Genomic DNA, 51,672 nt, shown 5'->3' with positions numbered 1-51,672 from the left:
CTGCAATGTAAGATCGAAGGTGCCCTTGCCCTTGCAGTGCTTGCCGCCCTTGACCAGGAAGGTGCCCTCCATCGTCGGCGGCATCGCGTCCGGGTCAACCGTCGCCAGAACATTCGCGGTACACGGGTGATTGGTCCCGCTGGTAGCGTGAAATGTGAGCTTGAGATCGTCTTTGGAAATTTTGCCCGTGACGGGTCCGGTGGGAGTATCACCGTCGGTGCTCAGGCTGAACGTGCCGCCGATGATTTTACCGCTCTGAGTGAGAAGCAGCATCGCGGCACCCGGGCTTCCGCCGTCCTGAGTATCGGTGCCGGTCCACGTTCCTGCGACCTGAGCAACTTGTGGAGTATGCTCCGGCACGTCGACACTGGATTCGTCGATGTCCTGGGCGCGCGAGGAGGTAAAACACAGCATCGCCAACAGCATCGACGATACGAAAGTGGCCGTGACGCGTTTAACTAATTTCATTTTCATTCCTCGCCTTCAATCGCATGAATCGAACGAAAATTAGGGCTTATACGACTTAAGCTAATACGGTTTTTGATGCTACCTAAAATGGAAAAGATAGCAAACTCACGCGAATACTACTTATAGCCCGTAGAAGCTCGCTAAGTATGGTGGAAAATAGCTTCCCCGTCAAATCGGCAGGTGCCTAGTGGGGATAACCATTGACTGGCGACGAATGCTTGCATATACAATGAACTATGAACGAAACAATCAAAGGAGTGGAAGGCGTATGTGTCGGTGGCTGTGTCCGCAAGCTGAATCGGATGGTCACCGCTATCTATGACGGCGCGCTGGCAGGCGCGGGATTGAAGACCAGCCAGTTCAGCGTGCTGGTCGCGGTTGCCAACCGCGGAAAGGCCAGACCCGCGGAACTGACGGAATTGCTCCAGATGGACGAGTCGACGGTGAGTCGCAACGTCGAGCGAATGTGCGCGCGGGGTTGGCTCCGGCTCGAACGGAACGAAGATCGCAGAAGCCATCTGATCGAAATAACCGACAAGGGCCAGGCGTTGATTCGCAAGTGTCTGCCGGCCTGGCGGCGAGCTCAAGCGGAAGTCAGTGAGCGGTTGGGGACAGGGACCGTCAAAGAGTTGCGATCTGCGCTGCGAAAGCTGAGCGCCTGAAATCAGTCTCTCATCCGCGCGCTGGGCGAAAGAAGGCGTCGAGCGAGAACCCGTCGTCGCTGCGATTCAACAGCAGAAGGTAATAAGTGATCGCGTAGATCATCTGAATGCCGACCGTCGGCCAATCATTGCGGAGCGCAGTTCCAAAGATGAGAGCCGTGATCAACAGGCCTCCCAGCGTCAGTGCCCATCGTGTGAACAGGCCCAGGGTAATCAGGATTCCCACAATGAATTCCGCGAAAGGCAGGACGAACAGGAAAGCATGGACCAGCCCGGCAGGTAGAGGAGTGGCGGCGAATTCGCTCGCCGTTCTCGACGAGAAGCCTTCTACACCCGCGCCGAAGAAACGGCCTGCGCCGTGAATCAGCAAGTTGACGCCTAAGCTGAGACGGAAGACGACGTACGCCAATTTGCGATCGAGATCTGGCGAGCTCTCTGTGGTTGTCATTTTAAGGCCTCGCCCGTATGCGGCTGCGAATTCATGAGCATTTCGGTTGTAGCAGATAACCTAACCCCTAACCCCTTCCCGAGCGGGAAGGGGGACCAGATGAAAGGGTTCCGACGCCCCTCTCTATCCGGTTCCCTTTCCACCTGGGGAAGGGGTTAGGGGTTAGGTTCTTCGGCGCGACCGCAGCTGCTGTCGCCCACTATCGCGTCTATTTTTTTGGTCTGACTCTTGTATATACAAGCGTCAGGACAGGAAAATGAAAAATATTGTTGAACATGGCGACGAATATCGATTCGCGAACGGCCAAAGCCCTCGCGATCTGCGAGACGACCACGAGGTCGGAGATCTGCGCGAGCGCACTGATCCCGGTGATGGGCTGGAAGCACTGCGCCAGGATTCCGACCAGTATCTTGAACGGCGCATCGAATCGCCCGACTCAGTCGATGGAAAGCACCGCCCTTCGGGTGGCAGCCCGCTGTTCAGTCGCAGCAGTAAGCGGGTTCTGTTGCTCGCGATGCTGATTCTTGCGCTGGGGGCGATCGCCCCGTTCGCGTGGAACTATATCCAGTCGTACGAGTCCACTGACGATGCGCAGATTGATGGGCATATCGATCCCCTTAGCTCGCGTATCAACGGGACCGTCATTCGGGTTCATGCCGAAGATAACGACCGGGTGAAGGCGGGCGAACTATTGGTCGAGATCGACCCGCGCGATTACGAGGTCGCAGTCGCGCAGGCCAGGGCGCGGCTGGAACTCGCATTGGCCCAGGTCGCATCCGCGAAGCAGGACTATGCCGCCGCGCTGGCGAACACTCGCGAAACCGACGCAGACAATTTCAGGGCGCAGAGAGATGCACAGCGCTTTTCCGCGCTGCTCGATCAGCGGGTGGTGGCGCAGAACGAATACGATCAATACACGGCGACGGCGCGCGTCGATTCGGCGAAGGTCGATTCCGCGCGCGAGGCCGCCGGCTCCGCGCTGAAGACTATCGCGGCGCGGCAGGCGGACGCCGATGCGGCAAAGGCTGCGCTCGATCAGGCGCTGCTTAACCTCAGCTACACGAAAATTCACGCTCCCGCGAACGGTATCGTTGGACGACGCACCGTCGAGCTTGGTTCTCGAATCGAACCGGGACAGACGCTGATGTTCGTGACCGAGACCGACGAGATTTGGGTGACGGCGGACTTTAAAGAAACGCAGCTCGCGCGGATGCATCGCGGCGAGAAAGTCACAATCCACGTCGACACCTTCGGCCGCATCTACACAGGCTACGTCCGGAATCTGCCGGGCGCGAGCGGCGACCGCTTCAGCCTGCTGCCGGCCGAGAACGCGACCGGCAACTACGTAAAGGTCGTGCAGCGCCTGCCGGTGCGAATCGAATTCAACCCCGGCCAGGATCCCGATCATCTGCTTCATCCCGGCATGTCGGTGGAGCCCTCGGTATGGCTGCGCTAGTCGCATCGCGCACGGCGGCCGCAGCGCCGCCAAAACGACTCGCGCACAATCAGTGGGCGATCGCGCTGACGGTCACGATGGCCACGTTCATGGAGCTGCTCGACACCAGCATCTCGAACGTCTCACTGCCGCACATTGCCGGCGGCCTCGGCACCAGCTACGACGAAAGCACCTGGGTGTTGACCAGCTACCTGGTCGCCAACGCGATAATCCTGCCGATGAGCGCGTGGCTCAGCCGCGCTTTCGGGCGCAAGCGCTACTACATGATGTGCGTCGCGCTGTTTACCGCGAGTTCGTTTCTATGCGGCGTCGCACCGAGCCTGGCGATGCTGGTCGTGTTCCGCGTGATGCAGGGAATCGGCGGCGGCGGTCTCGCGCCGGTCGAGCAGGCAATCCTGGTGGACACTTTCCCCAAGGAAAGACTCGGCGGAGCTTTCGCACTCTACAGCATGGCGATGGTCACTGCTCCCGCCATCGGCCCGCCCCTCGGCGGATGGATTACCGACAATTTCTCGTGGCGATGGGTTTTCTTTATCAACGTTCCGATCGGAATCCTGTCGCTGATACTTTCGAACCGTCTGGTGCACGATCCGGTCGAATTCACCGAAGAGCGCAAGCGGGCGCGTCGCAGCGGCCATCTTCGAATTGACTATGTTGGAATTACCCTGATCGCAGTCGGATTCGCGTGCCTGGAAGTGGTGCTCGATCGCGGCGAGCGCGACGACTGGCTCGAGAGCCACTTCATCGTAACGTTCCTTGCGATTGCCGTGGTCGCGATCGCGATCGCGATTTGGTGGGAGTGGCGTCACGACGATCCGGTGGTCGAGCTGACCCTGCTCCGCGAGCGCAACTTCGCGATCGCCAACGTCTACTACTTCCTCTTCGCGTTCGGGCTGTTCGGAAGCACTGTGCTGATTCCCGAGATGTTGCAGACGCTGTTCGGATATACGGCTACGGACGCCGGCCTTGCGCTCGGACCGGGAGCCGCGGTTATCACGATCCTGGCGCCGTTCGTGGTGCGGATCGTCCCGCGAGTCGGCGCGAAACGCATGCTCGCCTTCAGCTTTACAGTCGCCGCGCTCTCGTTTTTCTACGACAGCGGGATGACGACTGAGACCGACTACTTCCACTTCGCGCTGGCGCGCGTCTTTCAGGGCTTCGGCTATGCCTTCATGTTCATTCCGGTGAGCCAGCTTGCGTATTCCTATTTGCCGAAAAACAAAAACAACAAGGGATCGAGTCTGACCAACCTATGCCGCAACTGGGGCGCCAGCTTCGGTATCGCGTTCGTCACCACGATGCTCGAGCGGCGCACGCAGTATCACCAGAGCGTGCTCGTGAGCAATCTGACGTCAGGCGACGCAAGCGTGCGGCAGTTCGTGAGGGCCTCGAGCGACTTCCTGGTGACGCGCGGAGCGACCACTCCCGACGCGATCCATCAGGCATACGGAATGGTCCAGAGCACGATGACTCAGCAGGCGACGATGCTCGCGTGCATGGATTGTTTTCATTTGCTCGGCCTGATCGTGCTGGCAGGCCTGCCGCTGGCGTTCCTGATCCGGCGTTTCGAAATAGGCAAAGTAACGAGCGCCGGGCACTAAACTTTCGAGAATCAAACCCAGGGAGATAGAAATATGCATGCAGTACAGCTCACCGCTTATGGCGACCCTATCGAGGGTCTCAAGTACGTCGACATTCTCGAGCCTGAGGCGCCAGGCCCGAATCAGGTTCTAATCGGCGTCGAGTTTTCGCCGCTCAATCCAAACGACCTCTTGCTCGCACAGGGCATCTATGGAGTCCGTCCCGCGATTCCAACCGTGATCGGCAATGAAGGTGTCGGCCGCGTTCTGGCCGTGGGAGCGGGAGTAGAAAAGGTCAAGGTCGGCGACCGCGTCCTCGCGCCGCTCTCCAGCTTCACCTGGAGGGAACGAATGATTGTTCCGGCGAAAGGCCTTTTCGCGTTGCCCGCCGACGCGGACCCGCAGCAGTTGGCGATGCTTGCGATCAATCCACCGACCGCGGCGCTGCTGCTCAGCGAGTACGTCGAGCTGAAGCCGGGCGAATGGGTGGTGCAGAACTCCGCCAATTCTGCTGTCGGGCGGTGGGTGATCGCGTTCGCAAAAACGCGCGGCCTGAAGACCGTCAACATCGTGCGGCGGCCCGAGCTCGTGCCCGAGCTTCATGCGATTGGCGGAGACGTCGTCGTCGTCGATTCTCCCAACGTATCGAAAGAGATCAAAGCTGCCGTCGGTCAGGCCGAGCTTCGCCTCGCGCTTGATGGCGTCAGCGGCCCGGCGACCGGAGTGCTCGCATCGACGCTCTCACCTCACGGCACGCTCGTCTCCTACGCGGCGATGAGCCTGGCTCCGATGTCGTTAAGCCCGCTCGAGGTCATCTTCAAGCCGCTCACTGTGCGAGGCTTTTGGCTGGGGCATCCGGAGTCTGCGGCGAAAAGCGCGCCAGCAGTCGCGCAGGCGGCGGAGATGATCGCGTCCGGCCCGGTGCGTATTCCGATAGCGGCAACCTACCCGCTCTCGTCCATCAAGGACGCCGTCGCGCATGCGCAACGCGGCGGCAAGATTCTTCTGGACGTAGCCAACTGACTTCGGAATAGGCATCCAAGCGTCGAAACAATGTCGATGAACAAGGGTGGTCGCTGTGAACAACGAAATCAGCCAGTTGTTGTTGCTCGGAATTTTTTGTGTCGTGGCAATAGTCGTCGCGGACTGGGCGATGCGTCGGAAGGATCGCGACGATGACGATTGATTTGCACGGCCCGAAAATTTCTTGGTCCGAGTCTTGTATATACAAGCGCTGATGGCCGAGAAATGGACAAAATCATTAAACATTGCGGCGAAGGCCAATTCGCGAACGGCCAAAGCCGTCGCGATTTGCGAGGCGCATAGATAACACTCGACCAAATCATTTACGGAGAGATCAAAATGAGCGGAAAACTCGAAGGCAAAGTGGCCGTCGTCACCGGCGGAAATAGCGGCATCGGTCTGGCGACGGCGAAGCGATTCGTCGAAGAGGGCGCGTATGTCTTCATAACCGGACGCCGGCAGGAGGAACTCGATGCGGCCGTGAAAGACATCGGCAAAAACATCAGCGCCGTTCAGGGCGACGTCGCCAAGCTCGCTGACCTGGACAAGCTGTACGACGCGGTGAAGGCGAAGACCGGACGCATCGACATATTGTTTGCGAACGCCGGCGTCGCGGAGCTCGCGCCGCTGGGCGAAATCACCGAGGAGCAGTACGATCGGATTTTCAACATCAACGTCAAAGGGCTGCTATTCACAGTGCAAAAGGCGCTGCCACTGATCGCGAACGGCGGATCGATCATTCTGAACGCCTCGATCGTGGCGTCCAAAGGCAATCCGGCGTCGAGCGTCTACAGCGCGACCAAGGCCGCGGTGCGGTCGTTCGCGCGCACGTGGACGATGGATTTGAAGGAACGAAAAATTCGCGTGAACGCCGTCAGCCCCGGTCCTATCCGCACTCCCGCCTATGACCGCCTCGCTGCTTCCGGGCCCGCAGGCAAACAGATGCTGGACAGTATAGTGAATCGGGTGCCGATGGGTCGCTTCGGCGAGCCTGACGAAATCGCGAGGGCCGCAGTTTTCCTCGCGTCTGACGACAGCAGCTTCGTCACCGGCACCGAACTATTCGTCGACGGCGGCGCCGCCCAGGTGTGACGGTGATTAAAAGTGAAACCCGCGGTGGGTTTCACGCTTCCTTCGGCAGGGGTGACCCCTGCACCCTGTGTTAGAAGAGAAAGCGGCTCTCGAGAAAGGAGAGCCGCTTTCATTTCACTAAGGTGCAGGGGTTACCCCTGCCCGCGGAAGGGTGAAACCCCCAGCGGGGTTTCACTAACTGATTTTCCGCCGGCGTCGATGCGCAATATCCCGGGTTACGTCACTCGTATCGCGCCGGACCGCTTCAGCGGAGTCGGACCGTGGGCCTCGAAGGGCGCTGAGTGAGAACCGGCTACGGTCCCAGATACGCGGGGACGAAGACGCCCATGTCGACCGTGCCCCATCCGCTGGCTTTGTCGTAGCCGACAGTCGCTGAGAATCCGGTGACGTGATTGAAGTTGTTGTTGCCCGAGGTTACGTCGCGGATTCCGGCGCTCGAGGCGTTTGCTTCCACGCCTAGCTGGTAGATTCGAGTGTTCAGATTTCCGATCGGCGCGCCGTTGGACTGCGAGATTAGCTGACTGATGCCGGCCCATGTCGGTGCGCCGATGCTGGTGCCCCCGATGCAGCATATGACGGTCGGTGCGTCCTGATCGTTGCGGCCGCCGTAGAAGAAGCCGGGCGTCGCGGGACTCGCGGCGAATGAGATGTCGGGAACGTCGCGCTTTTTATCTTTCTTGATTAGCCCTTTTTGAAACGCGGGCTTCTTGAAGACTTTGCTCTGACCGCCGCCGGCCGCGCCGACTTCGTCATTCCAGACGCTCTCTGGAACCGATCCGACATCGTTGCCGCCCGAGTAATCGGGCGTGAACTCGGTGCCTCCAATCGCGGTGACGTTGGGCGACGCGCTGAGTTCGTTGATGTTGCGTGAAGTGCCTGTAACGCAACTGCCCTTGCTACTCAGCTTGAGTCCGGCAGCGCCGTCGTCGCCGGTCGCAACGAATACGGACTGACCTTGCGAGGCTGCCTGCGCGAAAAATCCGTTCTGAGTTTTGTAGAAGCTCTTCGAGCCGCCGCAGAAGCTGAAGCTGATGCTGATAGCGCTGCACGGGCTACTCTTCTCCGTCACCGCCGCGTGGATTGCGTCGAGAATGGCTGACGCCGACGTGTGGTTCTGATTGCCGAGATAAATGCGGATGCCCGAGCCCGGCGCGACCGCGTGCGAGTAGCTCACATCGACCATCGTCTCGTCTTCGTCGTTGTTCTGGCCCGGGTCGGTGCCATCGACCAGCACCGTACTGAAGTTCGCACCGGTCAGAGCCGGCAGGCCGAACTGCGTGTTGAAGGCGTCGGCGGCCGGCTGGTCGATATTGGAATCCTCGACCACCGCGATACATCCACTGCCGCTGCCGTCGATGTTGGAAGTCAGCAGCGGCGTTTCGTCGTAGAAGGTATAGAGGTCGGGAGGACCAAAGGCCGGCCCCGCATCGTTGACGACCGATGCGGGCGAAGTCGCGCTCGACGCCGGCTTCGATGCGTGACGTACCAGCGGCTTGCTGTGCAGCAGGTTGTCGAGGCCGTGGATCGACTCGACGATGGGCGCCAGATCGGCTGGCACGGCCGGATCGCCGAGGTTGGAATACAGGCGGCCGTCGGTGGTAGCGGCAATCTTTACGCCGAAAACCTTTTGCGCCTGCGCGACCGTGCCGCTGAAAGAGACCTCGCGGGTCGAGGCGTCGGCAGAGTTGACGGTGAAGCCTTTCGCCTTGAGCCATTGCGTTACTCGCGCAAGGTCGGCGGCGGTGGGTCCGAAGCGGCTGGTGAAGGCGTCAGGAGTCAGCCATCGATGATATTCGGGCGAAGCTGGATTTTGCTGATCGGCCAGCAGCTTCGCGAGTTCGTCGCGATTGCGGATCGCCATTGTTAGACGCATCGCGAGCGATTGCGACGTCGATGCGGTCGCTGCACCCACGATGTCGGCGGCTTCGTCAGGATGGTTGCCCTCGAGGGTCGTGGCTGGACCATCCGCCTCCACCGGCCCTGCGAATGCGACAATCAGAACAAGTCCTGCGACAAGGACAAACCGGCGCAACGCCCCGAACCTACCCATGAAACCTGTGGATCCTCCCATTTGATGTACGAAATAGGGTGCAGATTGATTCAAAAGAGGTAAAAGAGCACGCAATGATGAATAATTTAACAGTTAGTAGAGAGGCAAGAAAGGAGCCGGCGAAAGGTCGTCCTCGGCATTTCGCGATTTCCTATCACTGGGTGCAGGGGTCACCCCTGCCGAAGGAAGTGTGAAACCCATCGCGGGTTTCACATTAGATGAAGTGACCTCCCTCCGCTTCCATGCCGATGCGTTGACAAGAACCTCCGCGGGCCGGACAATCATCCTCTAATGGCACGAATTACCGTTGAAGATTGCCTGGAGAATATCCCCAACCGCTTCGAGCTCGTGCTCGGCGCGGCGCGCCGCGCCAAACAGTTGCTAAAGGGCGCGCGGCCACTGGTGGAGTCGGACAATAAAGAAGTAGTCACGGCGTTGCGCGAAATCGCCGCCGGCAAGGTCACGATCGAAGAACCCGACGCCTGACCGGCGCGATCGATCCGACAAGAACCGACACAGATCGTTGCCGCCGCCGGCGCGGTGATTGTGTCCTTATCCCCGTTCTAGCATTTGGTGAAGCTGGAGCCTGCCCATGGTGCGCAAACCCGGCAAACCGAAATCTCCCAAGCGCACCACGAAGCTGAAGCGCGCTGAGAAGCCTGGCGCCAAGGTTCGTCGCGCGCGCGTCGTGCCCGAGCCGGTGGTCGGTGAAGAGTCCGAGCTGGATCTCGACACCGAAGCTGCTGACGACAAAGAAACGAGCGCGCCAATCGAAGTCTCCGAGTTTCGTCCAGTTGAAAGCACCGACGACGAACCGGCGGCGAGCGCCGAGCCGGACGCCGACGAAGAGAAGGCTGCCGATCGCAAGGACCGCGGCGCTCTCGTCGCCACCGATCCGCTCGGGCGCTATCTCGCGGAGATTCGCCGCTTCCCGCTGCTCTCGCGCGAGGAGGAGGCGGTGATCGCGCGGCGCTACGTCAAGAACAAAGATCCCGAGGACGCTTACCGGCTGGTGACCGCCAACCTGCGTCTGGTCGTGAAGCTCGCATATGAATTCGCGCGCGCGACCAAAAATGTCCTCGACCTTATCCAGGAGGGCAACGTCGGCCTGATGGAAGCGGTCAAGAATTTCGACCCCGAGCACGGAATCCGCTTTCCGTCGTACGCGGTCTGGTGGGTGCGTGCGTACATCTACCGATACCTGATTAACAATTGGCGGCTGGTGAAAATCGGCACCACGCAGGCGCAGCGCAAACTGTTTTTCAATCTGCGCAAGGAGACCGAGCGGCTCGAGCGCGAAGGATTCAAACCGCAGCCGCTCTTACTGGCGCATCGGATGGGCGTGCGTGAGAGCGACGTGCGCGAAATGCAGGAGCGGATGGGGCAGAGCGAGGTCTCGCTCGACCAGCCGACGGGAGGCAGCGAGGACAGCGATACGCGGCTGCTCGACGTAATCCCCGATGCCGGGCACAATCCGGAGACCGAAACGGCGGACCGCGAATGGCGCGACTTCGCGCATGACAAGGTCGAGCAGTTTGCCGCGACGCTCGAGGGCAAGGAACTGGAGATTTTCAAGGCGCGACTGCTGGCCGAGGATCCCGAGACGCTGCAGGAGATCGGCGCGCGCTTTGGAATCAGTCGCGAGCGCGTCCGGCAGATAGAAACGCGGCTCAAGCGGCGGCTGAAAGAGTTTATCGAGGCGGCGGCGCCCGACGTCGAGGGCTCCGGCCCCTCGTAAGCATTCTTAATCTACCCCATTGCTGCTGATAGGCGCGGCTTGCGATAATGCGGTCGAGGCGGATCGCGCAAGGAGACTGCACGTCGATGCGAGAACGCAGTTGCGCGCTGGTGGTGGTGGGTAACGAAATCCTTTCCGGCAAGGTTCAAGATTCGAACGCGTACTTCGCGGCTCGCGAGCTGCGCAAGATTGGCGTCGCGCTCGCGCGTATCGCGACGATACCCGACGATCTCGATCTGATCGCGGGCGAAGTCGCCTACTGCTCGCGCAAATTCGATTTCGTGATCACCTCGGGCGGCGTCGGCCCGACTCATGACGACCTCACGATGGAAGGGGTCGCGCGCGCGTTCAAGCGGCGCCTCGTGATGAACCCCGCGCTCGAAGCGCTCATCCGCGAACATTTTCGCGAGCGCTCGCTCGACGCGGGCCTAAGGATGGCGCAGGTGCCCGAAGGCGCTGTCCTGAACGACGCCGGCGACATCCGTTTTCCGACCGTGCAAATCGAGAACGTGTACGTGCTGCCGGGAATTCCACAGTTGTTCGAGGCCAAGCTACGCGCGCTCAGCACTCGCTTCGCGACCGACCCCTATTTCATGCGCGTGATTTATCTGAGCGCGAACGAGGGCGTCATTGCCGAGTACCTGAACGACTGCATGCGCAATTTTCCCGAATTGATGCTGGGTTCGTACCCGCGGATCGGAGATCCCGATTACCGCGTGAAGTTGACGCTCGAGTCGAAGAACGCCGACTATCTCGAGCGCGCGTTTCGTCATCTGATGGGGCTGCTGCCGGTCGAAGCAGTAGTCAAAACCGAATGATCAATTAACGTCTGAAGCGGTGGTGTGGAGGAAGTTATGAGGAAGGGAAATTTCAGATTTTCGGTGATTGCAATCGGACTCGCGCTGATGCTCGCGGGTCCGCTAGCCGAATACGCTGCGGCGCAATCCGCACAAACGGTAGGCCCCCCGGCGGCGACGCAAGTGCCGCAGCCTACCGACAATAGCGTCAACTGGCCGGGCGCGGGGTACGGCGCGGGCGCCCTGCTCTGCAATGTTCTCTACATACCGGCGAAACTGACTTACGCGCTCCTCGGCGGAATCGTCGGCGGCGGAACCTATCTGATAACTGCCGGCAATCAGCAGGCGGCCAACACGGTGTGGCGCAGCTCGCTCGGCGGCGACTACGTGGTGACGCCGCAAATGCTCGCAGGCCAGCAGCCGATCAATTTCAGCGGACCGACTGACACTCCGCCTACTGCGCCGGAGCCCGTGACGAGCGCGTCGTCGAGCACGACCACCACGACTGCGAGTTACGGCGGTGTCGCGCCGATAACGCCGCTACCGGCGTCGGGCACGTCGGCGAGCGCGTCATCGTCCACCTCGGGCGCGCAACCGCTCGATCACGGCGCCGGCCCCGCGACCGGGTCATCCTCGGGCGCAAATATCGAGTAGCGGGCCCACTCGGTCATCCTGACGACCCGAGCAACGCGAGGGGAGGAAGGACCTCGGACAGCTTCGCATCAGCGAAGCCGGTTCCGGTCTCTTAAACCGCGCGCTTCGCGCGCCCCTCTAAAGGGAGAGTCGCAGATGAAGAAGATTCAATTTCTGTGGAAATCGACCTGAACGACGTGCCGCGACGCAAGAAGTTTCTTGCGTAAAGATATCGGCGTCGAGCTCGACGAGCGCGACTACGCCAAAGCTCCGCTGACTGCGGCGGAGCTGAAGGACCTGTTCGCAGGCCGGGACCCGCGCGATTTTCTAAACTCGCGCAGCCCGGCCTTCAAGGCGATGGGCCTCGCAGGGAAATCGCTAACCCCCGACCAGGCGCTGGCCCTGATGGCGAAAGAACCAAACCTGATCAAGCGCCCAATCGTCATCGCGGGCAAAGAAATAATCGCCGGCTTCGACCGCGACAGGCTCCGCGCCGCGTTGAAGTAACGCTCCTAGTCGGCCGATGTGAAACCCACCGTGGGTTTCACACTTCCTTGGGCAGGGGTAACCCCTGCACCTTAGTATTAGGAGCGATCACGAGTTTGCTGTCCGTAACTTGAGCGTGCATGCATTGTCTGCGGGCGTGCAATAGCTCACGCGCGATGCTATTTCCTGAGCTACGCGAGGTGGTTTTTCATGGCATTTTCTGACGATTTGTTTTTTGCTCCCGCACACAAACTGGCCGCTATGCTCCGGGCGCGCGACGTCTCTTCCGTGGAAATGGTCGACGCTTTTATCGAGCGGATCGAGTCCGTGAATCACGGCCTCAATGCGGTCGTCACGCTGGTCGAGGATCGCGCGGCGCGCGAGGCTGAGGAATCTGACCGGCGTCTGTCCGGCAAGGGCGAGGTTCGCCCGCTCGAAGGGCTGCCGATCACTATCAAGGATTCGATAATTACCGAGGGCGTGCGCTCGACCTGGGGTATGAAACATTTCGAGCATCACGTGGCCAAGCAGGATGCTCCCACGGTCGCGCGACTACGCGCAGCGGGCGCGATCGTCATTGGGAAAACCAACACGCCCGAAATGACGATGGACTACGATTGCGACAATCCCGTTTTCGGGCAAACCAACAATCCGTGGAGTCGCGAGCGCGTGCCCGGCGGTTCGAGCGGCGGCGAGGCGGCCGCCCTCGCAGTCGGGATGTCGCCGCTGGGCATGGGTTCCGATTTTCGCGGATCTATCCGCGTGCCGGCCCATTTCTGCGGTATCGTCGGCCTCAAGCCGACTTGGGGAACGATTCCCGGCAGTGGGCATATGGCGCCAAGTGTTGCGGCGCCGCCACCGATCGCGCACATGGCGACGATCGGGCCGATGGCGCGCTTCGTCGACGATCTCACGCTCGCCTACAACGTTGTCAAGGGGCCGCATCCGAGCACGCCGTACACTGTACCAACAGCGGACGCTCATCCCGAAAAAATTGATCTCAAGAAAGTTCGATGCGCGATTTTTACCGACGCCTGCAACGTTCCGGTCTCGTCCGATATCCGTGCTGCGATCGAGCGCGCCGGGCGCGAACTGCAGAAAATGGGAATCGTCGTTGAAGCCGTGAAGCCGCCGATCGACGACGGTGAGCGTCTATGGTGGGAGTACAGCGGCGCCGACGGCAACCAGACGATGGTTGCCGCGCTGGGCGAAGCTTTGAAACTCTCGCGCGACCGGCTCCGAAACTTCGCGGTTGCAGGTGAGGGGAAGTCGGCGGCCGAGTTTTTCAAGATCGCGATGGAACGCGACGCCTGGCGCGTGCAGCTCGCCGAGTTCATGGAGCGTTACCCGATCATCCTCGGCCCGACCTTCTGCGTCACCGCGTTCAAGCACGGCGCAACTGAGGTCGACATCGACGGGAAAAAGTTTCCGCACTTTCTCGCGGGATGGCCGGTGGCATGGGGCAACTGCGCGGGACTGCCAGGCCTAGTCGTGCCGTGCGGGAAAGATCGCGAGGGCTTGCCGATCGGGCTCCAGATAAACGGGCGCGCATTCGGCGAGGAAACCGTGCTCGCAGTCGCGAAGGCTGCGGAGACCGCGCTGGGCGGGTATCAGCGGCCGCCGATGTGAGCGATCGGCGTCCGGGAAGAACACAATTTTATGTGAAACCCGCCGTGGGTTTCACGCTTCCCTGGGCAGGAGTGACCCCTGCATCCAGTAATAAGAAGCTAGACCGAGAAGCCGGTGGGGCGGCCGAGGATTGTTGCGCCTGCTGTTGTCAGCCAGGATTCTGCGACGGCGGCGTGCTGGGTCAGCGTCTGGATGTCGCGCATGCATCGCTGGAGCGGAGAGCCGTCGTACGGCGATGTGCCGCCGCCTGCTTTGTAACACGTATCCACCACCGCGGCGCAGGTGTGGACCGCCCACGTGATTGCGGCCATCACCGGTGCGCGTCCTTCGATTGAAACTGGATTCCCCGCCACTGCCGAATTCCATACCGCATCAGCATGACTGCGCACGAGGTTGCGAGCGGCGCGCAGACTCGCGTCCGCGTGTCCCACCCGATATTGAAAGAGCGGACTCTCGGCCAGCGACGCGCTCGCATACAACCGTCGCTTGTTGGTGTTAGCGAGTGCGACAATCTCGGTGATCGCGCGCTGCGCAATCCCAATCGCGACCGCCCCGATATGCAGGGCGGCGTAGAGGAGCGGCTCCGCCATCGACGGAGTCTCTATGCATGGGCGTCCGAAAAAAATATCGAAGCTGTCGTCCGTGGGTACCGTGAGATTTTCGACCGCGATATCGTGACTGCCGGTTCCGCGCAATCCGTTCACCGACCAGGTATCGAGGATTTGCGCCTTCGACGGCGCGAACATCATCGCGCGCGCCTCTGCCGTGCCAGGAATTACGCCGCCGCGCGGAGTTCCGTTTTCCATGACGATGCAGTTGCCGAACAGCCACTGGCTATGCTGGCATCCGCTGGCGAAGCCCCATCGCCCGCTGACCCGATAATTGCCGTCAACCAGTTCAGCCTGCCCCCGAGGCGCAAATCCGCCCGCGATTATCACGTCGGGACCATTCGCGTAGAGGTCATCGAAGTGCTTGCGGGAGAGGAGCGCCAGGAACATCGGTGTCTCGGATCCGATCATCACGACCCATCCGGTGGAACCGTCGGCGGACGCAAGCGTCTCGATGATTTCCATGCTGGCAGGCACGTCGATGTCCAGGCCGCCGTGACTCTTCGGCACGAACATCCGGAAACATCCCGCGGCGGTGAGTTGCCCGAGCAAATCGAGAGGCAGCCGGCGAGCCGCATCGATCTCCGCACTGCGCGCAATGACCGACGGCGCGAGATCGCGGACGGCACCGAGCAGGATCTTTGCTTCCGGGGTCATCGCGTTTTTCTCTACCACATATCCTGAAAATAAAAACGGCCGAGTCGCGATGACCCGGCCGTTTGTCTTGAATTGCTGTCGAGAGCGACTATGCCGTCTTCTCGGCCTTCTCGTTATTCGAGTCGCTGTTGCGTTCAGCTCGTTCGCCGCGCGCCGGCCGTTCGGGCTTGTCTCCCGTCTTGTCACCACGGGCGCGGGGGACGATATTGCTGGTGGTCAGCACCTCGATAAACTTGCGCACCGCAGGCGACAGCTCGCGGCCGCGCTTGTAGATGATCGCAAGTGGGCGGAGAAACGTCCCTTCCTGAAATTCGAGCATCCGCAAAGTGCCGCGCAGGACCTCGTTCTCGACCGTCATCCGTGGCACGATCGCGCATCCGAGCCCAATCTCGACCGCGCGCTTGATGGTCTCGATATTGTCGAACTCGAGCACGTAAGTCGGCTTGACGCCGTGCTCGCGCAGGATTCGATCGGACGCCTTGCGAGTCGGGATGTCGCGTTCGTAGCCGACGAACTTCTGACCCGCCAACTGTCCGACATTCACCTTCGAATGCTTCGCAAGCGGGTTGTCGGGTGGCACCGCGAGCACAAGTTCGTCATGCCGAAAGGGCACCGATACAACCTGGCTCCTCTTGGCCGGGTACGCAACGACGCCGAGATCGACTTTGCCCTCGATCAGGTCTTCGTAAATTTTGTTCGACCTTAAATACTCGAGATGCACGTTGACGGCTGGAAAATTGCGGAGAAATTCGGTCAGATAGGGCGGCAACTCGTGCAAGCCGACGCTGTAAACGGTGCCGACCCGAATCGATCCCGCGACCACCGAGCCGATCTCGCGCAGCCGATTCTCGAGCTCCAGGAAGCGGCGCACGATTTCCTTGCTGGCGGTATACAGAATCTGGCCGGCCGGCGTCGGTTTGACTCCGGCTCGTCCGCGTTCTATCAATCGGCAGTCGTACTTTTCTTCCAGGCTGCGGACCTGCTGGCTGACCGCCGATTGAGTAACAAAGTTTTGCGACGCGGCATAAGAAAAGCTTCCACTTTCGATTATGTCGCAGAAGACCTTTAGCGTTTCGATATGCATGCTGTTGAATCGATGTATAAGCCTACGTGATACCCAAATCAGAGGCAACTAGTAGCCGTGATAAGGTAATTTTTCTTTCCCTACCAGCCTGCGGAATGGACACGAGCCGGTCAAGAGCGGGCAATACCGAGGCCATGATTGCAGTCATCCAAAGAACAGTCGTTGCGGACGGTTTTTTGACCGTCATCGCCCTTGAATTCGAAGTAAAACAGCCTTCAAAAATCGCATGGAGCGCAAGATGTCGGATTTACTAAGAGACCTCGATTTTTTTCACCTCGACGACCTGCTGAACGACGAGGAGCGGATGGCCCGCGACACCGCTAAGCGCTTCGTTGATCGGGAGATTTTGCCGCTGATCGAGAGCAATTTTGCGAGCGAAACCTTCCCAATGCATCTCGTACCGCAAATGGCCGAGCTAGGGATGTTCGGAGCTAATCTGAAGGGTTACGGATGCGCAGGTATGAACAACGTAGCCTATGGCCTGATTATGCAGGAGCTCGAGGCCGGAGACTCGGGCCTGCGCTCGTTCGCCTCGGTGCAGAGTGCGCTTTCGATGTACGCGATTTATGCAAACGGAAGCGAGGAACAGAAGCAACGCTACTTGCCGGAAATGGCGAAGGGAAAATTGATCGGATGCTTCGGCCTCACCGAGCCGGACCACGGGTCGGACCCGGGCGGGATGGAGACCCGGGCGCGGCGCGACGGCGACGGCTGGATTCTCAACGGAACCAAGCGATGGATCACGAACGGTTCGATCGCCGACGTCGCGATCGTGTGGGCGAAGGTCGAGGAGGGCATAACCGGTTTTCTCGTCGAAAAAGGGACGCCGGGATTCTCGACTCGCGACATCCATGGAAAATTTTCGATGCGCGCATCGATCACCTCGGAACTCATTTTAGAAGACGTGCGAATTCCGAAGACGGCCCACCTCGAAAAAGCGCGCGGGCTCAAGGGTCCGCTCGGATGCCTGACGCAGGCGCGCTACGGAATCGCGTGGGGCGCGATAGGCGCGGCGCGATCGTGTTTCCATTGCGCGCTCGACTACACCAAATCGCGCAAGCAATTCTCGCGTCCACTCGCGGGCTATCAGTTGGTACAGGCAAAGCTGGTGAAGATGCTCACCGAGATCACCAAGGCTCAGATGGTTTGCCTGCGCCTCGCGCATCTGAAGGACTCCGGTAAGATGCGACCCGAGCACGTGTCGTTTGCCAAGCGGAACAACGTCAACGAGGCGCTGAAGATTGCGCGCGACGCTCGCGACATGCTGGGCGCCAACGGAATCGTGAACGAGTACCCGGTGATCCGTCACATGCTAAACCTCGAGACAGTGAATACATACGAAGGGACCTTCGACGTGCATACTTTGATCCTCGGCCGCGACATCACGGGCGAGAGCGCCTTCGAATAGGAGCCGACGGCGGGCGCGGCGGCCCGCCCCACTAAATCGACACTTACCGCCGTCGCTGTCCCTCGTGCTAGAGAGAATCGATGGAACTGAAGGGCAAGAACGCAATCGTCACCGGCGCGGCGCGTGGAATTGGGCGCGGAATCGCGATGAAGCTCGCAGCGGCGGGAGCTAACGTCGCGCTGGTCGATCTCGGAAATCCTGCGGACCCCGCGGTCACTTACAATCTCGGCGCGCAGGCCGATCTGAATCGCACCGTCGACGAGGTCAAAGGACTCGGCGTCAAAGGGATTCCGATCCTCGCCGACGTCACGCGATTCGCGGACCTCGAGCGGATGGCGTCGGAGGTCGTCGCGAAACTCGGCGCGATCGACATCCTCGTGAACAATGCGGGTATCATCGCGGTCGGACCGGTGAGCGATTTTGCCGAAGAGGCGTGGGACCGCGTGATGGCGGTGAATGCGAAGGGCCCGTTCCTGTGCGCCAAGGCCTGCATCCCGCACATGGCGAAGAATCGCGAGGGCGCAGTCGTGAATATCGCTTCGGTGGCCGGCAAGACCGGTCACGGCGGCGTGTCGGCGTATTGCGCGAGCAAGTTCGCGGTGGTCGGCTTCACGCAATCGCTCGCGGAAGAACTCGGGCCGCTGAATATTCGCGTCAACGCGGTATGCCCCGGGTTTCTGCGCACTGCGATGTGGACCGACGTGCTCGATCCGCTCATCGGCGCTCAGTACGGGGTGAATCGCGAGGCGGCGTTCGACGAATATATTGCGCGCAACACGTTCTTGAAGCGCGAGCAGACGCCAGCCGATATCGGCGAGGCAGTGGTCTATCTGTGCCGCGCGGAAAACATTACCGGCGAGACCATCAACGTCGCGGGCGGCGGCGAACTGCATTAGAAAAGTTCACCGCAGGAGAACTAACGATGATCAAGTTGAAGGCATTCAATCACGCGGCGTTTCGCGTCAGCGATGTCGAGAAGGCGACCGCCTTTTATGAAAACGTGGTCGGCCTGAAGCGGCTCCCGCGTCCGAACTTCGGCTTTGGTGGCGCGTGGTACGGAATCGGCAACAACGCGCTGCATATCATCTCGAGCGAGAACCGCGGCCAGAAGCCCGACCCGCTCGGCGCGCACGTCGCCTTCGACGTCGAAGACTTCGACGAGACCAAGCGCTCGCTCAAGGAAATGGGAATCGAGTTTCTCGAGGGGCCGAACATGGGCGCGGGCCGCCAACTGTGGATCCTCGATCCCGACGGCAACACCGTCGAGCTGCGCACCGAGAAGTAAGCCTCGACATATTCCGATGAGCCTGGTTGAAGAGGCGAAGCGGATTGCGCCGATGCTTGCGGCCAACTCCGCCGAAGATAATCAGCTGAGGCGCTTGAGCGATTCCACCTGGAAGCTCCTGCTGGATGGCGGTTTCCTGCGATCGCTGCAACCGGCACGCTTCGGTGGCGGCGAGGTTTCCCTGGTCGAGTTCGTCGACGCGACGATCGAGATCTCGCGTGCGTCGCCGTCGGCCGGCTGGGTTGCAGGCGTTATCGGAGTCCATCCGTGGCAGCTCGGTCTGTTCACCGAAAAAGCGCAGCAGGAGATGTGGCGCGACGATCCCACGACCATGCACTCGTCGTCTTACAATCCTACCGGCAAAGCCGAAAAAGTTGCTGGCGGTTACAAGCTTTCGGGACGGTGGTCGTTCTCGACCGGTTGCGACCATTGTCGCGGCGTGATGCTGGGCGCCATCTCCGGCGCGCGCGAGATCGCAGGAAACCAGGTTCGCGATTTCCGTTCGTTCCTGTTGATGCGCGATCAATACCGAATCGAAGACAACTGGCACGTCGCCGGCCTTCGGGGCACCGGCAGCAAGGACATCGTTGTCGATGAGACCTTCGTTCCCGAATATCGAACGCAGTCTCATCTCGACTATGCGATGAATGCTTCCCTGCCCGGTCAGGATCTGAATAAAGGTCCGCTGTTCCGATTGCCGTGGTCGGTCGTGTTCAACATGGCGTTGGCCGCGTCAGTGCTCGGCTCCGCCCGAGGATTCGTCGAGGCGTGGATAGCGGCGACGCGCGACCGCAAACTCAATTCAGGCGGACGCGCTGCCGACGATTCACTGATCCAGAATCGTCTCGCCGAAGCTCTTTGGTACCTCGACGCTACTGTCAGCCGCGTACATGCCGACGCGATCGAATTGTGGCAAATGGCTGAAGCTCACGAGGTGGCGCCGATGCAACAGCGCGCGCAAATGCGCTGGAACATGAATCGCGGATGCGATCTGGTCGGACGGGCAGTTACCGATCTGTTTCGCGCGGCGAGCGGTCGCGCGATCTTTCTCGACCATCCGCTGCAGCGTCGTTTTCAGGATGTGCAAGCCGCGCTCGCGCATGCTTACCTCGTGCCCGATCCATTAGCCAAAGCGGTCGGCGGGATGATCCTCGGCGCGACCAAGCAGGAGATGGTCCTATGAGCCAGCCTCAACTTCGTTTCGGCCCAGACAACCCGGCGGCAACCTATGTCAGCCACGCCTTCGCCGAAAAAACGATCGATACTGGCGAGGCCGTCATCAACTACGCAGTCGCAGGTGCGCCTGACAAGCCCGCGTTGTTGCTGATCCCGGGACAAACAGAATCGTGGTGGGGATTTGAGAATGCGATGGGCCTGCTGCAGGATCACTTTCAAGCGTTCGCGGTCGACCTTCGCGGACAGGGAAGATCCAGCAGAACCCCGGGTCGCTACACCCTCGACAACTTCGGCAACGACATGGTGCGGTTCATCGCGCTGGCAATCAAGCGACCGGTGATTGTGAGCGGGCTCTCGTCGGGCGGCGTGATTGCAGCGTGGCTGTCGGCCTACGCTACGCCCGGCACGATCCGCGGCGCGGTCTACGAAGATCCGCCGCTGTTCAGCTCGGAGGTCAACACCTCGTGCGGCCAGGGTATGCCTCAGACCATCGGGCCGGTCTTTAAGTTGATGAGCAAGTACCTTGGCGATCAGTGGAGCGTCGGCAACTGGGATGGAATGCTCGAAGCTGCGAAGACAGAACTTCCGAGCTGGTTGGCGAATGCGATCGTGCCGATGATGTTCAGTGCCGACGGCCAAATCCCGCAGCGGATGAAGGAATACGATCCAGAGTGGGCGCGCGCATTCTGGGAGGGCACGGTGTTCGCGAGCTGCGACCATGCGCGGATGTTGGCCAGCGTAAAATGCCCGGTGCTGTACACGCACCACTTTCGCCACGTCGATGAAAATGACGGTCATCTGATGGGCGCCGCCTCGGACGTACAGGCAAAGCGCGTATGCGAACTGGTCAAGCTCGCGGGCCAGCCGATCGACTACAGATCGTTCCCGCAAATGCCGCACTCGATGCACGGCGAAGCGCCCAAGCAGTTCGCCGAGCTGCTCACCGTATTCGCGGCGAAACTCAACGCTTAGCGCCTTGAGACTCGAACGCGAAAATCTGATCCAGACTCAGATTCCTTTGAGCGCGCCATTGGGATGGATGTCCGCGATCAACGTGTCGTGGTAGTGTCCAAATCGATGGCAGAATCAGCTTTAGGAGCCGCTCGGTTCATTTGCATCTTCTTAAGCGTGGCCTCGGGCGTCGAGAGGGACACGATAGAGGCGGGAAGATAGCCCCATGACACGCGTGGAAGTAAATGGAGCGGTCCTTCAGTGGGCGTTGGACCGCTCGGGTAAGGACTTATCCACGCTCCGTGATAAGTTCTCGAAACTGCAAGAGTGGGTTGATGGACAAAGCAAGCCTACTTTGCGGCAGCTCGAGGCCCTCGCGAGGGCAACATCGACTCCACTCGGATACTTCTTTCTTGCCAATCCTCCGGATGAGAGATTGCCCATTCCACTCTTTCGCACGCAAGCTAACGGACATCCACGTCGGCCAAGCCCCGACCTTCTCGAAACCGTCCAGACGATGGAACGACGCCAAGGGTGGGTACGCGAATATTTGGTCGAGGAAGGGCAACAAGCGTTGCCATTTGTCCGCTCAGCGAAACTAGGGGAGGAACCAGAACGTATCGCGGGAGAAATGCGTGGCGTCCTTGGCCTTGAGCTAGCGTGGGCCTCCGAACTGCCCACTTGGAGCGAGGCGCTTAAAGAACTACAGAGAAGAATGGAGACCGCTTGGATCCTTGTGGTCGTGAATGGAATTGTCGGGAACAACACTCGCAGAAAGTTGGATCCCGAAGAGTTTCGTGGATTCGTCTTAGTGGACGAATACGCGCCCTTGGTCTTCGTCAATGGTGCAGACGCAAAGGCTGCACAAATGTTCACACTAGCGCATGAGCTCGCTCATCTCTGGTTCGGAACTAGCGCCGCCTTTGACCTGCGCGAACTGGAGCCCGCCGATGATGACACCGAACGTGCTTGCAACCGGGTCGCTGCCGAGTTTCTTGTCCCAGCGCGAGAGCTCAAAGAGTCTTGGTCGTCACTCACTCAAAATTCGGACCTATTTCAAGTTCTGGCACGCCGATTCAAAGTCAGCGAGCTCGTTGCCGCGCGCCGAGCACTCGACCTAGCATTGATCGGCCGAAGCGCCTTTCTCGATTTCTACCGCTCATACTTGCTGGATGAACGGCGTAAAGCTTCCAAGGCCTCATCGGGAGGCGATTTCTACGCGAACCAGAACTATCGAATTGGTCGACGGTTCGCGGAAACCGTGGTTCGAGCGACTAGAGAAGGGAAGCTCCTCTATCGCGACGCGTACCAGCTTACGGGACTCTATGGCAGTACTTTCGACCGCTACGCTGAATCGCTTAGCTTCAGAGGGCTGCTTGAGCGACCCTACTAAATTTGTGCTCGACGCAAACGTATTCATTCAGGCGGCCCGCGGTTACTATGCTTTCGATCTTGCACCCGCCTTTTGGCAAGCGCTTGTTGATCATGCGTCAAACGGACGTTTGTTGAGCATCGACCGGGTAAAAGATGAAATTGAGTTAGGCAAGGACAAACTTGCCGATTGGGTCGCCAGTGCCTTTGGCACCTGGTTCGCATCGACCAATGAGGCAGACGTCCTTGGCGCCTACGCTGTAGCGATGAGGTGGGCCCAAGCTGAGGTGCAGTATTCAGAAGCTGCCAAAGCCGAATTCGCCGATACGAAAAACGCGGACGCTTGGTTGATCGCGTACGCCCAGGCAAAAGGGAGTGTGATTGTCACGCTCGAGCAACCGGATCCTAATGTGCGAAGAAAGATTCCTATACCGAATGTGTGTGAATCACTCGGGATACCTTATTTGGATTCATTCGCTATGCTTCGAGCACTGGGAGTGAGGTTTGGTTAACGCAAATGTCCTCGCTAATCGGCGAGAGCCTATAGGACTAGAAACCGCGTGTGCGTAGCCTCTTTCTCCCTACCCTTTCCAATCGAAACTCCCTTGTCGAGGTTCGCTAATCAAATACCTGCGAGCTTGCGCGCGTAGGCGGCGACCGTCTTGAAGTCGTACTCGCGGTAGGCTTGCAGCTTCTCTGCTTCGAAGCCGCCCTCGGCGTGCACTGCGAGCACTTCCTGGTAGCCGCCGAAATCCGACGACGTCAGATCGCTAATCAGATTCAGCAGCCGCAGCCGCTTCTCGGAGTCGAAGCCCTTCGCGCCGCCCATGTATTTGAGCACGTAGGCGCGGGTCGCCTCGCTCGTAAGATCCTCAGCCGCCGGCCCGGTCACCAGCAGACCGCCCGCGAGGTCCTGCACGATTTGCACCGCCTGATGGTAGTTGTGCGCGAAGTGATACTTCGCGACGTTGGTGAGCAGCGTGTTCGGCACCGCGACGCCGTCCTCGTAGGTGCAGGTGCGCGCGGCATGCTCGATCAGCCCACGCACGGTGGTGTGATACGCCGCAAGATGCGTCAGCTTGTCGCGAACATGTCCCGCGCGCGCGATGCCGTTAGCCTCCGCAATCGCGTGACCCGCGCCCGCCATCAGTTCGAGCAACGGCAATTTGTACGAGACCGCGGTGAAGCGATGGAATCTTACGAAGGTCAGCGCGAGTAATCCCGCGAAATCGATCTCGCCCTGCAGGAACACGCGCTCCTTGGGCACGAACACGTCGTCGAAGACTGTCAGCGTCTCCATCATCTTGTGCCGCGCGCTAATAGGATGCTCGAAATCATTTTTGTGCGAGCTTCCATGCGGCGACGCCAGCAGCTTCAGTCCCGGCGTGTTAACAGGCAGCGCGAACGCGACCGCGTAAGCCTTGTCCTCGGCGCGCATCGCGCGCGTCGGCAGCACGATCACCTCATTGGTATTGGTCGAGACGCTGGTGTGGACCTTTGCACCGCGCACGACGATTCCGTCGGGACGCTCCTCGACGATTCGCACGTAGTAGTCCGGATGGTCCTGCTGCGTGGGCCCAAGCGCGCGATCGCCCTTGACGTCGGTCTGCGCAACTGCGACAGCGAGATCGTTGTCCCGGCATTCGCGGTAGTACTTGTGGATACGCTCGCGATATTCGGGCTTGCCGGCAGCCGCGAGCCGCTCGCCGATAATGTGCAGTGCCAGCAACGCGTCGGTACCGATTTCTTTGATCAGCACGACCAGTGTCGCACCTTCGCGGGTCGAGGCCGCAATTAGTGCGCTGCGTTTCAGCAGGTCGTCACCGTTTTGCGGTATATGGTAGTAGCGGCTGTACTCGTCGGCACCCTCCTTCACCACCGCAAGCTCGCGATACTTGGGATCGTGCGCCATCCGGTAATCCAGCGCCGCATGTTCGACCGCGATTCCGATCACCGGATGCGTCGTTACGTCCGCGACTTTTTCGCCGCGAAAAAATACCGCGCGCCCATCGCGCAGCGAGCTTTTGTACTGTTCAGCCGTCCGTAGTCCCATCTTGATTTTTCCCCGCGATAATCGAGCCGCTGATGCCGTCACTTGCGACCCATGCGAACGCCAATATAGAAGTGGCGCACATCGCTGTCCAACTATCCAACTTCGGGCGCGCTCGCTTTTGGTGTCATCCTGACGGAGCGAGCATCGCGAGCGCAGTCTCTGTCATCCTTCCATCCGCTCGCGTTGCTCGCTTCGTCAGGATGACAAACAAGCATTGCGTCTCGCTTCAGCACCAGCATCCGTTGTGCAAAACTCTCTCGGGAAGGAGCACCGCAATGGCAACCCCAAAGACATTTGATCTCAGCGGCAAGGTCGCGGTCGTCACCGGCGGCAACGGAGGCATCGGGCGCGGAATTGCGCTCGGTCTCGCGGAGGCGGGAGCGTCGGTCGCGATTCTCGCGCGCAACGAAGATCGCAATCGCGAAACGGTCAAAGCGCTCGAGAAAATCAGCGTTCCTGCGATGGCCCTCAAGCTCGACGTGTCGCAGCGCAAGGCGCTGAGACCAGCTCTGGAAGCGATCGAGCGTAAGCTCGGACCGGTCGACATCCTGGTGAATAACGCGGGCTTCGCGATCCTGAAAGGAGTTCTCGATCACACCGACGATGATTGGGATTCGGTAATGGAAACGAATCTCACTTCATGCTTTCTGCTGTCGAAGTATGCGGTCGCGTCGATGATCCCGCGCAAGGCGGGCAAAATCATCAACGTCGCGAGCGTTGGCGGCTACAAAGGCACTCCAATTTATCCTTCATACGGCGTCAGCAAGGGCGGCCTGCTGCAGCTCACGCGATGCCTCGCGATCGAATTGGCGCCGCATAATATCCAGGTCAATTCGCTCGCGCCCGGCTGGACCACAACCGACATGACCGATTGGATTCGCAACGATCCGAAATACGCGGCGGTGAAAGATGAGATGATCACGCGGACCCCGGCTGGCCGCTTCGCCGAGCCGTCCGAGATGGCGGGCGCGGCGGTATTTCTCGCGTCGCACGCGTCGGATTTCGTCACCGGCGCCGATATTATTGTGGACGGCGGTTTCTTCATCCGCTGAATAAGGACGAGGTGGCTTGAATAATGGCTGCGCCGAAAATGTTTGATTTGAGCGGCGAGGTCGCCGTCGTCACGGGCGGCAACGGCGGCATCGGGCGCGGAATCGCACTCGGACTTGCCGAGGCCGGCGCCTCAGTTGCGATTCTCGCGCGCAACGAAGACAAAAATCGCGGCGTGGTTGACGATCTCGCGAAGGCAGGCGTGCCGGCGATTGCCCTGCCGCTCGATGTGACGCGGCGCGATCAACTTGCGCCCGCGATGGAAGAAGTCGAGCGCAAGCTGGGTCCCGTTTCGATTCTCGTCAACAACGCCGGCATCGCAATCATGCGCAGCGCGTTGAAGTTCCGGTCCGAGGATTGGGACCGCGTAATCGAAACCAACCTTAACTCATGTTTTTTTCTTTCGCAGATCGCGGCGCGGTCGATGGTCGCGCGCAAGCACGGCAAGATAATCAATATCGCGAGCGAGTACTCCTCGTTCGGTGCGCAGGCCGGAATTCCGTACGCGGCCTCGAAAGGAGCGCTGGTGCAGACGACCAAGACGATGGCGATCGAGCTCGCGCCGCACAACGTCCAGGTCAACGCGATCGTCCCCGGATGGATCGAAACCGACATGACGGTTGGCGCGCAGAGCGGACGGATGTTCGACGAAATAATCATGCGCACGCCGGCCGGCCGCTTCGGCAAGCCCGAGGAGATGGCCGGCGCCGCGATATTCCTCGCCTCGCACGCGTCGGACTTCGTGACCGGATCGATCGTGCACGTCGACGGCGGCTACGCGATTAGGTGAGAAGCGGTGAAAATGCTCTCGACGAAATTTTACGAACTTCACGGCGTGCGCGTCCTCGAATGCGTGCCGGACGGATCGATGCTGCAAACGTATCAAGACGCGGTAGATCTCGTCGGCAAGTCGTTTGAGGATCGCGCCACGCTGATCCTGATCCCGGTCGAGTGCCTCAACGACGAATTCTTCCAGTTGAAAACCCGTATCGCCGGCGAGCTGATCCAGAAATTCGTGCAGTATGGGCGGCGCCTCGCGATCGTCGGCGACATCTCTGGCTTCCTGGCTGAAAGCTCTGCCCTGCGCGCCTTCGTGGTCGAATCGAACCGCGGCAACGATGTGTGGTTCCTCGCGAGCCGCGATGAACTCAACGATCGACTCGCGCGCGCGGTTTAACGCTGGGCGCGCGGCGGCGTAAGATGCCGCATCATGGCTCGACGCAAAACCACCTCCGAGGTCCATCCTGAATCCGCGCGCCATCAAAATGGTCTGCCGGCGCTGAAACCGTTGCGCGTGCTGGTCGCGGGCGAGGTGATCCTCGACCGCTACATCTGGGGCGACGTCTCGCGAATTTCGCCCGAGGCGCCGATCCCGATTCTTCGCGTGCAGCGGCGCGAGGAGAAGCCGGGCAACGCGGGCTTCGTGATGGCGAATTTGCGCGCGCTTGGCGCGGACGTAAGTGCGCTCAGCGTGGTTGGCTCAGATCGCAACGGCAGCCTGCTGCGTGAAATTTTCGCCGATCTCGGAATCGATACTCGCTCGATCCTGATCGATCCCGACCGCCCCACTATCGTCAAGGATCGGATGCTCGGTTCGGTGCAGGCGGCCCATCGCGCAACCCAGCAACTGCTGCGCGTCGACGACGAAGATCCGCGCCCGCTCAAGCAACCGCGCGAGCGCGAGCTTATCTCGCGCCTCAAGACGGAACTTCGCAACTGCGATGGTGTGCTGATTTCGGATATCGACAAGGGAATTCTGACTCCCGACGTGTTGCGAGCGCTGATCGACGGCGGTCGCGCGCGCGGTATCCCGGTGATCGTCGATCCGCGCCGCACGGAAGACTTTTCGATTTATCGCGGAGCGACCGCGCTCACACCCAATCGCCACGAAACCGAAGTCGCAACCGGGATGCGTCTCACCGACCGCGGCGCGTGGCGCAAAGCTGCCGAGACTCTTGTGCGCAAGCTCGGCCTGGAGGCGTGCCTGATAACGCTCGACCGCGACGGCATGTATCTCGCGGAGCGCGGCGGCAAGGACACTTACGTCTCGACGATGCCACGTGAAGTTTACGACGTGACGGGAGCGGGCGACGTGGTGCTGAGCGTGTTCGGAATGTTTTCGATCGCCGGGCTCGGTTTCTCGTCGGCGGCGACGATCGCAAACCTGGCCGCGAGTATCGAAGTGACCCGCATCGGCACCGAGGTGATCACGCGCGAGGATCTCGCGCGCGCATTGAGTCCCGCGCATGAGAGCTACGAGCGCAAAATTCATTCGGCGGACGAACTCAAGACTGCGCTCGAGCGCGAGCGTCGCGTCGGCCGCCGGATCGCATTCACCAACGGATGCTTCGATCTGCTGCACGCCGGGCATATCCAGAGCCTCGCTTTTGCGCGCGCGCAAGCCGACGTGCTGGTGGTCGGGCTCAACAGCGATCGCAGCGTGCGGCAACTCAAGGGCGACGGGCGTCCTGTCTATCCCGCGGCGGAGCGCGCGAGAATCCTGGCCGCGCTGGAGGCGGTCGACTACGTAGTGGTCTTCGAGGAAACGAACGCCGAGAAAATTATTCGCGCTGTAAAGCCCGACGTTTTGATCAAGGGCGAAGACTGGCGCGGCAAGCAGGTCGACGGTCAGGTATTCGTCGAGTCGCGCGGAGGTCGCGTAGCGTTGGCGCCGTTGCTCGGAGGACGCTCGACCAGTGCGACTATCGATCGGATGGGTTCGAAGGCGCGCGCGGGGAAAAACGGCGCGTGATCTGATCGGTGAATTGCTTCAGTTCCGGCAACGCAAGCATCCAGGCACCGAAAAAATAAAGTCCGCCGTAGGTCGACAGGATTACCAATCCCTGGATGCGCGGTCCGTATCCCGCCATGTGAAGCTTCATGAAGAAGCCGACCCCCGCGGCTCCCAGAGCCAGCGCCCACAACTTTGCCAGGAACGAACGCTCGAGCCCGGTCCATCCGATGCGCTTGTTCAATGCCCATCGCAGCAGTACGAATTCGACCCATCCTGACACGCCGGCTGAGACCGTCAGCCCAGCGACGCCCCACTTCTGCGCGATTCCGAGCATGTGCGGAAGCGGAATCGCGCACAGATAGCCGGAAATCACGGTTAGCACGACGCGGATAATCGCGAATCGCAGCGGAGTGCGCGTGTCGAACAGCGCGTAGAACGCCGAGTTGTACAAACGTCCCATCGTCGCGGCCAGCAGTCCGATTCCCGAGCCCGCGAGCACGGCCCACACGTAAACTGCGTCGGCGCGAGTGAATGCGCCGGACTGATAAATCATCGCGACGATCACGTCGCCGAGAATCAGAAAGGCTGCCGACGACGGAACCACCATGAACGCGATTTGACGGAGTCCGCGATTCAGTCGCGTGCGCAGAATCGCGCTCATTTGCTCGGGCATCGCGCCGGCGGCGCGCGACATCGCGGGCAATTCCGACGCGGCTACCGAATATCCGAACAAGCTGATCGGCACCATGTACAGCAACTGGCCGTAGTTGAGCGCGGCGACGGCGCCGGTCGGGAGCAGGCTCGCCAAGACGTTGTCCACGTAGCTAGTGAGATTGATCACGCCGCGGCTGATCACCACCGGCGTCAGGTTGTGAAATACGGCGCGCAGTGGCGCGGCGACGCGCGCGAAATCGATGCGATGCTTCCTGAGCAGCGCCAGCGTCTGCGGCACCTGCACCGCGATTTGCAACGCGGATCCAACGACCGAGCCCCACGAGATCGCGATCGCTAGCCCATCCTGCGATCGGCGCGGGCCATAATAGAGCAGTGCCGCGATCATCGCGACGTTCCATGCCACCGGCGCGGTGTACGATACGAAAAACTTGTGATGGCTGTTAAGCACGCCCAGAAACCACGCGGACATCACCAGCAGTCCCGCGCCGGGAAACAGGATGCGCACGATCTGAATCGTCAAGTCGCGCTTGTCGCCCTCGAAGCCGGGCGCGATCACGTCGATGAGATACGGTGTCACCAATACGCCGATCGCGACCAGCACCGTCACCCCAATAGTCATGATTGCGCCGACGCCCCATGCGAGCATGTCGGCGGTCTCGTCGTCGCCCTCGCCCAGCAATTTTCCATAAACCGGGATGAACGAGGCGGAGAGCACGCCCTCGCCAAACAGGTTCTGCAGAATATTCGGGATGCGAAAGCCGGCCTTGAACGCGTCGGCGGTGGCCGAGTCGCCGAGAAAATGCGCGAAGATACTGTCGCGGACTAGACCGGCAATCCGGCTGAGCAAAACGCCCGCTGCAATCGTACCGGCCGCGTTCGCACCTGATCCGCTCGCGCGCGCAAGTCCGGGACGCGGCTTGACGCCCGCTTCGTCACGTTTCTGTTTTGGTGCGACTTCGGACAAATTTACCTCTGACGCAGGAAGTATACCGACCGCTTCAAGCGCGTAGTAGCGGGCGTTGAAGGCGCGCTACAATCGACGCGTGAGCTTTTCACTTTACGTCCATATCCCATGGTGCCAATCGAAGTGCCCGTACTGCGACTTCAATTCGCACGCAGCCGCCTCGTGGCCGGAGGCGCAATACACGCGCGTATTGATTTCCGAGCTTGAATACAGGGCCAACACTCCGCCGTACTCAGGCGAGCGCATCAGGACGATCTTCTTTGGAGGCGGCACGCCATCACTGTTCGATCCCAAATCCATCGGCGAGATTATCGACGCGGCCAATCGCGTTTGTGGAATCGAGGACGACGCGGAGATAACCCTGGAAGCAAATCCGGGCACGGTTGACCTCGCGAAACTCGTCGGGATGCGCGCGGCGGGTGTGAATCGAATCAGCTTCGGGGCGCAGTCGTTCAACGCCGCGACGCTCAAGTTTCTCGGCCGCATCCACAGCGCCGACGAAACTCGCGCCGCTGCCACGATGGCGCATCGCGCCGGCTTCGATCGCCTCAATCTCGATTTGATCTTCGCAGTTCCGGGACAGACGGTTGCCGACGTTCTCTTCGATATCGAGTCGGTCGCCGCGCTCGAGCCAGATCACATTTCGGCGTACAACCTGACCTTCGAAGAAGGCACCGCATTTTTCACCGACCTGAAGCGCGGGCGAATCAAACAGCTCGCGACTGACGAACAGGCCGCGATATATCAAACGGTGCGCGAGGAAATTCCGCGCCGTGGCTACGCGATGTACGAAATTTCGAACTACGCGCCGCCCGGCCACGAGGCGCGCCACAATCTCACGTACTGGCGCGGCCAGACCTACCTGGGAATCGGCGCAGGCGCTCACAGCTATGCAGGCGAGGGTTACGGCGGCCGGCGATGGTGGAACGAAAAGCTCCCTGCGCGCTATATCGCCGCGATCGAAGAGCGCGCGAACGCTGAGGCCGGCACCGAAACGATCGACCAGGCCACTGCGCAAAGTGAATTCGTGTTCCTGAATCTGCGACTGCGCGACGGCTTCGCACTCGCCGATTTTCACGAGCGGTTCGGCCGCAACTTCGAATGCGTTTTCGGCGGCGTCGCCACGCCCCTCTTCAACAACGGCCTGCTGACGCTCGACCGCGGCCGAATCAAACTGACCGACCGGGGCCTCGAAATGGCCGACTCAGTCTTCGCCGAATTCGTCTAGGCTGATCGCGCTATCGTGTCGTCGAGCAGTTCGACGACGCGGGCTGGCGTGGCGAGCCGGATGAACGCGCCCAGGCGCGGGCCGCGCTCCTGTCCCAGGATTGATCGATATAGCAGCGGAAAAATCTTGCCGGGCTTGTCGTAATTCTCGCGGCCGAGATCGTAAATCTTCTTTTCGATCTCCTCGGCGCTCGCATCCTGATTTTCCCGCAGGTACGCCGCGAGAGTTTTCAGCTGCGCGCGTTCCGCATCCGACGCCGGCGTGTAGATCTTTTTCTTCGGCTCGATGAAATCGCGGTAGAAGTTGAGCGCGCATTCCATCAACGCCCGGCCCATCTTCTCAGTTTCGGGATCGCCGGCGATCGAGGAATCGTAGCGGACTAGATATTTCCAGATGAAATCGCGATCCGAGCTGCCCAGCGCCGCGACCGCGTTCATCATCAATCCAAAGCTGAGCGTCGAGTTGAATCGCGTCGGCGTCGTGCTCTGAATCACGAATTCCAGCACCGATTCGCGACGCTGCTCTTCCGACGCCGCCGCATAGGCGCGCAACGCGTCGAGATATTCGTCGACATATTGCGGAATCGCCTCGAGAAACAATTTGCGCGCGCGCCGCGGATTAAGCAGCAGGAACATCTTGAGCACTTCGATCGGCGCATAGCGCGTCCATTGCTCAACCGATACGCCCCGGCCGACCGACTTCGATATCTTGTGACCCTGCTCGTCGAGCAGCATCTCGAACGGAAATCCAAGCGGCTGCTTCCCGCCCATCACGCGAAGAATCTGCCCGCCGAGCCGCGCCGAATCGGTAAGGTCCTTGCCGTACAGCTCGTAATCGACCTTGAGCACGTACCAACGCAGCGCCCAATCGACCTTCCATTGCACCTTCGCCGCGCCGCCGAGCACCGACTGCTCGCCGCTAAAACCGCATCCCGACGTGCCGCCCGCGCTCTTTTCGCAGGTGAACTCGATCGACGCGCGCTCGGGGTGATAGGCCGTCACCGCCCGCTCGACGACTTGCCCGCACTTCGGACAAATCGGCATGAACGGCGACCATCCGGCGCGATTCTCTTCGCGCAGGGTCGGCGCGATGATCGCGATGATCTCCGCATGCTTCTCGAGAATCAGCTTGAGGCCCTCGTCGAAGCGCCCCGACGAATACATCTCGGCCGATCGCATCAGTTCGTACTCGACTTCGACCGGCACCAGGAATCCGCCGAGCTGCCCGATCATATGATCGGCAAAACTTGCACAGCATCCGAACGGATCTGGAATCTTCGAGACCGGGACGCCGAGATACTTCTCGACGTCCTCGCGATTCGGCACGTTCTCCGGCACTTTGCGCAATCCGTCAAGATCGTCGATGAAAACAATCAGCCGCGACGGCCGCGACGGCTCGATCAGATGAAACGCCTTGCGCACGAACGACGGGCGAAGAATCTCCGCCATCGTACCCAGATGCGGCAATCCCGACGGCCCGAAGCCGCTCTCGAAGATTACCGCACGTCCTTGCTCGTAAGCTGCGACGCGCTCCTGGAGCCGTCGAGCTTCTTCACGCGGCCATAGTTCCGCGCCGGCAACGTTGCCGGCCTGCGAATCGGATCTCGATACGCCCGCCATCGACTTAAGTCTCTTCCTTATTTTTCCGGCTTGTCGGGATTCTTGCCGCGCAATACGCTCGCGACCGCCTCGTGAATCCACGGATCGATCTGCAAGTCGCGATTTTTTTCCGACGCGAGCCGAAGTTTAACTGCGCAATTACCGCAGATAAAGGCCTGCTGCTGAAAACCGGCGGTATCTTCGACTGAAATGCGCAGCAGCCACTCGGTGAATTCGCGACGGCATATCACGCAATGAAATTTGCTAGAATGTGAGTCAGTGGAATCCATACGCGCCGTTTATACTATCATTGCTTCAACTCTTTGCGCTGTGGTATTTCCCGACCACCGATGAATTCCATAACGATTCGCCACGCTCGGCATCGCCACCAGCATTTTCGGACCGCGCGTCCCGTTATTCCGGCCACTCGCGCCCGGAACGCCCGTACCCGAGCAATCTGCGATTAGCGTTCGATTTACCTGTAGTCGCTCCACGCGACACGGGATTCTTTCACTTCTATGGATCAAGCCCTCACCAAACAGAAAATCAAGGAACTGCGCGCGATGGTCTCCGACGGCGATCGCGTTGGCATCGTGCTGCAGGACGATCCCGACCCCGACGCGATGGCAAGCGGGATAGCTCTGCGCACTCTGCTCGGGCGCAACAAGCAGACCACGCCCTTGCTCGCGTTCAAGCCCGTGACGCGGCCGGAAAACCTCACGATGGTGCATCTGCTGGAAATCGAAATCCAACCGGCCACCACCGAAGTTCTGCGCGAGTTCGACAAGATTGCGATGGTCGACGTGCAGCCGCCGTTCTTCGGCGAGAAAATCCCGCGCGCCGATATCGCGATCGATCATCATCCCGGATACCCGGGTGGCTCCGCGCCGTTCGAAGACGTGCGGGTGAAATACGGCGCGACCGCGACCATCATGACCGAGTACCTGGTCACGGCTGAAGAGAAAATCAGCGAGCGCCTCGCGACTGCGCTGATTTACGGAATCCGCAGCGACACGCTGGCACTGTCGCGCCGCGTGACCGACGTCGACCTGCAGGCGTTCACCCATCTCACCCCGCTCGCCAACTACAGCTTGCTCCGCCAGATGGACCGTCCCGAGCTGCCTCTCAGTTTCGCGCAAATCCTGGCGCGTGCGATGAGCCGGATGGTCGTCAAGGATCAGCTGGTCGTGCTCAATCTCGGAACCGTCGAGCGCGACGATCTGATCGTACAGATGGCGGACTTCTGTCTTCAGTTCGAAGGCGTCGCGTGGGTCGCAGTCGCGGGCAAGCTCGGCAATCAGCTCGTGATAAGCGTTCGCAACCACGGCATGAGCGGCGAAAATGCCGGCGAGGCGGTGAAGACTCTGTTCGGTGACATCGGCAGCGCCGGCGGGCATCGCAACATGGCCAAGGCTGTCATCCCGCTGCGAGCTTGGCGGCGGCGCGAGGGTACCACCCGCGACTCGCTAATCGAACCGCGCCTGCGCGAGTTGTTCACCACTGTCATCAAAGCCCAGAAAGCGCAGGCTGCCGCAGCTCGTACCGCGCCCGCCCGCAATGGCAACTGACTCTCCTGGTACGCCCCGTACAGCCGGACGTTTACCGGTTTGGCCGATTTCCATATCGTGGTTGGCATCCATGCGTAGTCTGCTTCGATGAGTCCGAAGGAATCGAGAAGTCCCGCGTTCGAATTCCTGGCGCCGATGATTGTCGGCTGCGCGCTCTTCATGGAGATGCTCGACTCGACGGTTATCTCGACCGCGCTGCCCGCGATGGCCAAATCGCTCGGCGAGGATCCGATCAAACTCAACCTCGCGATCACCTCATACCTGCTGAGCCTCGCCGTCTTCATTCCGATCAGCGGATGGATGGCGGATCGATTCGGCGCACGTACCGTCTTCCGCTCAGCGATCGTCATCTTCACGATGGGTTCCGTGTTATGCGGTTTTTCTAATTCGCTGCCGGAGTTGGTCGCCGCGCGGATTCTGCAGGGCTTCGGCGGCGCCATGATGGTTCCCGTCGGCCGTATAATAGTTCTGAAGACTGTCGCCAAATCCGACCTTGTCACTGCGATGTCTTATCTGACCGTGCCCGCCGTGCTTGGGCCGGTGGTCGGTCCGCCGGTCGGCGGCTTCATTGTGACGTACTATTCATGGCGTTGGATTTTCTTCATCAACGTCCCGATCGGCGCGCTCGGCTTCATGCTGGTCACCTGGTACATCCCCAACATCCGCGACAACAAGATTTTCCCGCTGGACCTGCGCGGCTTTCTGCTCACCGGACTGGGGCTCGCCGGGATGGTGGCCGGCTTCGAGTCAATTGGCCGCGGCGTGATTCCCGCGAGCATCATCATGTGCGTGATGGCGACCGGCGGCGTCTGCCTGGCGCTCTACATTCTTCACGAACGGCGCATTGACTATCCGATCATCGACCTCGATCTGATGAAAATCCCGACCTTCAGCGTTGCAACGCTGGGTGGCGGGCTGTTCCGGATGGGCATCGGTGCGCTGCCGTTCCTGCTGGCAATGCTGCTGCAAATCGTTTTCGGCCTCTCGCCGTTCGCTTCCGGGATGCTGACCTTTACCAGCGCCGCGGGCGCGATGTTGATGAAGGTCACTGCACCGCCGATAATCCGACGCCTGGGTTTTCGCTCGGTACTAATCGGCAACGGCGTCCTCAGCGCGTTCATCATGATGAGCTACACAATGTTTCGCTCGACCACGCCACACTACCTCATCGTCTTCGCCCTGCTTTCGGGAGGATTCTTTCGCTCGCTGCAATTCACCGCGCTGGGAAGCCTCGCCTACGCCGACGTCGACAACTCCATGATGAGCAGCGCCAGCACTTTGGCGAGCATGGCGCAGCAACTGTTCTTGAGCCTCGGCGTTGCGATCGGTGCGATGCTGCTCCACCTCAGCCTCGGCGCGCACGGCGGCGGCCACCTCAACACGCACGATTTCATGCCGGCCTTCATGGTGATGGGACTTCTGGCGCTGCTCTCGTCAGTGCTCTTCATCCCGCTGGAATATCACGCGGGCCAGGAAGTGAGCGGACACCATCGCGGCGTCGAACTCTCTCACACCCCGCAGACGGTGACCGAAGCCGATTGATAGCGCGCATTTACCGATTGCATAGCTTGAATTTCGTTGGAACACAGAGTGAATTGAAAAGCGTCCTAGAGCTCCGTAATCGGTATGCTTCTGATGAAGAAGCCCGCTGCTACCTTGATTCCGACCCGTTGGATCTTTTGGGCCACTATTTTGTCGCTCGTGCTCCTAGGAACTGCGTGTTCATCTGTTCCCAGTTCTTCGGAAGGCAGTACTCCGATCCCGAGTGCCGATAGTGTTGTGCGTTTCACGTCCGCAGACGGCAAGACAAGCTTACACGGTGTCCTTTCGGTACCGCGAGGAAATGGGCCGTTTGCCTCGGTGATCATTCTGGAGTCAGAACTTTGCGAGGGTGGATTTCCAGAGTGGGCTTCCGGAACTCTCAACTCTTGGGGATACGCAACCCTGACAGTCGACAGTTACGCAGGGCGAAACCTGGCTCCCGGCGCTTGCATTGATCTCACCGCTTTACAGCCAGCCGACACGGTCGGCGATGTCTACGGCGCTCTGCGCGTTCTCGAACGTGATCCTCGAATTGATGCAAACCGTGTAGCGCTCCTTGGTACTTGGGACGGATCCACGACGATAATCGTGGCTGACACGCTCGAAGCTGAACACCGATATGTTACCGGTGGAATGATCGCCTTCCGCGCTTTTTTTGCGATTTCACCGTTCTGCAGAATAGAGTTGGCCGGTGCCGACCTACGGCCGTACGCCCCGGAGCGCATCTACGTCGGAGAGCGGGACGACATGGCTCCTGCCGCTGCCTGCGTGCAAATGGCTAAATTCCTCGACAGCGAGGGCGGGGACGTTTCGGTCAAAGTGTATCCTGGAGCGGAGCACGGATTCGACTACGTACCACCGGCGTTGGTAACGCCTCCTATGGACTCCGAAGCGCTTCATCCTCACGGCGAAGATTTCACTTATCCTCTTCGCCCGTACTACGTTCCGTTTGCGGATAACCTGGCAGCATGTTCTTTCCGCATAACGAGCATTTCACAGAAGACTACGCAGTCGGAGGTAAGCCGCTGCGTCCGCAAGGGTGTCCACACTGCGTCGGATCCAGCAGCTGCATACTCAATGCAAGACGACTTGGAAGGTAGCCTCGCGCGATTCCTCTCGGGCGGGCAAAGAGTCCTTCAATAAATCGATACCTCGAACTTTCTCGCACCCCTCAGACGGTCACTGAAGCCGATTGATCGCGCTCAGTCGTTTACCGACGACGCCGATACCTTTATCGTAGTCCTCGTGAACGTGGCGGAGGCGATTGTGGAGGTTAAGAACCGGCTCGGACTTCATCTCCGGGCCGCATCCGCGCTCGCGCAGACGGCGGCGAAATTCGCCTCGAAGATTCTGATCGGCACCGGCGAGGATCTCGTCAACGCCAAGAGCATGACCAATCTCATGATGCTGGGCGCCGCCCAGGGCTCCAAGCTAAAACTCCGATGCGAGGGCCCCGACGCTCGCGAAGCCCTGAAAGCAGTGCAAACCCTATTCGACGACCGCTTCGGCGAAGAATAGGCTTCCTCTCCCCTAACTCAACGGGCGAGGTAACTCAGAAAGCCCTCAAGCCAATTGACACGTCCTGCGTGCAGTGAAGTTATGGCGTTGCCACGTTCGCGGCGGCGCGTTAGCAGGGAGTGCTGTGGCAAGTGCAATAGCCGAGCAGGTCAGGAGCGGCGCGGACGCGCGCGCGAAGTGGTTCGTCTCGGGGCCGGCGATCGTTGCTTATATCGCCTGCCTTGAATTCCCGATTCATCTGCCGAACCCGGGCGGATACGGATTTTTTATCGACGAGCTTTATTTCATGGCCTGCGGCCAGCATCTGAGCTGGGGCTACGTCGATATGCCTCCGCTCACGGCGGTGCAGGCATGGGCGGCAAGAGCGCTGTTTGGCGATTCGCTTCTCGCGATTCGGATTTTCCCGGCCATCGCCGCGGCCGGACTGGTCATCATCACAGGCGCGATCGTGCGACAACTCGGCGGCGGACGATTCGCTCAGACTCTCGCCGCGCTCGCTGTGCTGTTTGCTCCGTTCTATCTCAGCTTTGGCAGCTATCTGTCGATGAATTCGATCGAGCCACTACTGTGGATGGGATGCGCGATGATCGTAATCCGGATGATCCAGACCGGCGACGTCAGGCTGTGGATATGGTTTGGCGTGCTCGCCGGAATCGGGCTCGAGAACAAGGACACGATGCTCGTGTTCGGGTTCGCGCTGGTGGCCGGCCTGATGCTGACGGCGGAGCGGCGCTTGATGGCGAACCGATGGTTCATCCTGGGCGGGCTGCTGGCGTTCGCGATCTTCCTGCCGAATCTCATCTGGCAGATCCAGCATCATTTTCCTCATCTCGAGATGCTTGCGAATATCAGACGTAGCGGGCGCAACGTCGCGATCGGTCCGATCGGGTTCATCGGGTGGCAACTGCTGGGCATGCAACCTCTGGCGGCTCCGATCTGGCTGTGCGGCTTGTATGCGTTTCTGTTCAGCGACGCCGTCAGGCCGTATCGCGCGCTCGGCTATGCGTACCTGGTGTCGCTGCTCCTAGTGCTGATCAGCGAGGGAAGATTTTATTACCTGGCGCCCGCGTATCCGATGTTGCTGGCCGCAGGAGCCGTTGTTATCGAAAAGTGGACTGAGCGACCGGGACGCGGATGGATGAGGCCAGCGTACCTCGGTCTGGTCGCGGTGACCGGCGCAATGATAGCGCTCAACACCCTGCCGTTGCTGCCTCCTCGCGAGTATATCGAGTACACGCGATTCATGGGGTTCTCGGAACCAAAGTTCGAGAATCGCAAGTCGAGTGACCTGCCCCAGTTCCTCGCAGATAGGTTCGGATGGCCCGAGATGGTCGCGGCAACCGCAAAGGTCTACAACGATTTGCCGCCTGAGCAGAGGGCACGAACGGCGATAATCGGGAGCAACTATGGAGAAGCGGGGGCGATAGATTTCTACGGGCCCGCGCTCGGCCTCCCCAAGGCAATCAGCGGCCACGTCAATTACTGGTATTGGGGCCCGAGAGACTACAGCGGCGAAAGTGTGATCGTGCTCGGCGCGCCGCGGGAGCGATTGGAGCAAGGCTACGCGAAGGTCGAACCGAAGGCCGAGGTGGGCAATCAGTACGCGATGGCAAATGAGCACTTCACGATATATTTGTGCACACAACCCAGAGGGGGCCGCACGTTGGCGCAGATTTGGCCGAGGTTAAAAAATTGGGACTGAGCCGAGCTGGCCCCGCGACCGAAACCCCTTCCCGGTCGCTACCTTGATTCTGTCCGATTGGTCAGTTATACCTTCACTACCGAAAATCTTGAGGAGCGCTGCTGATTTTTCACTTTTCACGCTCGCGCACGCGCTATACTCAACCCTCTGGAATTGAACACATTTGAACGCCTCAGTCGCGCGCGCCGCCTGCATAAGTTGAATCCAAATCTTGCCCGAAAAGGCGCTCCAAGGAGCTATCGCGAATAATGCCGCTTAAGGATTTCCTGTTCACGTCAGAGTCCGTCTCCGAAGGCCATCCGGACAAAATGTGCGACCAGATTTCGGACGCCGTCCTCGACGCCCTCCTTAAAGAAGATCCCAACTCGCGCGTCGCACTCGAGACGCTCGCCAAGACCGGGCTCATCGTCCTCGCCGGTGAGATTACCAGCCGCGCAAAACCCGACTATGTGAAAATCGCGCGACAGACCGCGCTCGACATCGGTTACAACAGCTCCGAGGTCGGCTTCGACGGCAACATGTGCGCCGTCCTCACCGCGATCGAGCCGCAGTCGGCCGACATCTCGCAGGGCGTGACCGAGGGCGAAGGCCTCCACAAAGAACAGGGCGCCGGCGATCAGGGCCTGATGTTCGGCTTCGCGTGCGACGAGACTCCCGAGGTGATGCCGCTGCCGATCGCGATGGCGCATCGGCTGATGGAGAATCTCACCAAGCTCCGCAAAAGCAAGCAGCTCGATTTTCTGCGCCCCGACGCCAAGAGCCAGGTCACGGTGCGCTACCTCGATAACCGCCCGGTCGAAGTGACCGCGGTCGTCGTCTCAACCCAGCATTCACCCGACGTCAAATACGAAACCATCCGCGAGTCGATAATCGAGCAGCTGATCAAGCAGACCATCCCCGCGCAGTACCTTACCCGCTCGACCGTCTATCACGTCAATCCGACCGGCAGCTTCATCATCGGCGGACCGCATGGCGACTGCGGACTCACCGGCCGCAAAATAATTGTGGACACCTACGGCGGCTACGGCCGTCATGGCGGCGGCGCGTTCTCGGGCAAGGACCCGAGCAAGGTCGATCGCTCGGCGTGTTACATGGCGCGTCACGTCGCGAAAAATGTCGTCGCGGCAGGACTCGCGACCAAATGCGAAATCCAGGTCGCGTATGCGATCGGCGTCGCCGAGCCGGTCTCGCTGCTGGTCGACACCTTCGACACCGGCATCGTGCCCGAGAACAAACTCTCCGCAACCCTGCGCGAGTTGTTCGATTTCCGTCCCGCCGGAATTATCAAGACGCTCAACTTGAAGCGCCCGATCTATCAGCCGACCGCCGCCTACGGACATTTCGGCCGCAATCCCCACGACGGATTGTTCCCGTGGGAGCGGACTGACATGGCCGAGACCCTGCGCAACGCGTTCGGCCTCAACGGCCGCAGCTGATCGCGAACGCAAGCTGCTTCACCAAACTAGATATTTCACTTTCCTGAAAAAAATTGGAGTTTTGAATTAGATGGCCACGTCCGCGAGAAAGCTTAAAGCAGTTTCAAAATCCCGCACCAACGGCAACGGCCGCGACTTCGACGTTCACGATCTCGGACTCGCCGAGGCGGGCCGCAAGCGAATCGAATGGGCCGACAAGCAGATGCCCGTGCTGCGACGCCTGCGCGAGCGATTCGCCAAGGAACTGCCGCTCAAGGGCCAGCGGATGGGTGCGTGCCTGCATATCACCTGCGAGACCGCCAATTTGCTCCGCACTCTGAAGGCAGGCGGCGCCGAAGTGATCGCATGCGCGTCGAATCCGCTCTCGACCCAGGACGATGTCGCCGCCGCGCTGGTCGATCAGTACGGCATTCCGACCTTCGCCATCCACGGCGAAGATCGCGATACCTACTACGCTCATCTGCGCGCCGTGCTCGAACGCCGTCCGACGATCACGATGGACGACGGTGCTGACCTCGTCAGCCTGCTGCACACCGAGTTCGCCAATCAGGCCGACGATGTGAAAGCCAGCATGGAGGAAACCACCACTGGCGTGATCCGGCTGCGCGCGATGGCCAAAGACGGCGCGCTGAAAATCCCGGTTGTCGCCGTCAACGACGCGCAGACCAAGCATCTGTTTGACAATCGCTACGGCACCGGACAGTCTACCCTGGACGGCATAATCCGCGCGACCGGGGTACTCATCGCGGGCTCGGTGGTGGTCGTCGCAGGTTACGGCTATTGCGGCCGCGGCATCGCGTCACGCGCACGCGGCCTCGGGGCCGACGTGGTGGTCACGGAAGTCGATCCGATTCGCGCGCTGGAAGCCGCGATGGACGGGTTCCGCGTGATGAAAATGATCGACGCGGCGAAAGTCGGCGATATTTTCATCACCGCGACCGGCGACAAGCACGTCCTGACGTCCGCGCATTTCACCCAGATGAAGGACGGCGCGTTCCTGAGCAACTCGGGCCATTTCGATATCGAGATCGACGTCGCCTACCTGAACGATGCCGCGAAGAAAGTCGATCGTGACGTAACCCGCAACATCGACGCCTACCATCTCTCCAACGGCCGCATCGTGTACTTACTCGGCGAAGGCCGCCTGGTTAACCTCGCATGCGCAGAAGGCCATCCCGCACAGGTGATGGACATGAGCTTCGCCACGCAAGCGATGGCCTCGGAGTGGGCAGCAAAGAGCCCTCAGATGACAGTCAAAGTTCACGAAGTGCCGATCGAGATCGAACAGGAAATCGCGGGCGTGAAACTCGCCGCGATGAGCATCAAGATCGACACGCTCACCGCCGAGCAGCGCAAATACCTGGCCAGCTGGGAATCCGGCACCTAGCCGCTATGCCGCGCGTCGATGACCTCGGGCGCGTATGGGACGGATTGGGCGAATCAACACTTCGGCCGGAATCCCGAAGCGTTCGTTCAATCGCCGAATCATTTCCAGCGAGAGCGGGCGCTTGCGGTTCATCACTTCGTACACTCGGCTTCGCCCGCCGATCACACCGATCAACGCGGCTTGGTCGAGTCCTTGTTGCTCGAGCCGGAACCGAATCGCCTCAATCGGGTCGGGCGGATCGATCGGGAAGTGCTTGCTCTCGTATGCATCGACCAAGGTCACTAATACGTCTAGCTTGTCACCTTCGGCAGTTCCTTCCTTCGCTCCCCACAAACGCTGAATCTGTCGCAACGCCCTCTCGTGATCCACATTATTTCGAATTGGTTTAATCTCCATACTCAACCGTCCTTGCATCGATTCTGTCGTAGTCCCTATGCGATCCGATCCATTTGACAAATATAGCTTGTCGGCGAAAGTCGATCGCGACCACCAACCGGTAGTCGTTGCCTTTAATGTTGAACACGACACGATCGCTGCTGACGATACTGGCGGTGCCATAGTTCCGCTTCACATCGGCCGAGGTGCGCCATTCGGCGCGACTCGCTTCTCGAAACCACGCATCGAGCGCAGCCGTCACCGCCTTTCGACTCTGCTGTCCCTTGAGCGACTCCGCGAATTGCCTCAAAGTTCGTCGTGCCACTACGCGCACTCTCAAGATCTTAGCACTGTTCCCAAATCGGGAACAATCTGAATGAGGATACGACGATGAAGCAAGAAAGAATCGACATCGAACAGGCGCGGCGCGCTATCGGACTCCGACTCGTCACGCTTTCGATGGTTCCCAGTCCGTGGAGTGAAGCGCTCAAGGGCATCCTGCATATCAAGCAGCTGCCGCACGCGCGGGTCGCGCACGTCTTCGGATCGCCGACGCAGACCCTCCAGGACTGGAGCGGGCAGGATAGCTTTCCCGTTATCGCCTGGAACGACGAGCGTCCGCTCTCGAGGTGGATCGATCAGCTCAACCTGGCTGAGCGGTTGGCGCCGACGCCTCGCCTGATCCCGGAGCGGTTCGAGGATCGCGTCCTGATGTTCGGCTACTGCAACGAGCTATGCGGCGAGAATGGCATCGGATGGACCGAGCGGCTGCGCGCCGTGCACGAGCAACTAACCACACCCGGCGGCGATTCCATGGGTGTCTCGGCATATCTCGGAAAGAAATATGGCTACACGCCCGAGATCGGCGCACGCGCCGCCGAGCGAGTCGCGGCCGGCCTGACCGCGCTTGCAGCGCGGCTCGAGCAGCAAAAGGGACGCGGTAGCCGATTCTTCATCGGCGATTCGCTGTCGGCGATGGATATTTATTGGGCAGCGTTCTCGAACATGTTGAAACCGCTCCCGCCCAAGTTAATGCCGATGCACGAGAGGATGCGCGCGATGTTCACGACAACCGATCCGACAGTCGTAGCCGCACTCAAGCCGATACTGATTGAGCATCGCGATTTCATCTTCAAGAACTATCTCGAGCTACCCATCGATCTCTCGTAGCGCAATAGCGAGACCGCCCCGTTCCAATCGCGAAGCTTGCAGTAAGAGTCTTCCAGCGATAAGAAATTATTATCTCGACACGGAGGTTCCAACGATGGTTTACGAAGGAATCTTGCTGCTGGTCGGTACCTTTCTCGTACTAGCGATTGGTTTTTGGAGAGCGGCGGAGCGCGAGATGAAGCGCACGCCGACTCAACAATCGGAGTTGCGCCTTAAGACCCAATAAATGCAGAAGTGCCACGTTCGAGTGAGCGAGCGCGGTGGCGTAGCCGCAGTTTAAGGCGCCTTGAGTTCGGCGTCAGGCGTCTGATCGAGATAGTCGCCCGCGGACAAGTGACGCGGATTGCGATCGTGGATAGCTCGCACCAGACACTTCAGCGCTAAGATCAATTCGTGCTCGCTGAGCCGCGGGTATAACACTCGCGCGAGACGGCTGCCGTCGCGGGCGCCGCCCACCATCAGGACGTAGTCATTCTTGCCGTAGCCGATTATTCCGATCTCGGCGGTCGGCGGACGCGAGCAACTGTTCGGGCATCCAGCCATCCGGATCATCACGTCGACGTCGCCGAGCCTCTCGCGCTCCAGCGCCGCGAGATAGCGCGGTAGCGCGCGTTCCGCATGCGTCATTGCAAGGCCGCAGGTTGGCTTGGCCGGACACGCCATCGCGAGCCGACGAATCGCCGGCACGGCGCCGTCAAACGCGACGCCATGATCCGCAAGCGTCCGCTCGATCCATTCGCGGCGCGAGGCCGGGATGTGGGCGAGTATCAGATGCTGATTGGGCGTGACGCGCACGCCGATTCCGTCTACTTCCGAGACGATGCGCCGAATTGCACTTCGATATTTGATCGTCGCCGTGTCGCTGACTCGCCCACTGGGAATCATGATTCCAACGTAGGAGAAATTCCCGGCGCCGGCTTGCCGATGCCATCCCAAATGATCGCGGACCGGCGGCAGCGGTACCGGCTCGGCGTCTTCGAGCGCGATTCCGAAGCGGTCGCGCAACGTCTGTTTGACCGCGTCGACGCCGATGCGGCGAATCGTGTACTTCCAGCGTGCGGCGCGCCGATTCCGGCGCTCGCCATGCTCGCGCTGAATCGTTGCGATCGCGCGTACCGTGTCCACCACCTGCTCGCGTTGCACTACTCCGAGGTAAAGCGCGAGCAACGGCATCGTCGCAGGCTGGTTGTGCGTCGCGCCCATCCCGCCGCCGCTGTACAGGTCGTAGCCCGTGACTTCGCGACCGCTGATGCGCGGGAGGAACCCGACGTCCTGCGTCAGCAGATCGACGCTATTGTCTTGCGGATGCGCAAAGCCGACTTTGAACTTTCGCGGCAGGTATTGCGCGCCGTAGATCGGTTCCTCGGAGTTCAGCGGCGCTACCTGTTGCCCATTCTGATCGGCAAGAAAAACCTGGTAGTAAGCGGAACTCCGCGGCGCCATCTCGCGTGCCACTGCATGCGCCAGTTCGTGCGAATCGAGTGGCAGCTCGGCGTCGAGATCGTCGATCGGGCTCGCGACCGTGTTGCGATTCACGTCGCCGCACGCGCCGAGCGTCGTGAGCTGGTAGCCGCTATCGCTCTGGCTCGTGTTGATGTGGCGAATCAGCGCGCTCAGACTGTGCCCGCGCACGAAATGGAACTGGACACCCTGGCGCGCCGTAAGCCGAATGCTCCCGTCGGCATAAAGATCCGCGGCCGCGTCGAGTGCGAGCCATTGCGTGGGTGTGAGCTCGCCTGCGGGAACCTTGACCCGCACCATGAAAATGAAATCGCCGTCTTTCTTCCCGCTTTCGTTGCGCTCGCGTTGTTTGTAGATGCCGAAATGCTTGGAGATTTCCTTCGCGTGCTCGCTGATCGTCTCGGCCTGGCGCGCACTCAACGCGTCGATTTCCAATCGCATCGTATGCCGGCTCTCGTGAGTCGAATGAACATAGAACAGCCCTTCGCTCGATTGCTTGAGCCGCTCGACGGTCGACATCTCTGCCAAGCTCGCGTTGTCGAGCGTGACCGGCAGATGGTCGCGGTGATGCTTGGATTCCATTGGAATTGTAGGGCGCGAGCTAGTCGTCGATTTTTACTTTCGACCAGCGGCGATAGATCTCGCCGCATCCGATCGACGCACCTATCAGCAGCAACGCGAGGAAGAACTTCGGCGACAGCGGATGCCATAGGGCGTCGCCCAGGAAGGCGTACAGAATCGTTCCCGGAATCATGCCGATCATCGTTGCCCAGAAATAATCGTGAAACGTGATCGGAGACGCGCCTGCCAGCAGGTTCAGCGCGTTGTACGGAATCACGGGGACCATCCGCAGGTAGAGGATTATCTGGAAACCGTGCTTCGCGATTCGCTGCAGCATCGCGTGGAATCGCTCGCCGACAATTCGCTCGACGAACGACTTGCCGAGAAATCTTCCCGCCGCGAACGCCACCACCGCGCCGACGTCGCCGCCGATGAGCGAATAGACCGATCCCCACTTGGTGCCGAACGCCAGTCCGCCCGCGATCGTCATCACTGCGCCGGGCACCAGGAACGACGGCCCGACTGCGTACAACAGCATGTAGACGACCGGGCCCCACGCGCCCCACTTGATCACCTCGGCCTTGACCGTGGTGGGATCGCTGAACCAATTCCAGTGCTCGATGAGCAGCCAGATTGAGCCGCCGATGATGATCGCGATGATCGCAAGCTTGACGGCGTTCATCAGCCACGAGCCGTTGGCGTGCGGCTTGTTCGATTCAGCGCTGATGGGATTGATCGCGGCCACGATCCTTAAATGATATTGGTCGGCGGCGCGGCGAGACAAGGCTTTGCGCGCGCGTTGTAGGCAAATCGCGATGCTACTAAAGTCGGCGCAGTGATCAAACAAAATTACAAAGGAACATCTATATGAACGAACTCGCGGATAAAGTTGCGATCATCACCGGCGGCGGTTACGGAATCGGCAAACAGATCGCGCTGAAATACGGCGCGGCCGGCGCGAAGATCGTGATCGCGGCGCGTTCGGTCGAGCCGATGAAGCAGACCTGCGCCGAGCTCGAGCGCATCGGCGCGCGTGCGATTCAAGTGAGCACCGATGTCTCGAAGGAAGCCGACTGCGCCAAGATGGCGGCTGAGACGATGAAAGCGTTCGGGCGCATCGACATTCTCGTCAACAACGCCGGCATCTCGGGACCGACCAAGCGAATCACAGACATGTCGCTCGCCGAATGGCAGGAGACCATCGACATTGACCTCACCGGCACATGGCTCGCGACTCGCGCCGTGCTGCCGACGATGGACCAGCAGCGATCCGGCAACGTCATCAACATTTCGTCGGGCGCGGGCCGGCGCGGCTATCCGATGCGCTCGCCGTACGCGGCGGCGAAGTGGGCGATGATTGGGCTCACGCAAACCGTGGCCGGCGAATGGGGTCAGCGCGGCATCCGATGCAACTGCATTTGTCCCGGCGCAATCGAGGGCGAACGAATCGAACGCGTGATGCGTGCGCGGGCCGAAGCGCTCAAGCAGCCGTACGAACAAATCAAAGCCGGTTTCCTGTCGCAGGCGGCGCTGGCGAGAATGGCGACCGAAGAGGAAGTCGCGCGCGTCGCGATGTTCCTCGCGCTCGACACCTCGGCGGGAATGACCGGTCAGACGCTGAACGTCGACTGCGGCAGCATCATGAATTAGGTGCGGATCTTGTAGCAGAAAAGAATCTTGAATCGCGCGCATTACAAGGCGCGGTGAACAAGGGCCCTCACCTTTGATCTTCTTCCTTGCAGGGAGAGGGGAATCAGCGGGCGATGTCGTTGTCGCGGACGGTGCTGGCGAAGCCATTACTTTCGAGGCGCTTCATCAGTTCGCGTGCGAGGACGGGCGAGCGATGGCGTCCGCCGGTGCATCCGAGGCCGACTGTCAGGTAGCTCTTTCCCTCGCGCTGATAGAGCGGAATTAGAAAATCGAGCAGGCGCCCTACTTCGTCGATGAAGCGTTGCGACTCCGGCTGCGCCATCACGTATTCGTGCACGCGCGGGTCAGTGCCAGTGAGTGGCCGCAACTCGGGAATAAAAAACGGATTCGGAATAAATCGCACGTCGAGCACGACGTCCATCCCGACCGGCAATCCGTACTTATAGCCGAATGACACGATCGAGACCGACATCCGCGATCCCGCGTTTGCGCCCAGCACGGCCGCGGTGACCACTTCGCGCAGTTCGTGGACGGTGAGCGTGGTCGTGTCGATCACGCGGTTGGCGCGCTCACGCATTTCGGCCAACGCGAGACGTTCCACGCGAATACTCTCGGCAACCGTCGCTCCGCTCGCAGCCATTGGATGCGGTCGGCGGCTCTCAGAGTAGCGGCGCGCGAGCACGTCGTCGGACGCGTCGAGAAAAATTACTTCGGGATGAATTCCGTCGGCGTCAAGTTCAGCGAATATCCGCGGCCATTGCGGGAAGAACAGCCGCTCGCGCGAGTCCACTCCGAGTGCGACGCCCTTCAGCGCGGGATCGCGTCCGGCCGCGAGCTTCGCGACGTTGGGCGCCAGCGCTACCGGAAGATTGTCGACGCAATAGAAGCCCAAGTCCTCGAGCACGCGCATCGCGGAGGCGCGTCCTGAACCTGAAACACCGGTGACTATTATCAGGCGAGGTGGCTGAGGCGCGCTCATCAGGGTTGGTGCCGCGGCAGGAGGCGGCGCGAGTCCGTCACCTCAATACTTGTTGTCTTCTTCCTTGATCAGAGTGTACAGCTCGTCGCTGTCCTTGGCGGCCAGCAGGCGGCTTCGAAAAGAACTCTCTTTGAGCAAGCGCGAGACGCGCGCGAGGGCTTTGAGGTGCAAGCTCGCGGAATCCTCCGGCGCAACCAGCACGAAGAATAGTTGCGAGGGGCCGCCGTCGAGCGAGTCGAAATCGACTCCTTGCGCATGACGGCCAAACGCTCCGATTATTTTCGTCACCCCGCGCAGCTTGCCGTGCGGTATCGCGATTCCATCGCCGATCGCGGTCGAACCCAGCCGCTCGCGCTCCGCCAGTACCGCGGTCAGTTCAGCGAGTTTGATCTCCTTGTACTTGGCGGCCAGCGCCTTGGCGAGTTCATTCAAAACGTCGGGCTTGGTGGTGCCCTTCAAGTCGGCGATCACCATGTCGGAGCTGAGGATATCGGTAATTTTCATCTATACGTCCAGATTAAAATCTAAATCGAAATGGCGAGCGTAAACTGCGAGCCCCCGCGAATCAAATTTCCTCGCTCGAGCTCAAGACCTCGCCAGTCGAGAGCGACCTGACTTTCTTGGCCTTGAATTTTTCCAGATGCTTCTTCAATTGGCGACCGACGTTATCGGTAAGCAGATCGATCACCGAGTACAGATCCTTGGTCTCTTCCTGCGCGACCACCGACAGGCGCCCTGATTTGACTGTAACTTCGCCGTGCTGCCGATATTTGTCAACCGTGAGAATCAGGTGAGCCACGCAGGCCCGCTTGATCGACCTGCCAAAGTGCGCGAATTTTTTCTCCGCATAATCCTTGATCGCATCGGTCGGCTCGACGTGCCGAAACGTCACCGTGACTTCAGTTGTCGGAGCGTTCGCGATCCGCTCCGCGCGACGCACTTTTCGGATTGATGCTCGGCCGCGCTTGCCCTTCCCGTGGTTTTTATTCATCTGTCTTTTCGCCGCTACGCCAGGAGTCTCATCCGATCTGCTTGCGATTCGCCGACGGCGGAATTCCCATCGCCTGCCGATACTTCGCCACCGTGCGACGAGCGATATTGATCTGCTTGGCGCGCAGCATCTCCGCGATCGCCTGATCCGAGAGCGGGCTTTGCGGAGTCTCCGACGTCACCATCCCGCGGATCTGTTCCTTCACCGTCTCGGCGCTTACGTCTTCACCGCCGGCGCCTTTGACCCCCGAAGTGAAGAAAAATTTGAGCTCGAAAATTCCCTGCGGCGTGTGCGCGTACTTGTTGGCGGTCGCGCGGCTGATAGTTGATTCGTGCATCCCGATGTCTTCGGCGACATCCTTGAGCACCAGCGGTTTCAGCAGGCTGATTCCGTGATCGAAGAACGCGCGCTGGAACTTCACGATCGACGTTGCAACTTTGAAGATCGTTTGCTGGCGCTGGTAAATCGATTTCACCAGCCATCGCGCCGAGCGCAGCCGCTCCTGCAGGTACTCACGGGTCTCCGGCGCCACGTCGGCGTCGTTGAGCACCCGCTGATAGTAACCCGCCAGGCGTAGGCGCGGCACCGCGTCGCGATTAAGCGTGACTACGTAATCCTCGCCGACCTTGTGAATATAAACGTCGGGCACCACGTAAGTCGGCTCGTCGCCGCCGTAGTCGCGCCCCGGCTTGGGCTCGAGCAGCGAGATTACCTTGGCCGCCTGCCCTACGGTCTCGACTGGCACGCTCAGAACCTTGGCGATTTCCGCGTAACGATGCTTCTCGAGCAAGTCCAGATGATCGCGGATGATTCGCGCCGCCAGCGATTCTTCCATCCCGAGGTTCTGCAGCTGCGCGAGCAGGCATTCGCGAAGATCGCGGGCTGCGACGCCGGGCGGATCGAAACGTTGCACGCGCGCGAGCACGCGCTCGACTTCAGCCGGCGCAATTTCGAGCTGCGCCGCCAATTCCTCGACCGGGGTTTCGAGATATCCGTCCTCGTTGAGATTGTAGATGATGGTCGCGCCGATCGGCTGGTCGGATTCGGCCATGTTCGACATTCTCAGCTGCCACATCATGTGGTCTTCGAGCGAACTGCGGCGCAGCGGCGTGTTTTCGAGCGCGCTGCGATGGTCATCGTCGTTGTCGGCCGGCGCGGTTTCCTGCCAGTTGTTCGAGTAGGTCTCGAGATACTCGCGCCAGTCGAGCTTTTCGAGATTGTTGAGCTCTTTGATCTCGAGCGCGGCATCGCGCGCTTCGACTTCGATCGTCGATGCGGGCTTTTCCTCGCGCGAGCCGGTTTCCCAATCGTCGTCGGAATTGTTGCCGTTAAGACCGTCGCTCTCGGGAGGCAACGGTTCACCGTCGGCCGGTGCGGCGGCTTCGGGATCTGACACTTCGGATTCGGACGCCGCTTCGGCGGGACTTTGATCAAGCGGCTCGAGCATCGGATTCTGCTCGAGTTCCGACTGCACGATCGCTTCCAGTTCAGGGAGCGAAAGCTGCAGAATCTTGATCGCCTGTTGCAGCTGCGGCGTCATCACCAGCTGCTGGCGAAGCCGCAAATCCTGTCCGAGTTTTACTTCCAGCGCCATCGCAGAATTGCCTACTGTACCGCCGTCGCTCTAGGTTCCTGGGTGGCACCCGGCGAGGCGTCCGAATGAGGGAAAAGCACGGCATGGGCGCAATCGACCACGCTCTGGCTGGTATTCAAAAATACCGTGATCTTGCAGCCGGTGATCTGATCGTTGCCGTCATGAGCGACGGGGCTGCCGGTTAAAATCACGGTGCGCTTGGTTTGGTCCATCACGCCGTGCTGGCCGGTGGCCCATCGAGTGCCCTGGCTGAGACGAACGTTTCCGTCCGCAACCATGTCCTTCATCTGTTTGAAATCTTTGTCGAAATAATTGACCCGCAGCTGATCGCTCGTAAGTTGCGAGTCCGCCTGGGTAGCGTGCACATCTCCGACCCACAGAACGGAATGATTTTGATAGTCGAGCGACATCGATTTGGACTTTATGTAAATCGGGGCCTTGCTGTTCCCGAATTGCATGCCGCCAAAGGCACCGCCCTGCTGTGCGGGCGGATTCGATGCGACAGTAGTATTGTCGCCACCCGCGGTACCGGACGACGCCGCCCTATGCATCTTGTGCGGCGCAGCAGCAGCCTCGGCCGGAGCGCTCACTACTGCGGGAGCGGTCGCTGCCGCGGGAGCAGCGGGAGGTTCGGGATTGGCACTGTCAGCCGGTATCGGCGCCATCACCATCGGCGGAGCGATCGCACCTTGCGGAACGGTCGCGGCGGTGGTCACCGGCGTCGAATCGGGAATAGCCGCTGCAGGAGCGGTCGTCGTGGTCGTAGCGATTGAAGGAGCGGCGGCGGGTGCGACGTCGGCTGCTGTCACCGGCACGTCCGGCGCCGACGGAGGC

At 60.3% G+C, this 51,672-nt stretch carries 50 protein-coding genes and 1 pseudogene; 33 read left to right on the top strand and 18 right to left on the bottom strand.

Translation table 11 applies throughout. The features are described 5' to 3' along the window. A partial coding sequence (locus WB650_RS22245) for a hypothetical protein (protein ID WP_422304656.1) occupies positions 1–468 on the bottom strand: 468 nt, incomplete at its 3' end. A 236-nt stretch (positions 469–704) separates the two neighbouring features. On the opposite strand from WB650_RS22245, the gene WB650_RS22240 reads away from it, so the two are divergent. Then, positions 705–1,130 carry a MarR family winged helix-turn-helix transcriptional regulator gene (locus tag WB650_RS22240; protein ID WP_422304782.1) on the top strand — a complete coding sequence of 142 codons (426 nt, stop codon included), beginning with the start codon at positions 705–707 and terminating at the stop codon, positions 1,128–1,130. A gap of 10 nt (positions 1,131–1,140) precedes the next feature. On the opposite strand, the gene WB650_RS22235 is transcribed toward WB650_RS22240, so the two are convergent. After that, positions 1,141–1,578 (bottom strand): DoxX family protein, encoded by a 438-nt coding sequence (locus WB650_RS22235; protein ID WP_422304780.1) that lies wholly within the window; start codon positions 1,576–1,578, stop codon positions 1,141–1,143. Between the two features lie 256 nt (positions 1,579–1,834). Here WB650_RS22235 and WB650_RS22230 point away from each other — a divergent pair, with 256 nt between their 5' ends. The 4 genes from WB650_RS22230 to WB650_RS22215 all read left to right on the top strand — a co-directional run bounded on the left by WB650_RS22230 (position 1,835) and on the right by WB650_RS22215 (position 6,729). Further along, positions 1,835–3,034, top strand: coding sequence for an HlyD family secretion protein (locus WB650_RS22230; RefSeq protein ID WP_422304778.1), 1,200 nt, complete (start codon positions 1,835–1,837; stop codon positions 3,032–3,034). After that, positions 3,022–4,635, top strand: a complete 1,614-nt coding sequence (locus WB650_RS22225) for a DHA2 family efflux MFS transporter permease subunit (RefSeq protein WP_423962088.1) — start codon at positions 3,022–3,024, stop codon at positions 4,633–4,635. The genes WB650_RS22230 and WB650_RS22225 overlap by 13 nt, the downstream gene beginning before the upstream one ends. Positions 4,636–4,668: 33 nt before the next feature. Beyond that, positions 4,669–5,637 (top strand): zinc-dependent alcohol dehydrogenase family protein, encoded by a 969-nt coding sequence (locus tag WB650_RS22220; RefSeq protein WP_423962087.1) that lies wholly within the window; start codon positions 4,669–4,671, stop codon positions 5,635–5,637. A 339-nt stretch (positions 5,638–5,976) separates the two neighbouring features. After that, the gene (locus WB650_RS22215) at positions 5,977–6,729 is read left to right on the top strand and encodes a glucose 1-dehydrogenase (RefSeq protein WP_423962086.1); all 753 of its coding nucleotides are present in this window, start codon (positions 5,977–5,979) and stop codon (positions 6,727–6,729) included. A gap of 292 nt (positions 6,730–7,021) precedes the next feature. Here WB650_RS22215 and WB650_RS22210 read toward each other — a convergent pair whose 3' ends face one another. After that, the gene (locus WB650_RS22210; RefSeq protein ID WP_422304292.1) at positions 7,022–8,779 is read right to left on the bottom strand and encodes a S53 family peptidase; all 1,758 of its coding nucleotides are present in this window, start codon (positions 8,777–8,779) and stop codon (positions 7,022–7,024) included. Positions 8,780–9,070: 291 nt separating this feature from the next. Between WB650_RS22210 and rpoZ the strand changes: the two genes are divergently transcribed. The 6 genes and pseudogenes from rpoZ (at position 9,071) to WB650_RS22180 (ending at position 14,062) form a co-directional block, all read left to right on the top strand. Continuing rightward, entirely contained in the window at positions 9,071–9,265 is a 195-nt protein-coding gene (rpoZ, locus tag WB650_RS22205) for a DNA-directed RNA polymerase subunit omega (protein ID WP_324094404.1), read from the top strand. Between the two features lie 106 nt (positions 9,266–9,371). Further along, complete coding sequence (locus tag WB650_RS22200; RefSeq protein ID WP_422304291.1) at positions 9,372–10,517, top strand: RNA polymerase factor sigma-32; 1,146 nt, start codon at positions 9,372–9,374, stop codon at positions 10,515–10,517. An 86-nt stretch (positions 10,518–10,603) separates the two neighbouring features. Next, positions 10,604–11,335, top strand: coding sequence for a competence/damage-inducible protein A (locus WB650_RS22195; protein ID WP_422304290.1), 732 nt, complete (start codon positions 10,604–10,606; stop codon positions 11,333–11,335). Between the two features lie 36 nt (positions 11,336–11,371). Continuing rightward, a complete protein-coding gene (locus tag WB650_RS22190; protein ID WP_422304289.1) occupies positions 11,372–11,968 on the top strand; it encodes a hypothetical protein in 597 nt (198 codons plus the stop codon). Between the two features lie 183 nt (positions 11,969–12,151). Next, positions 12,152–12,454: pseudogene (locus WB650_RS22185) on the top strand (arsenate reductase family protein); the annotation flags it as partial. A 189-nt stretch (positions 12,455–12,643) separates the two neighbouring features. Continuing rightward, positions 12,644–14,062, top strand: coding sequence for an amidase (locus WB650_RS22180; protein ID WP_422304288.1), 1,419 nt, complete (start codon positions 12,644–12,646; stop codon positions 14,060–14,062). Positions 14,063–14,160: 98 nt separating this feature from the next. Here WB650_RS22180 and WB650_RS22175 read toward each other — a convergent pair whose 3' ends face one another. Further along, positions 14,161–15,327: an acyl-CoA dehydrogenase family protein gene (locus tag WB650_RS22175; protein WP_422304293.1), complete on the bottom strand. Its 1,167-nt coding sequence runs from the start codon at positions 15,325–15,327 to the stop codon at positions 14,161–14,163. 88 nt (positions 15,328–15,415) lie between these two features. Beyond that, positions 15,416–16,411 (bottom strand): LysR family transcriptional regulator, encoded by a 996-nt coding sequence (locus WB650_RS22170; protein WP_423962081.1) that lies wholly within the window; start codon positions 16,409–16,411, stop codon positions 15,416–15,418. Between the two features lie 238 nt (positions 16,412–16,649). On the opposite strand from WB650_RS22170, the gene WB650_RS22165 reads away from it, so the two are divergent. The 7 genes from WB650_RS22165 to WB650_RS22135 all read left to right on the top strand — a co-directional run bounded on the left by WB650_RS22165 (position 16,650) and on the right by WB650_RS22135 (position 23,114). Further along, entirely contained in the window at positions 16,650–17,819 is a 1,170-nt protein-coding gene (locus WB650_RS22165) for an acyl-CoA dehydrogenase (protein WP_423962079.1), read from the top strand. Positions 17,820–17,899: 80 nt separating this feature from the next. Then, positions 17,900–18,715, top strand: coding sequence for an SDR family NAD(P)-dependent oxidoreductase (locus WB650_RS22160; RefSeq protein WP_422300802.1), 816 nt, complete (start codon positions 17,900–17,902; stop codon positions 18,713–18,715). 26 nt (positions 18,716–18,741) lie between these two features. Continuing rightward, the gene (locus WB650_RS22155) at positions 18,742–19,104 is read left to right on the top strand and encodes a VOC family protein (RefSeq protein ID WP_422300801.1); all 363 of its coding nucleotides are present in this window, start codon (positions 18,742–18,744) and stop codon (positions 19,102–19,104) included. A 16-nt stretch (positions 19,105–19,120) separates the two neighbouring features. Then, on the top strand, positions 19,121–20,287 hold the full coding sequence (locus WB650_RS22150; protein ID WP_422300800.1) for an acyl-CoA dehydrogenase: 1,167 nt from the start codon (positions 19,121–19,123) through the stop codon (positions 20,285–20,287). Next, positions 20,284–21,252: an alpha/beta fold hydrolase gene (locus tag WB650_RS22145; RefSeq protein WP_422300799.1), complete on the top strand. Its 969-nt coding sequence runs from the start codon at positions 20,284–20,286 to the stop codon at positions 21,250–21,252. Before WB650_RS22150 ends, WB650_RS22145 begins: the two co-directional genes overlap by 4 nt. Positions 21,253–21,748: 496 nt before the next feature. Next, positions 21,749–22,624 (top strand): ImmA/IrrE family metallo-endopeptidase, encoded by an 876-nt coding sequence (locus tag WB650_RS22140; RefSeq protein ID WP_422300798.1) that lies wholly within the window; start codon positions 21,749–21,751, stop codon positions 22,622–22,624. Next, positions 22,608–23,114, top strand: a complete 507-nt coding sequence (locus tag WB650_RS22135) for a DUF4411 family protein (RefSeq protein WP_422300797.1) — start codon at positions 22,608–22,610, stop codon at positions 23,112–23,114. Before WB650_RS22140 ends, WB650_RS22135 begins: the two co-directional genes overlap by 17 nt. Before the next feature lie 110 nt (positions 23,115–23,224). Here the strand turns inward: WB650_RS22135 and WB650_RS22130 are convergent, their stop codons facing one another. Continuing rightward, the gene (locus WB650_RS22130) at positions 23,225–24,655 is read right to left on the bottom strand and encodes a 4-hydroxyphenylacetate 3-hydroxylase N-terminal domain-containing protein (protein ID WP_422300796.1); all 1,431 of its coding nucleotides are present in this window, start codon (positions 24,653–24,655) and stop codon (positions 23,225–23,227) included. A gap of 275 nt (positions 24,656–24,930) precedes the next feature. Here WB650_RS22130 and WB650_RS22125 point away from each other — a divergent pair, with 275 nt between their 5' ends. From WB650_RS22125 to WB650_RS22110, 4 genes are read left to right on the top strand one after another with little or no spacing between them, the layout of a single operon-like run. Then, positions 24,931–25,707, top strand: coding sequence for an SDR family NAD(P)-dependent oxidoreductase (locus tag WB650_RS22125; RefSeq protein WP_422300795.1), 777 nt, complete (start codon positions 24,931–24,933; stop codon positions 25,705–25,707). A 23-nt stretch (positions 25,708–25,730) separates the two neighbouring features. Continuing rightward, positions 25,731–26,495 carry an SDR family NAD(P)-dependent oxidoreductase gene (locus tag WB650_RS22120; RefSeq protein ID WP_422300794.1) on the top strand — a complete coding sequence of 255 codons (765 nt, stop codon included), beginning with the start codon at positions 25,731–25,733 and terminating at the stop codon, positions 26,493–26,495. Between the two features lie 12 nt (positions 26,496–26,507). Next, positions 26,508–26,882, top strand: coding sequence for a DUF4180 domain-containing protein (locus WB650_RS22115; protein ID WP_422300804.1), 375 nt, complete (start codon positions 26,508–26,510; stop codon positions 26,880–26,882). Between the two features lie 33 nt (positions 26,883–26,915). Beyond that, a complete protein-coding gene (locus tag WB650_RS22110; RefSeq protein ID WP_422300793.1) occupies positions 26,916–28,457 on the top strand; it encodes a PfkB family carbohydrate kinase in 1,542 nt (513 codons plus the stop codon). Here the strand turns inward: WB650_RS22110 and murJ are convergent. After that, positions 28,408–30,078: a murein biosynthesis integral membrane protein MurJ gene (gene murJ, locus WB650_RS22105; RefSeq protein WP_422300792.1), complete on the bottom strand. Its 1,671-nt coding sequence runs from the start codon at positions 30,076–30,078 to the stop codon at positions 28,408–28,410. The genes WB650_RS22110 and murJ overlap by 50 nt on opposite strands. A 79-nt stretch (positions 30,079–30,157) precedes the next feature. Between murJ and hemW the strand changes: the two genes are divergently transcribed. Next, positions 30,158–31,306 (top strand): radical SAM family heme chaperone HemW, encoded by a 1,149-nt coding sequence (gene hemW / locus WB650_RS22100; RefSeq protein WP_422300791.1) that lies wholly within the window; start codon positions 30,158–30,160, stop codon positions 31,304–31,306. Here the strand turns inward: hemW and lysS are convergent. Together lysS and WB650_RS22090 are read right to left on the bottom strand one after the other, a co-directional pair. Next, on the bottom strand, positions 31,303–32,925 hold the full coding sequence (lysS, locus tag WB650_RS22095; RefSeq protein ID WP_422300790.1) for a lysine--tRNA ligase: 1,623 nt from the start codon (positions 32,923–32,925) through the stop codon (positions 31,303–31,305). The genes hemW and lysS overlap by 4 nt on opposite strands. 17 nt (positions 32,926–32,942) lie before the next feature. After that, a complete protein-coding gene (locus WB650_RS22090; RefSeq protein WP_423962073.1) occupies positions 32,943–33,194 on the bottom strand; it encodes a hypothetical protein in 252 nt (83 codons plus the stop codon). Between the two features lie 228 nt (positions 33,195–33,422). Here WB650_RS22090 and WB650_RS22085 point away from each other — a divergent pair, with 228 nt between their 5' ends. The 7 genes from WB650_RS22085 (at position 33,423) to ahcY (ending at position 42,057) form a co-directional block, all read left to right on the top strand. Beyond that, on the top strand, positions 33,423–34,472 hold the full coding sequence (locus tag WB650_RS22085; RefSeq protein WP_422304073.1) for a DHH family phosphoesterase: 1,050 nt from the start codon (positions 33,423–33,425) through the stop codon (positions 34,470–34,472). An 87-nt stretch (positions 34,473–34,559) separates the two neighbouring features. Next, complete coding sequence (locus WB650_RS22080) at positions 34,560–36,014, top strand: MFS transporter (RefSeq protein WP_423962071.1); 1,455 nt, start codon at positions 34,560–34,562, stop codon at positions 36,012–36,014. 84 nt (positions 36,015–36,098) lie between these two features. Beyond that, positions 36,099–37,157 carry a dienelactone hydrolase family protein gene (locus WB650_RS22075; RefSeq protein WP_423962069.1) on the top strand — a complete coding sequence of 353 codons (1,059 nt, stop codon included), beginning with the start codon at positions 36,099–36,101 and terminating at the stop codon, positions 37,155–37,157. A 108-nt stretch (positions 37,158–37,265) separates the two neighbouring features. Further along, a complete protein-coding gene (locus tag WB650_RS22070) occupies positions 37,266–37,532 on the top strand; it encodes an HPr family phosphocarrier protein (RefSeq protein WP_423962068.1) in 267 nt (88 codons plus the stop codon). A 124-nt stretch (positions 37,533–37,656) separates the two neighbouring features. Further along, positions 37,657–39,234, top strand: a complete 1,578-nt coding sequence (locus WB650_RS22065; protein ID WP_422304326.1) for a glycosyltransferase family 39 protein — start codon at positions 37,657–37,659, stop codon at positions 39,232–39,234. A 248-nt stretch (positions 39,235–39,482) separates the two neighbouring features. Continuing rightward, positions 39,483–40,670 carry a methionine adenosyltransferase gene (gene metK, locus WB650_RS22060; RefSeq protein WP_422304325.1) on the top strand — a complete coding sequence of 396 codons (1,188 nt, stop codon included), beginning with the start codon at positions 39,483–39,485 and terminating at the stop codon, positions 40,668–40,670. A gap of 70 nt (positions 40,671–40,740) precedes the next feature. Beyond that, a complete protein-coding gene (gene ahcY / locus WB650_RS22055; protein ID WP_422304324.1) occupies positions 40,741–42,057 on the top strand; it encodes an adenosylhomocysteinase in 1,317 nt (438 codons plus the stop codon). A gap of 3 nt (positions 42,058–42,060) precedes the next feature. On the opposite strand, the gene WB650_RS22050 is transcribed toward ahcY, so the two are convergent. Both WB650_RS22050 and WB650_RS22045 read right to left on the bottom strand, forming a co-directional pair. After that, positions 42,061–42,459, bottom strand: a complete 399-nt coding sequence (locus WB650_RS22050) for a helix-turn-helix domain-containing protein (protein ID WP_422304323.1) — start codon at positions 42,457–42,459, stop codon at positions 42,061–42,063. Then, the gene (locus WB650_RS22045) at positions 42,443–42,766 is read right to left on the bottom strand and encodes a type II toxin-antitoxin system HigB family toxin (RefSeq protein WP_422304322.1); all 324 of its coding nucleotides are present in this window, start codon (positions 42,764–42,766) and stop codon (positions 42,443–42,445) included. The genes WB650_RS22050 and WB650_RS22045 overlap by 17 nt, the downstream gene beginning before the upstream one ends. A 56-nt stretch (positions 42,767–42,822) precedes the next feature. Here WB650_RS22045 and WB650_RS22040 point away from each other — a divergent pair, with 56 nt between their 5' ends. Next, complete coding sequence (locus WB650_RS22040) at positions 42,823–43,602, top strand: hypothetical protein (RefSeq protein WP_423962064.1); 780 nt, start codon at positions 42,823–42,825, stop codon at positions 43,600–43,602. 94 nt (positions 43,603–43,696) lie between these two features. Continuing rightward, positions 43,697–43,828, top strand: coding sequence for a hypothetical protein (locus WB650_RS22035; protein WP_422292968.1), 132 nt, complete (start codon positions 43,697–43,699; stop codon positions 43,826–43,828). Between the two features lie 50 nt (positions 43,829–43,878). Here the strand turns inward: WB650_RS22035 and WB650_RS22030 are convergent, their stop codons facing one another. Continuing rightward, positions 43,879–45,645, bottom strand: a complete 1,767-nt coding sequence (locus WB650_RS22030) for an NADPH-dependent assimilatory sulfite reductase hemoprotein subunit (RefSeq protein ID WP_422304320.1) — start codon at positions 45,643–45,645, stop codon at positions 43,879–43,881. Between the two features lie 19 nt (positions 45,646–45,664). Continuing rightward, the gene (locus WB650_RS22025; protein ID WP_422304319.1) at positions 45,665–46,369 is read right to left on the bottom strand and encodes a TVP38/TMEM64 family protein; all 705 of its coding nucleotides are present in this window, start codon (positions 46,367–46,369) and stop codon (positions 45,665–45,667) included. Between the two features lie 122 nt (positions 46,370–46,491). Here WB650_RS22025 and WB650_RS22020 point away from each other — a divergent pair, with 122 nt between their 5' ends. Next, positions 46,492–47,274 carry an SDR family NAD(P)-dependent oxidoreductase gene (locus WB650_RS22020; RefSeq protein ID WP_422304318.1) on the top strand — a complete coding sequence of 261 codons (783 nt, stop codon included), beginning with the start codon at positions 46,492–46,494 and terminating at the stop codon, positions 47,272–47,274. Positions 47,275–47,377: 103 nt separating this feature from the next. On the opposite strand, the gene rapZ is transcribed toward WB650_RS22020, so the two are convergent. The 5 genes from rapZ to WB650_RS21995 all read right to left on the bottom strand — a co-directional run. Then, complete coding sequence (rapZ, locus tag WB650_RS22015) at positions 47,378–48,253, bottom strand: RNase adapter RapZ (RefSeq protein WP_422304317.1); 876 nt, start codon at positions 48,251–48,253, stop codon at positions 47,378–47,380. A 42-nt stretch (positions 48,254–48,295) separates the two neighbouring features. Further along, positions 48,296–48,757 (bottom strand): PTS sugar transporter subunit IIA, encoded by a 462-nt coding sequence (locus tag WB650_RS22010; RefSeq protein ID WP_422304316.1) that lies wholly within the window; start codon positions 48,755–48,757, stop codon positions 48,296–48,298. A gap of 61 nt (positions 48,758–48,818) precedes the next feature. Then, positions 48,819–49,244, bottom strand: a complete 426-nt coding sequence (gene hpf, locus WB650_RS22005) for a ribosome hibernation-promoting factor, HPF/YfiA family (RefSeq protein WP_422304315.1) — start codon at positions 49,242–49,244, stop codon at positions 48,819–48,821. Positions 49,245–49,272: 28 nt separating this feature from the next. Further along, entirely contained in the window at positions 49,273–50,838 is a 1,566-nt protein-coding gene (gene rpoN, locus WB650_RS22000; RefSeq protein WP_422304314.1) for an RNA polymerase factor sigma-54, read from the bottom strand. Between the two features lie 11 nt (positions 50,839–50,849). Next, positions 50,850–51,672, bottom strand: an 823-nt coding sequence (locus WB650_RS21995; RefSeq protein WP_423962060.1) for an LptA/OstA family protein, incomplete at its 5' end; no start/stop codon positions are given.

It is taken from the genome of Binatus sp. (SeqCode), from assembly GCF_049584895.1.
Lineage (GTDB): Bacteria > Desulfobacterota > Binatia > Binatales > Binataceae > Binatus.
Note: the sequence above shows the minus strand (reverse complement) of the source record. Positions and strands in the feature narration are given on the sequence as shown.

Coding starts and splice junctions, on each gene's coding strand:
- WB650_RS22240 (WP_422304782.1), top strand. CDS start 705: ATGAACGAAACAATCAAAGGAGTGGAAGGCGTATGTGTCGGTGGCTGT.
- WB650_RS22235 (WP_422304780.1), bottom strand. CDS start 1,578: ATGACAACCACAGAGAGCTCGCCAGATCTCGATCGCAAATTGGCGTAC.
- WB650_RS22230 (WP_422304778.1), top strand. CDS start 1,835: ATGAAAAATATTGTTGAACATGGCGACGAATATCGATTCGCGAACGGC.
- WB650_RS22225 (WP_423962088.1), top strand. CDS start 3,022: ATGGCTGCGCTAGTCGCATCGCGCACGGCGGCCGCAGCGCCGCCAAAA.
- WB650_RS22220 (WP_423962087.1), top strand. CDS start 4,669: ATGCATGCAGTACAGCTCACCGCTTATGGCGACCCTATCGAGGGTCTC.
- WB650_RS22215 (WP_423962086.1), top strand. CDS start 5,977: ATGAGCGGAAAACTCGAAGGCAAAGTGGCCGTCGTCACCGGCGGAAAT.
- WB650_RS22210 (WP_422304292.1), bottom strand. CDS start 8,779: ATGGGTAGGTTCGGGGCGTTGCGCCGGTTTGTCCTTGTCGCAGGACTT.
- rpoZ (WP_324094404.1), top strand. CDS start 9,071: ATGGCACGAATTACCGTTGAAGATTGCCTGGAGAATATCCCCAACCGC.
- WB650_RS22200 (WP_422304291.1), top strand. CDS start 9,372: ATGGTGCGCAAACCCGGCAAACCGAAATCTCCCAAGCGCACCACGAAG.
- WB650_RS22195 (WP_422304290.1), top strand. CDS start 10,604: ATGCGAGAACGCAGTTGCGCGCTGGTGGTGGTGGGTAACGAAATCCTT.
- WB650_RS22190 (WP_422304289.1), top strand. CDS start 11,372: ATGAGGAAGGGAAATTTCAGATTTTCGGTGATTGCAATCGGACTCGCG.
- WB650_RS22180 (WP_422304288.1), top strand. CDS start 12,644: ATGGCATTTTCTGACGATTTGTTTTTTGCTCCCGCACACAAACTGGCC.
- WB650_RS22175 (WP_422304293.1), bottom strand. CDS start 15,327: ATGACCCCGGAAGCAAAGATCCTGCTCGGTGCCGTCCGCGATCTCGCG.
- WB650_RS22170 (WP_423962081.1), bottom strand. CDS start 16,411: ATGCATATCGAAACGCTAAAGGTCTTCTGCGACATAATCGAAAGTGGA.
- WB650_RS22165 (WP_423962079.1), top strand. CDS start 16,650: ATGTCGGATTTACTAAGAGACCTCGATTTTTTTCACCTCGACGACCTG.
- WB650_RS22160 (WP_422300802.1), top strand. CDS start 17,900: ATGGAACTGAAGGGCAAGAACGCAATCGTCACCGGCGCGGCGCGTGGA.
- WB650_RS22155 (WP_422300801.1), top strand. CDS start 18,742: ATGATCAAGTTGAAGGCATTCAATCACGCGGCGTTTCGCGTCAGCGAT.
- WB650_RS22150 (WP_422300800.1), top strand. CDS start 19,121: ATGAGCCTGGTTGAAGAGGCGAAGCGGATTGCGCCGATGCTTGCGGCC.
- WB650_RS22145 (WP_422300799.1), top strand. CDS start 20,284: ATGAGCCAGCCTCAACTTCGTTTCGGCCCAGACAACCCGGCGGCAACC.
- WB650_RS22140 (WP_422300798.1), top strand. CDS start 21,749: ATGGAACGACGCCAAGGGTGGGTACGCGAATATTTGGTCGAGGAAGGG.
- WB650_RS22130 (WP_422300796.1), bottom strand. CDS start 24,655: ATGGGACTACGGACGGCTGAACAGTACAAAAGCTCGCTGCGCGATGGG.
- WB650_RS22125 (WP_422300795.1), top strand. CDS start 24,931: ATGGCAACCCCAAAGACATTTGATCTCAGCGGCAAGGTCGCGGTCGTC.
- WB650_RS22120 (WP_422300794.1), top strand. CDS start 25,731: ATGGCTGCGCCGAAAATGTTTGATTTGAGCGGCGAGGTCGCCGTCGTC.
- WB650_RS22115 (WP_422300804.1), top strand. CDS start 26,508: ATGCTCTCGACGAAATTTTACGAACTTCACGGCGTGCGCGTCCTCGAA.
- WB650_RS22110 (WP_422300793.1), top strand. CDS start 26,916: ATGGCTCGACGCAAAACCACCTCCGAGGTCCATCCTGAATCCGCGCGC.
- lysS (WP_422300790.1), bottom strand. CDS start 32,925: ATGGCGGGCGTATCGAGATCCGATTCGCAGGCCGGCAACGTTGCCGGC.
- WB650_RS22090 (WP_423962073.1), bottom strand. CDS start 33,194: ATGGATTCCACTGACTCACATTCTAGCAAATTTCATTGCGTGATATGC.
- WB650_RS22085 (WP_422304073.1), top strand. CDS start 33,423: ATGGATCAAGCCCTCACCAAACAGAAAATCAAGGAACTGCGCGCGATG.
- WB650_RS22080 (WP_423962071.1), top strand. CDS start 34,560: ATGAGTCCGAAGGAATCGAGAAGTCCCGCGTTCGAATTCCTGGCGCCG.
- WB650_RS22075 (WP_423962069.1), top strand. CDS start 36,099: ATGCTTCTGATGAAGAAGCCCGCTGCTACCTTGATTCCGACCCGTTGG.
- metK (WP_422304325.1), top strand. CDS start 39,483: ATGCCGCTTAAGGATTTCCTGTTCACGTCAGAGTCCGTCTCCGAAGGC.
- ahcY (WP_422304324.1), top strand. CDS start 40,741: ATGGCCACGTCCGCGAGAAAGCTTAAAGCAGTTTCAAAATCCCGCACC.
- WB650_RS22040 (WP_423962064.1), top strand. CDS start 42,823: ATGAAGCAAGAAAGAATCGACATCGAACAGGCGCGGCGCGCTATCGGA.
- WB650_RS22035 (WP_422292968.1), top strand. CDS start 43,697: ATGGTTTACGAAGGAATCTTGCTGCTGGTCGGTACCTTTCTCGTACTA.
- WB650_RS22030 (WP_422304320.1), bottom strand. CDS start 45,645: ATGGAATCCAAGCATCACCGCGACCATCTGCCGGTCACGCTCGACAAC.
- WB650_RS22020 (WP_422304318.1), top strand. CDS start 46,492: ATGAACGAACTCGCGGATAAAGTTGCGATCATCACCGGCGGCGGTTAC.
- rapZ (WP_422304317.1), bottom strand. CDS start 48,253: ATGAGCGCGCCTCAGCCACCTCGCCTGATAATAGTCACCGGTGTTTCA.
- WB650_RS22010 (WP_422304316.1), bottom strand. CDS start 48,757: ATGAAAATTACCGATATCCTCAGCTCCGACATGGTGATCGCCGACTTG.
- hpf (WP_422304315.1), bottom strand. CDS start 49,244: ATGAATAAAAACCACGGGAAGGGCAAGCGCGGCCGAGCATCAATCCGA.
- rpoN (WP_422304314.1), bottom strand. CDS start 50,838: ATGGCGCTGGAAGTAAAACTCGGACAGGATTTGCGGCTTCGCCAGCAG.